This is a genomic window from Modestobacter sp. VKM Ac-2977, assembly GCF_026968045.1.
GTDB lineage: Bacteria > Actinomycetota > Actinomycetes > Mycobacteriales > Geodermatophilaceae > Modestobacter.
Window position 1 is genome coordinate 56,194 of record NZ_JAPVBQ010000004.1, and the last position, 55,846, is coordinate 112,039.

54 protein-coding genes and 3 tRNA genes (1 of these 57 cut by a window edge) are annotated in these 55,846 nt (G+C 74.7%); 17 read left to right on the forward strand and 40 right to left on the reverse strand.

From position 1 onward, the window contains the following. The 6 genes from O2V63_RS16900 to O2V63_RS16925 form a co-directional block, all read right to left on the reverse strand. Positions 1-133, reverse strand: the start of a protein-coding gene (locus O2V63_RS16900; protein ID WP_269168705.1) for an amidohydrolase family protein. Its footprint begins 962 nt before the window's first position; the window shows 133 of its 1,095 coding nt (coding positions 1-133); its start codon is at positions 131-133; its stop codon lies off the left edge, out of view. A gap of 4 nt (positions 134-137) precedes the next feature. Then, positions 138-1,709 carry a signal recognition particle protein gene (gene ffh, locus O2V63_RS16905; protein WP_269168706.1) on the reverse strand — a complete coding sequence of 524 codons (1,572 nt, stop codon included), beginning with the start codon at positions 1,707-1,709 and terminating at the stop codon, positions 138-140. A 184-nt stretch (positions 1,710-1,893) separates the two neighbouring features. Continuing rightward, positions 1,894-2,085, reverse strand: coding sequence for a hypothetical protein (locus tag O2V63_RS16910; protein ID WP_269168707.1), 192 nt, complete (start codon positions 2,083-2,085; stop codon positions 1,894-1,896). Positions 2,086-2,180: 95 nt separating this feature from the next. Beyond that, on the reverse strand, positions 2,181-4,592 hold the full coding sequence (locus O2V63_RS16915; RefSeq protein ID WP_269168708.1) for a [protein-PII] uridylyltransferase: 2,412 nt from the start codon (positions 4,590-4,592) through the stop codon (positions 2,181-2,183). A 94-nt stretch (positions 4,593-4,686) separates the two neighbouring features. Then, the gene (locus tag O2V63_RS16920) at positions 4,687-5,025 is read right to left on the reverse strand and encodes a P-II family nitrogen regulator (RefSeq protein WP_012950005.1); all 339 of its coding nucleotides are present in this window, start codon (positions 5,023-5,025) and stop codon (positions 4,687-4,689) included. Next, positions 5,022-6,371, reverse strand: a complete 1,350-nt coding sequence (locus O2V63_RS16925; RefSeq protein ID WP_269168709.1) for an ammonium transporter — start codon at positions 6,369-6,371, stop codon at positions 5,022-5,024. The genes O2V63_RS16920 and O2V63_RS16925 overlap by 4 nt, the downstream gene beginning before the upstream one ends. Before the next feature lie 378 nt (positions 6,372-6,749). Here O2V63_RS16925 and O2V63_RS16930 point away from each other — a divergent pair, with 378 nt between their 5' ends. Genes O2V63_RS16930 through O2V63_RS16950 form a run of 5 tightly spaced genes read left to right on the forward strand, consistent with a single transcriptional unit; the run spans position 6,750 to position 11,132 of the window. Continuing rightward, a complete protein-coding gene (locus O2V63_RS16930; protein ID WP_269168710.1) occupies positions 6,750-7,460 on the forward strand; it encodes an energy-coupling factor ABC transporter permease in 711 nt (236 codons plus the stop codon). Beyond that, a complete protein-coding gene (locus O2V63_RS16935; RefSeq protein ID WP_269168711.1) occupies positions 7,457-7,792 on the forward strand; it encodes a PDGLE domain-containing protein in 336 nt (111 codons plus the stop codon). Before O2V63_RS16930 ends, O2V63_RS16935 begins: the two co-directional genes overlap by 4 nt. Position 7,793: 1 nt before the next feature. Next, complete coding sequence (gene cbiQ, locus O2V63_RS16940; protein WP_269168712.1) at positions 7,794-8,576, forward strand: cobalt ECF transporter T component CbiQ; 783 nt, start codon at positions 7,794-7,796, stop codon at positions 8,574-8,576. Then, entirely contained in the window at positions 8,573-9,322 is a 750-nt protein-coding gene (locus tag O2V63_RS16945; protein WP_269168713.1) for an energy-coupling factor ABC transporter ATP-binding protein, read from the forward strand. The genes cbiQ and O2V63_RS16945 overlap by 4 nt, the downstream gene beginning before the upstream one ends. A 13-nt stretch (positions 9,323-9,335) precedes the next feature. After that, positions 9,336-11,132 (forward strand): SpoIIE family protein phosphatase, encoded by a 1,797-nt coding sequence (locus O2V63_RS16950; RefSeq protein WP_269168714.1) that lies wholly within the window; start codon positions 9,336-9,338, stop codon positions 11,130-11,132. Positions 11,133-11,165: 33 nt separating this feature from the next. Here O2V63_RS16950 and ftsY read toward each other — a convergent pair whose 3' ends face one another. Beyond that, entirely contained in the window at positions 11,166-12,368 is a 1,203-nt protein-coding gene (ftsY, locus tag O2V63_RS16955) for a signal recognition particle-docking protein FtsY (protein WP_269168715.1), read from the reverse strand. A gap of 39 nt (positions 12,369-12,407) precedes the next feature. Here ftsY and O2V63_RS16960 point away from each other — a divergent pair, with 39 nt between their 5' ends. Together O2V63_RS16960 and O2V63_RS16965 are read left to right on the forward strand one after the other, a co-directional pair. After that, positions 12,408-14,069, forward strand: a complete 1,662-nt coding sequence (locus O2V63_RS16960; RefSeq protein WP_269168716.1) for an alkaline phosphatase D family protein — start codon at positions 12,408-12,410, stop codon at positions 14,067-14,069. Continuing rightward, complete coding sequence (locus O2V63_RS16965) at positions 14,066-14,827, forward strand: endonuclease/exonuclease/phosphatase family protein (protein WP_269168717.1); 762 nt, start codon at positions 14,066-14,068, stop codon at positions 14,825-14,827. Before O2V63_RS16960 ends, O2V63_RS16965 begins: the two co-directional genes overlap by 4 nt. Here the strand turns inward: O2V63_RS16965 and smc are convergent, their stop codons facing one another. The 12 genes from smc to O2V63_RS17025 all read right to left on the reverse strand — a co-directional run bounded on the left by smc (position 14,828) and on the right by O2V63_RS17025 (position 27,440). After that, the gene (gene smc / locus O2V63_RS16970) at positions 14,828-18,394 is read right to left on the reverse strand and encodes a chromosome segregation protein SMC (protein WP_269168718.1); all 3,567 of its coding nucleotides are present in this window, start codon (positions 18,392-18,394) and stop codon (positions 14,828-14,830) included. 123 nt (positions 18,395-18,517) lie between these two features. After that, positions 18,518-18,709, reverse strand: a complete 192-nt coding sequence (locus O2V63_RS16975; protein WP_269168719.1) for a hypothetical protein — start codon at positions 18,707-18,709, stop codon at positions 18,518-18,520. A 149-nt stretch (positions 18,710-18,858) separates the two neighbouring features. Next, the gene (locus O2V63_RS16980; protein ID WP_269168720.1) at positions 18,859-19,134 is read right to left on the reverse strand and encodes an acylphosphatase; all 276 of its coding nucleotides are present in this window, start codon (positions 19,132-19,134) and stop codon (positions 18,859-18,861) included. Then, entirely contained in the window at positions 19,131-20,009 is an 879-nt protein-coding gene (gene mutM, locus O2V63_RS16985; RefSeq protein WP_269168721.1) for a bifunctional DNA-formamidopyrimidine glycosylase/DNA-(apurinic or apyrimidinic site) lyase, read from the reverse strand. Before mutM ends, O2V63_RS16980 begins: the two co-directional genes overlap by 4 nt. Before the next feature lie 3 nt (positions 20,010-20,012). Then, positions 20,013-20,831, reverse strand: a complete 819-nt coding sequence (gene rnc, locus O2V63_RS16990) for a ribonuclease III (protein ID WP_269168722.1) — start codon at positions 20,829-20,831, stop codon at positions 20,013-20,015. Positions 20,832-20,847: 16 nt separating this feature from the next. Continuing rightward, positions 20,848-21,144 (reverse strand): 50S ribosomal protein L32, encoded by a 297-nt coding sequence (gene rpmF, locus O2V63_RS20880; protein ID WP_442929038.1) that lies wholly within the window; start codon positions 21,142-21,144, stop codon positions 20,848-20,850. Beyond that, a complete protein-coding gene (locus O2V63_RS17000) occupies positions 21,030-21,755 on the reverse strand; it encodes a YceD family protein (RefSeq protein ID WP_269168723.1) in 726 nt (241 codons plus the stop codon). Before O2V63_RS17000 ends, rpmF begins: the two co-directional genes overlap by 115 nt. A gap of 143 nt (positions 21,756-21,898) precedes the next feature. Beyond that, entirely contained in the window at positions 21,899-22,588 is a 690-nt protein-coding gene (locus tag O2V63_RS17005; RefSeq protein WP_269165290.1) for a hypothetical protein, read from the reverse strand. Beyond that, positions 22,585-23,070, reverse strand: a complete 486-nt coding sequence (gene coaD, locus O2V63_RS17010) for a pantetheine-phosphate adenylyltransferase (protein WP_269168724.1) — start codon at positions 23,068-23,070, stop codon at positions 22,585-22,587. The genes O2V63_RS17005 and coaD overlap by 4 nt, the downstream gene beginning before the upstream one ends. Further along, positions 23,067-23,621, reverse strand: a complete 555-nt coding sequence (gene rsmD, locus O2V63_RS17015; RefSeq protein WP_269168725.1) for a 16S rRNA (guanine(966)-N(2))-methyltransferase RsmD — start codon at positions 23,619-23,621, stop codon at positions 23,067-23,069. Before rsmD ends, coaD begins: the two co-directional genes overlap by 4 nt. 7 nt (positions 23,622-23,628) lie before the next feature. After that, positions 23,629-25,827 (reverse strand): ATP-dependent DNA helicase RecG, encoded by a 2,199-nt coding sequence (gene recG, locus O2V63_RS17020; protein WP_269168726.1) that lies wholly within the window; start codon positions 25,825-25,827, stop codon positions 23,629-23,631. Positions 25,828-25,838: 11 nt separating this feature from the next. Next, positions 25,839-27,440, reverse strand: a complete 1,602-nt coding sequence (locus O2V63_RS17025) for a DAK2 domain-containing protein (RefSeq protein WP_269168727.1) — start codon at positions 27,438-27,440, stop codon at positions 25,839-25,841. A 231-nt stretch (positions 27,441-27,671) separates the two neighbouring features. Here O2V63_RS17025 and rpmB point away from each other — a divergent pair, with 231 nt between their 5' ends. Next, positions 27,672-27,854, forward strand: coding sequence for a 50S ribosomal protein L28 (gene rpmB, locus O2V63_RS17030; RefSeq protein WP_442928852.1), 183 nt, complete (start codon positions 27,672-27,674; stop codon positions 27,852-27,854). A gap of 78 nt (positions 27,855-27,932) precedes the next feature. Here the strand turns inward: rpmB and O2V63_RS17035 are convergent, their stop codons facing one another. From O2V63_RS17035 to O2V63_RS17045, 3 genes are read right to left on the reverse strand one after another with little or no spacing between them, the layout of a single operon-like run. Then, on the reverse strand, positions 27,933-28,559 hold the full coding sequence (locus O2V63_RS17035) for a cytidylate kinase-like family protein (protein ID WP_269168728.1): 627 nt from the start codon (positions 28,557-28,559) through the stop codon (positions 27,933-27,935). Continuing rightward, the gene (locus O2V63_RS17040) at positions 28,547-29,050 is read right to left on the reverse strand and encodes a GNAT family N-acetyltransferase (RefSeq protein ID WP_269168729.1); all 504 of its coding nucleotides are present in this window, start codon (positions 29,048-29,050) and stop codon (positions 28,547-28,549) included. The genes O2V63_RS17035 and O2V63_RS17040 overlap by 13 nt, the downstream gene beginning before the upstream one ends. Then, the gene (locus tag O2V63_RS17045; RefSeq protein WP_269168730.1) at positions 29,034-30,074 is read right to left on the reverse strand and encodes a thiamine-phosphate kinase; all 1,041 of its coding nucleotides are present in this window, start codon (positions 30,072-30,074) and stop codon (positions 29,034-29,036) included. Before O2V63_RS17045 ends, O2V63_RS17040 begins: the two co-directional genes overlap by 17 nt. Before the next feature lie 122 nt (positions 30,075-30,196). Here O2V63_RS17045 and O2V63_RS17050 point away from each other — a divergent pair, with 122 nt between their 5' ends. Together O2V63_RS17050 and O2V63_RS17055 are read left to right on the forward strand one after the other, a co-directional pair. Beyond that, positions 30,197-30,430 (forward strand): Lrp/AsnC ligand binding domain-containing protein, encoded by a 234-nt coding sequence (locus O2V63_RS17050; protein ID WP_014742398.1) that lies wholly within the window; start codon positions 30,197-30,199, stop codon positions 30,428-30,430. Positions 30,431-30,435: 5 nt separating this feature from the next. Beyond that, positions 30,436-31,050, forward strand: a complete 615-nt coding sequence (locus O2V63_RS17055) for a DUF3515 family protein (RefSeq protein ID WP_269168731.1) — start codon at positions 30,436-30,438, stop codon at positions 31,048-31,050. 70 nt (positions 31,051-31,120) lie between these two features. Here the strand turns inward: O2V63_RS17055 and O2V63_RS17060 are convergent, their stop codons facing one another. From O2V63_RS17060 to O2V63_RS17085, 6 genes are all read right to left on the reverse strand, one after another. Then, the gene (locus O2V63_RS17060) at positions 31,121-31,777 is read right to left on the reverse strand and encodes a hypothetical protein (RefSeq protein WP_269168732.1); all 657 of its coding nucleotides are present in this window, start codon (positions 31,775-31,777) and stop codon (positions 31,121-31,123) included. After that, on the reverse strand, positions 31,774-32,952 hold the full coding sequence (locus O2V63_RS17065; RefSeq protein WP_269168733.1) for a D-alanine--D-alanine ligase family protein: 1,179 nt from the start codon (positions 32,950-32,952) through the stop codon (positions 31,774-31,776). Before O2V63_RS17065 ends, O2V63_RS17060 begins: the two co-directional genes overlap by 4 nt. A gap of 11 nt (positions 32,953-32,963) precedes the next feature. After that, the gene (locus O2V63_RS17070; RefSeq protein ID WP_269168734.1) at positions 32,964-34,124 is read right to left on the reverse strand and encodes a cystathionine gamma-lyase; all 1,161 of its coding nucleotides are present in this window, start codon (positions 34,122-34,124) and stop codon (positions 32,964-32,966) included. Between the two features lie 39 nt (positions 34,125-34,163). Continuing rightward, positions 34,164-35,159 (reverse strand): NAD(P)H-dependent glycerol-3-phosphate dehydrogenase, encoded by a 996-nt coding sequence (locus tag O2V63_RS17075; RefSeq protein WP_269168735.1) that lies wholly within the window; start codon positions 35,157-35,159, stop codon positions 34,164-34,166. A gap of 177 nt (positions 35,160-35,336) precedes the next feature. After that, positions 35,337-36,881: an amidohydrolase gene (locus tag O2V63_RS17080; RefSeq protein ID WP_269168736.1), complete on the reverse strand. Its 1,545-nt coding sequence runs from the start codon at positions 36,879-36,881 to the stop codon at positions 35,337-35,339. Then, a complete protein-coding gene (locus tag O2V63_RS17085) occupies positions 36,878-38,311 on the reverse strand; it encodes a serine hydrolase domain-containing protein (protein WP_269168737.1) in 1,434 nt (477 codons plus the stop codon). The genes O2V63_RS17080 and O2V63_RS17085 overlap by 4 nt, the downstream gene beginning before the upstream one ends. Before the next feature lie 143 nt (positions 38,312-38,454). On the opposite strand from O2V63_RS17085, the gene cofC reads away from it, so the two are divergent. From cofC to O2V63_RS17100, 3 genes are read left to right on the forward strand one after another with little or no spacing between them, the layout of a single operon-like run. Beyond that, on the forward strand, positions 38,455-39,096 hold the full coding sequence (gene cofC, locus O2V63_RS17090; protein ID WP_269168738.1) for a 2-phospho-L-lactate guanylyltransferase: 642 nt from the start codon (positions 38,455-38,457) through the stop codon (positions 39,094-39,096). Between the two features lie 14 nt (positions 39,097-39,110). Next, positions 39,111-41,183 (forward strand): RNA degradosome polyphosphate kinase, encoded by a 2,073-nt coding sequence (locus tag O2V63_RS17095; RefSeq protein ID WP_269168739.1) that lies wholly within the window; start codon positions 39,111-39,113, stop codon positions 41,181-41,183. 10 nt (positions 41,184-41,193) lie between these two features. Beyond that, a complete protein-coding gene (locus O2V63_RS17100; RefSeq protein ID WP_269168740.1) occupies positions 41,194-42,135 on the forward strand; it encodes an NUDIX hydrolase in 942 nt (313 codons plus the stop codon). A gap of 27 nt (positions 42,136-42,162) precedes the next feature. On the opposite strand, the gene leuD is transcribed toward O2V63_RS17100, so the two are convergent. Further along, on the reverse strand, positions 42,163-42,768 hold the full coding sequence (leuD, locus tag O2V63_RS17105; protein ID WP_269168741.1) for a 3-isopropylmalate dehydratase small subunit: 606 nt from the start codon (positions 42,766-42,768) through the stop codon (positions 42,163-42,165). 5 nt (positions 42,769-42,773) lie between these two features. Continuing rightward, a complete protein-coding gene (gene leuC / locus O2V63_RS17110; protein WP_269168742.1) occupies positions 42,774-44,198 on the reverse strand; it encodes a 3-isopropylmalate dehydratase large subunit in 1,425 nt (474 codons plus the stop codon). An 88-nt stretch (positions 44,199-44,286) separates the two neighbouring features. On the opposite strand from leuC, the gene O2V63_RS17115 reads away from it, so the two are divergent. Genes O2V63_RS17115 through O2V63_RS17125 form a run of 3 tightly spaced genes read left to right on the forward strand, consistent with a single transcriptional unit; the run spans position 44,287 to position 46,308 of the window. Continuing rightward, positions 44,287-44,949 (forward strand): IclR family transcriptional regulator, encoded by a 663-nt coding sequence (locus tag O2V63_RS17115; RefSeq protein ID WP_241176056.1) that lies wholly within the window; start codon positions 44,287-44,289, stop codon positions 44,947-44,949. Positions 44,950-44,989: 40 nt separating this feature from the next. After that, complete coding sequence (locus O2V63_RS17120) at positions 44,990-45,499, forward strand: ArsR/SmtB family transcription factor (RefSeq protein ID WP_269168743.1); 510 nt, start codon at positions 44,990-44,992, stop codon at positions 45,497-45,499. Beyond that, entirely contained in the window at positions 45,496-46,308 is an 813-nt protein-coding gene (locus tag O2V63_RS17125; RefSeq protein ID WP_269168744.1) for a M23 family metallopeptidase, read from the forward strand. Before O2V63_RS17120 ends, O2V63_RS17125 begins: the two co-directional genes overlap by 4 nt. Before the next feature lie 58 nt (positions 46,309-46,366). On the opposite strand, the gene O2V63_RS17130 is transcribed toward O2V63_RS17125, so the two are convergent. The 8 genes from O2V63_RS17130 to O2V63_RS17165 form a co-directional block, all read right to left on the reverse strand. Further along, the gene (locus O2V63_RS17130; RefSeq protein ID WP_269168745.1) at positions 46,367-46,690 is read right to left on the reverse strand and encodes a hypothetical protein; all 324 of its coding nucleotides are present in this window, start codon (positions 46,688-46,690) and stop codon (positions 46,367-46,369) included. A 32-nt stretch (positions 46,691-46,722) separates the two neighbouring features. Then, on the reverse strand, positions 46,723-48,441 hold the full coding sequence (locus O2V63_RS17135; RefSeq protein WP_269168746.1) for a sodium:solute symporter family protein: 1,719 nt from the start codon (positions 48,439-48,441) through the stop codon (positions 46,723-46,725). A 202-nt stretch (positions 48,442-48,643) separates the two neighbouring features. Then, positions 48,644-48,716, reverse strand: a tRNA-Glu gene (locus O2V63_RS17140). Positions 48,717-48,877: 161 nt separating this feature from the next. Then, a tRNA-Glu gene (locus O2V63_RS17145) sits at positions 48,878-48,950 on the reverse strand. A gap of 44 nt (positions 48,951-48,994) precedes the next feature. Next, a tRNA-Gln gene (locus O2V63_RS17150) sits at positions 48,995-49,066 on the reverse strand. Between the two features lie 85 nt (positions 49,067-49,151). Further along, entirely contained in the window at positions 49,152-50,207 is a 1,056-nt protein-coding gene (locus O2V63_RS17155) for a CPBP family intramembrane glutamic endopeptidase (protein WP_269168747.1), read from the reverse strand. Between the two features lie 254 nt (positions 50,208-50,461). Further along, the gene (gene gltX / locus O2V63_RS17160) at positions 50,462-51,946 is read right to left on the reverse strand and encodes a glutamate--tRNA ligase (protein ID WP_269168748.1); all 1,485 of its coding nucleotides are present in this window, start codon (positions 51,944-51,946) and stop codon (positions 50,462-50,464) included. Beyond that, positions 51,943-52,752 (reverse strand): fumarylacetoacetate hydrolase family protein, encoded by an 810-nt coding sequence (locus O2V63_RS17165; RefSeq protein ID WP_269168749.1) that lies wholly within the window; start codon positions 52,750-52,752, stop codon positions 51,943-51,945. The genes gltX and O2V63_RS17165 overlap by 4 nt, the downstream gene beginning before the upstream one ends. Positions 52,753-52,819: 67 nt before the next feature. Here O2V63_RS17165 and O2V63_RS17170 point away from each other — a divergent pair, with 67 nt between their 5' ends. Continuing rightward, positions 52,820-53,218 (forward strand): VOC family protein, encoded by a 399-nt coding sequence (locus O2V63_RS17170; protein WP_269168750.1) that lies wholly within the window; start codon positions 52,820-52,822, stop codon positions 53,216-53,218. Positions 53,219-53,222: 4 nt separating this feature from the next. On the opposite strand, the gene mdlC is transcribed toward O2V63_RS17170, so the two are convergent. Together mdlC and O2V63_RS17180 are read right to left on the reverse strand one after the other, a co-directional pair. Beyond that, entirely contained in the window at positions 53,223-54,854 is a 1,632-nt protein-coding gene (gene mdlC / locus O2V63_RS17175) for a benzoylformate decarboxylase (protein WP_269168751.1), read from the reverse strand. A gap of 2 nt (positions 54,855-54,856) precedes the next feature. Continuing rightward, positions 54,857-55,825, reverse strand: coding sequence for an ABC transporter substrate-binding protein (locus tag O2V63_RS17180; RefSeq protein ID WP_269168752.1), 969 nt, complete (start codon positions 55,823-55,825; stop codon positions 54,857-54,859). Positions 55,826-55,846 lie beyond the last annotated feature (21 nt).

Below are 55,846 nucleotides of genomic sequence, written 5' to 3' on the forward strand. Positions count from 1 at the left end.
CGCGGCTGACCGTCTCGGCGCCGGGGACCGGCTGGAAGGTGATCCGCCCGCCGGTGACCCAGAGGTCGCGGTGCTCGCCCTCGGGGAGGACGACGCCGGACAGGTGCAGGGCGGGCGGGGCAGCGGTGGTCACCGGTTCAGCGGCCCTGCTGGTCCTTGAACTGGCTGAAGTCCAGCTTGCTCAGGTCGGGCATCGCCTGACCGGGCGGCAGACCGGGCACCCCGCCCGGCATCCCGCCGGGCAGCTGACCGGGCGCCCCGCCCATCCCACCGGGGGCGCCGATCGGCCGGCGGGCCGGGCCACCCTTCTTGCCGCCCTTGCCCTTCTTGCCCTTGCCGCGTGCCTGCACCTGGTTCTGCCGGCCGCGCTGCTTCTTCGACATCGGGCCCATGCCCGGCAGGCCCATGCTGCCGGCCATCTGGCCCATCATCTTCTGGGCCTGGGCGAAGCGCTCCAGCAGGTGGTTGACGTCGGTGACGCTCATCCCCGAACCGTTCGCGATCCGGACCCGGCGCGAGGCGTTGATGATCTTCGGGGTGGCGCGCTCGGCCGGGGTCATCGACCGGATGATCGCCGCGGTGCGGTCCAGGTCCCGCTCGTCGACCTGCGCGAGCTGCTCCTTCATCTGCCCGGCACCGGGCAGCATGCCGAGCAGGTTCGCGATCGGGCCCATCTTGCGGATGGCCATCATCTGCTCGAGGAAGTCCTCGAGGGTGAAGCCCTCGCGGCTGGCGAGCTTGCCAGCCATCTTCTCGGCCTGGTCGGCGTCGAAGGCCTGCTCGGCCTGCTCGATCAGGGTCAGCACGTCGCCCATGCCGAGGATGCGCGAGGCCATCCGCTCGGGGTGGAAGACGTCGAAGTCGGCCAGCTTCTCGCCGGTGGAGGCGAACATGATCGGCTGGCCGGTCACGTGCCGGACCGACAGCGCGGCACCACCGCGGGCGTCACCGTCGAGCTTGGTGAGGACGACGCCGGAGAAGCCGACGCCCTCCTGGAACGCGGTCGCCGTGGTGACGGCGTCCTGCCCGATCATCGCGTCGACGACGAACAGCGTCTCGTCGGGCTGCACGGCGTCCCGGATGCCGGCGGCCTGGGCCATCAGCTCGGCGTCGATGCCCAGCCGGCCGGCGGTGTCGACGACGACGACGTCGTGCTGGGTGCGGCGGGCGTGGTCGATGGAGCCCCGCGCGACGGCGATCGGGTCGCCCACGCCGTTGCCGGGCTCGGGGGCGTAGACGTCGACGCCGGCCTGCCCGGCCACCACCGACAGCTGCTGCACCGCGTTGGGCCGCTGCAGGTCACACGCGACCAGCAGTGGGGTGTGCCCCTGGGCCTTGAGCCAGCGGCCGAGCTTGCCGGCCAGGGTCGTCTTACCGGCGCCCTGCAGGCCGGCCAGCATGATCACCGTGGGCGACTGCTTGGCGTAGCGGATCCGGCGGGTCTCCCCGCCGAGGATGCCGACCAGCTCCTCGTTGACGATCTTGATGATCTGCTGCGCCGGGTTCAGCGCCGAGGAGACCTCCGAGCCGCGCGCGCGCTCCTTGACCGCAGCGATGAACGACCGGACGACCGGCAGCGCGACGTCGGCCTCGAGCAACGCGATGCGGATCTCCCGCGCGGTCGCGTCGATGTCCTCGTCGGAGAGCCGGCCCTTGCCGCGCAGACCGGTGAAGACCTTGTCCAGGCGGTCGGAGAGGGTCTCGAACACAACACGTCCTCAGGCAGTCTGGCGTGCAGCCACCGGCCGGCCCACCAGGGAGTTCAGCAGGCCGAGCGGCACGGCTCGGGCTCCCGGGGCCACCCCGGGGCCGTCACGCCACCGTTCCCAGCGTAATGGCCCATCGGCGGGTGCCCGCCAGGAACTCGTCGGCGGCGGGCAGTGGGCCCCTGCTTCAGGCGGCGTGCCGCCAGGTCGTGACCACCGGACGGTGCACGTCCCCGCTGACCAGGGCGGTGCCACAGTCGGTGCAGGCCCACTCCGGGCACGCGCCGCCGTCCTCGGTGTGGCCGTCGATGCACTCGGGCTGCTCGAAGTCGGTGTCGTGCTCACAGGTGGGGCAGGGCCACTGCTGCAGGTCGCTCACGAGTGCGTCCCCTCTCGTCTCGGCGCCGGTCGTCGGGAGCTGGCTCCCGTCCGGCACGTCGAACGTCTCACGGGGGTACGACAGAACGGCGGACCTCAGACCGACGGCGTGTCGCGCTTGACGCCGGGGCCGCCGACCGTCGCCGACACGGCAGGGTCCGCCGCCCCGGGTGTCGTGCCGCGTGCCGCGGCCACCAGCGCCTCCTCGACCCGACGGCGCCGGTCGGCGTCCATCGTCGCGCCGGCGGGGTCGCAGACGTAGAAGGAGTCGAGCGCATCGGCCCCGAGGGTCTCGATCCGCGCCGAGGTCACGTCCAGCCCCTGGTCGGCCAGCGCGGAGGTCAGCCGGTAGAGCAGGCCGGCCCGGTCCCCGGCGCGGACCTCGACGATGCTGGAGGCGGCGCCGTCGACCTCGTTGTCGTGCCAGGAGATCCGGGGCGGTGCCGCCCGGTCCCCGTTCTGCCGGTAGTCGATCTCCCGCTGCCGCAGCCGGTCGGCCAGCGGCAGCGTCCCCTCCAGGGCCGCCCGGACGCCGTCGGCCAGGATCTCCGGCACCGGCGCCCGGCCGAACCGGGGCCGCACGGCGAACACCGACGTCGCCTGCCCGCCCTCGACCGAGGTGCTGGCCGCCCGGACGTCGAGCTGGTTCAGCGCCAGCACGCCGGCGCACCGGCTGAACAGGCCGGGCCGGTCCGGCGCCAGGAACGTCACCTGCTGGCCGTCGGCGACGTCCCGGACGCCCACCGAGATGCGCCCGCCCTCCCCCGCGGACCCCGGGCCCGAGGAGCTGACCTGCGGGGTGGTCGGCTCCAGCACCGGCCCGGGCGCCGGAGCGGCCACCAGGTGCGCCCGGACCCGGGCCACCAGCGCCGCGACCAGGTGGGCCTTCCACGGCGACCAGGCGGAGCTGCTGGTCGCCGCGCCGTCGGCCTGGGCCAGCGCGTGCAGCAGCTCCAGCAGGGCGACGTCCCGGCCGATCGTCTCGGCGACCCGGTCGATGGTGGCGTGGTCGTCGATGTCCCGCCGGGTGGCGGTGGCCGGCAGCAGCAGGTGGTGGCGCACCATCGCGGCCAGCGTCGCGACGTCCGGCGGGGAGAAGCCCATCCGGGTCGCCACCTCCGCGGCGATCGGCTCCCCGACGACGCTGTGGTCACCGGGCCAGCCCTTGCCGATGTCGTGCAGCAGGGCGCCGACCAGCAGCAGGTCGGGCCGGTCGACGTCGCGGGTCAGCTCCGACGCCGCCGCGGCCGCCTCCACCAGGTGTCGGTCGACGGTGAACCGGTGCCACGGGTGCCGCTGCGGCAGCGACCGCACCCGGTCCCACTCCGGCAGCATCCGGGCCAGCAGCCCCTCCTGGTCCAGCTGCTCGAGGACCGGGACGGCGCTGCGACCACTGGCCAGCAGCCGCAGGAAGGACCAGCGGACCTCCGCCGGCCAGGGCTCCGGCAGTGCGGGCGCGTGCACGGCGAGCACCTTGAGCGTGTACGGCGACAGCAGCAGGTCCGCGCGGGCGGCGGCGGCGGCACCGCGCAGCACCAGCCCGGGGTCGGCGGCCGGCCGGGCGTCGCGGGCCAGCACCACCTCGTCACCCTGCCGGACCAGCCCCTCGGCCAGCGGCTCGCGCCGCACCCGCCGGTACCGGGCCCGCGGCCGCCGCACGAGCGAGGCATCGACCCGCCGCCAGGTCTCGTCGGCGACGAAGGCGAGCCGGCGCCCGGCCAGGCTCACCCGGCGCAGCAGGACGTCGTCGTCGGCCAGCCCGAGCGCCTGGGCCACCGGAGCCTGCTCCTGGCGGACCAGGGCGTCGCCCGCGCGCCCGGTGCTGCGTCGCAAGGCGTCCCGCACGTCGAGCAGGAAGTCGTAGGCCTCCCCCGCGTCCGCCGGTGGCTCGTCGGCCAGCTGGGCCGCGGCCAGGGCCCGCAGCACCTGGCCCTCACGCAGTCCGCCGTAGGCCTCCTTGAGGTCGGGCTCCAGCAGGAACCCCAGCTCACCGACCAGCCGGGCCCGCTCCCGGCGGAGGTCACGCAGCTGGGGCAGCAGCCGGCCGGCGTGCTGGCGCCAGGATCCCAGCGTCGCCGTCCGCAGGGCTGCGGTGACCTCCGGGTCGCCGGCCACGTGCCGTGCGTCGAGCAGGCCGAGGCCCGCCTTGACGTCGTCGGCGGCCACCGAGACCGCCTCGGGGACGGTCCGCACGGAGTGGTCCAGCCGGACCCCGGCGTCCCAGACCGGGTACCACAGGGCATCGGCGACGGCGGCGATCTCGCCCCGGCCGTCGTGCACCAGCACCAGGTCCAGGTCGCCGTGCGGCGGCAGCTCCCGGCGGCCGAGACTGCCCACGGCCACGAGCGCGACGCCGGTCCCCGCCGGCTCGGCCGGGGGGCCGCCCCGGCGGCGGGAGGCCCGGGGGGTGCCGGCGAGCGCCTCGGCCAGCAGGCCGGCCAGCCAGTCGTCGAACGCCTGCACCCGCTCGGTGCGGGGCAGGGCGGTGAGCGTCGCGAGGTCGAGCACGGGCACCTCTCGGTCGTCCAGCGGGGAAGACGGCGTCGGCCGGGGCAGCGGGTCTCCCCGCCACCCCGGCCGACGTCAGGTCACCGGACCGGCCTCAGAGCGCGTCAGCTCCGCGCTCACCGGTGCGGACCCGGACGATCTCGTCGATCGTGGTCACCCACACCTTGCCGTCACCGATCTGCCCGGTGGACGCCGCCTCGACGATCGCGTCGACCACCCGGGCCGCCTCGATCTCGCCGACGACGACCTCGATCCGCACCTTCGGCACGAAGTCCACCTGGTACTCCGCACCGCGGTAGACCTCGGTGTGGCCGCGCTGACGGCCGAACCCCTGCACCTCGCTGACGGTCAGACCGGCGATGCCGATCAGCTCCAGGGCGTTCTTGACGTCGTCGAGCTTGAACGGCTTGACGATCGCGGTGACGAGCTTCATGCCCGGCTCCCTTCCGTGTTGCGCGCCTCGGCGCGTGCCTGGCCAGCCAGGGGCGCGGTGCTGCCACCGCCGCCCAGGGAGGCGAAGTCGTACCCGGACTCAGCGTGCACGACCGTGTCGATGCCGGTGATCTCGTCCTCCTCGGTGAGCCGGAAGCCGATCGTCTTCTGGATCAGGAAGCCGATGACCAGGGTCAGGACGAACGAGTAGGCGAGCACCGCCAGGGCCCCGACGACCTGGCGCCAGAGCTGGTCGACCCCTCCACCGTAGAAGAGCCCGTCCACGCCGGCCGGAGCAGCTGCCGTGCCGACGAAGCCGACCAGGATCGTGCCGACCAGGCCACCGACGAGGTGGACGCCGACGACGTCGAGCGAGTCGTCGTAGCCGAGCTTGAACTTCAGGCCGACGGCCAGGGCGCAGAGGGCACCGGCGACGGCACCGATGACGATCGCGCCGATCGGGGAGACCGCCGAGCAGGCCGGGGTGATCGCGACGAGGCCGGCCACGACGCCGGAGGCGCCGCCCAGCGAGGTCGAGTGACCGTCACGCATCTTCTCCACCAGCAGCCAGGCCAGCGTCGCCGCACCGGTTGCGACCAGGGTGTTCACCCAGGCGACGGCGGCGGTGTTGTTGGCGGCGAGGGCGGAGCCGGCGTTGAAGCCGAACCAGCCGAACCACAGCAGGCCGGCGCCGATCATCACCAGCGGCAGGTTGTGCGGCCGCATCGCGTCCCGGCCGAAGCCGCGGCGCTTGCCCAGCACCAGGGCGAGCGCCAGGCCGGCCGCACCGGCGTTGATGTGCACCGCGGTGCCGCCGGCGAAGTCGATCGCGGCCAGCTCGTTGGCGATCCAGCCACCGGTGTGGGTGACCACGCCGTCGTCGTCGGTGAGGGTGAAGTCGAAGACCCAGTGCGCGACCGGGAAGTAGACGACCGTCGCCCAGATGCCGGCGAAGACCATCCAGGAGCCGAACTTGGCCCGGTCGGCGATGGCGCCGGAGATCAGCGCGACGGTGATGATGGCGAAGACGGCCTGGAAGCCGACGAACGCCATGGCCGGCAGGCCGCCCTCCTCGGTCGTGACGTCCTCCATCAGACCGGCCAGGCCGAAGAACTCGGTCGGGTCGCCGAGCAGACCGAAGCCGACGTCGTCACCGAAGGCGAAGGAGTAGCCGTAGAGGACCCACAGCACGCTGATCAGGGCCAGTGCGCCGAAGCTCATCATCATCATGTTCAGCACGCTCTTGGCGCGGACCATGCCGCCGTAGAAGAGCGCGAGGCCTGGGGTCATCAGCAGCACGAGGGCGGCGCTGGTGAGGATCCAGGCGGTGTCGCCGGTGTTGACCACGGCAACCTCCTGAGGGTGTCGTCGGCCATCGGCCGCAAGCGGGGGCCCCGAGGGGCCTCGGGCGAGCCACCGCCCCGGGAGGCGGTGCGGAGGAGACGGTGCCGCCATCGTGTTTCCGCCGACGGCGCGGACGTGTTTCGCCACGGTGAACTCCGCAGCGCGTGTCGCCCGGTCGTGTTCCGGACGTGTTGCCGGCGCCCCATCCGCCCCCGCGGTGTGTCGGTCGGCGTGCGCTCGGTCACGTCACCGGCCGTTCACCGGGCCTTCTTGCGAACCCTGTGCAGCTGCCAAGAAGGTGCAATAAGCTCCCCTGACGTACGACCGCGGGCACCCGTCACCGGCCGCGCAGCTCAGCAACCCGAGGTCCCGGAGGTCCGCGTGCACGTCCCCGATGGCTTTCTCGACGCCACGACCAGCACCGGCACCGCCGTGGTCGCCGCCGCCGGCGTCGCCCTGGCCCTGCGCGGCGCGCGCCGCGAACTGGACGAGCGCACCGCCCCGATGGCCGGGCTCACCGCCGCCTTCGTGTTCGCAGTCCAGATGATGAACTTCCCGGTCGCCTTCGGCACCAGCGGTCACCTGATGGGCGGGGCGCTCACCGCGATCCTGGTCGGCCCCTGGACGGCGGTGCTGTGCCTGACCGTCGTCCTGATGGTCCAGGCCCTGGTCTTCGCCGACGGTGGCCTCACCGCCCTGGGCACGAACGTCACCCTGATCGGCCTGGTGGCGATCGCCGTCGGGTACGGGGTCTTCCGTGCGTTGCGCGCCGTGCTGCCGGCCACCCGCACCGGGCTGCTCACCTCGGCCGGGGTCGGCGCCTTCCTCTCGGTGCCCGCAGCAGCCCTGGTCTTCGTCCTGCTGTTCGGCCTCGGCGGCGTCGCCGACGTCGCGCTGGGGTCGGTGGGGATCGCGATGGTCGGCGTGCACCTGCTGATCGGCCTGGGCGAGGCGGTCATCACCGTCGCCGTCCTCGGTGCGGTGCTGACCGTCCGGCCGGACCTGGTCCGCGGCGCCCGGCACCTGCAGCGAGCCAGGACGCTCGCCCCCCGCCCGGACCTGGCCGGCGCGACCGCGGTGGACGCGCGATGACCCGCACCCGCACCTTCGTGCTGATCGGGGTGGTCGTCGCACTGCTCATCGCCGGCGTGGGCAGCTGGTACGCCAGCTCCGCCCCCGATGGGCTGGAAGCGACCGCCGAGGAACAGGGCTTCGGTTCCACCGCCCGGGACAGCGCGGCCGCCGAGTCGCCACTGGCCGACTACGCCGTGGCCGGGATCGGCGACGACCGGCTCTCCGGCGGCCTCGCCGGCGTGGTCGGCGTCCTCCTGGTGCTCGCGCTGGCCGGCGGCCTCACCCTGCTGGTGCGCCGGCGCCCGACCGAGGACGCCACCGCTCCCCCGGCCGACGCCCGCCAGCACTGAGGTGGGCGCAGGACACGGCGGGGGGCTGTCCGCGGCGTACGTGGCCGGCGACAGCCCGGTGCACCGGCTGGAGCCGCACACCAAGCTCGTCGCCGTCCTCGCCTTCGCCCTGGTCGTGGTGGCCACCCCGGTGGGCGCCGGCTGGGCTCCGATGGCCTACGCCGGGTTCCTGGTCCTGCTGCTGACCGTCGCCGCAGTGGCCCGGGTGCGGCCGGGCCGGCTGCTGCGGGGCCTGGTGGTGGAGGTGCCCTTCGTCTTCTTCGCCGTCCTCCTGCCGTTCGTCTCCCGCGGCCCGCGCACCGACGTGCTCGGGCTGTCGCTGTCCGAGAGCGGGCTCGCCGCCGGCGGCAGCATCCTGGCCAAGGCGACCCTGTCGGTGCTGGCCGCGACCCTGCTGGCGGCCACCACCGACGCCCGGGCCCTGCTGCGCGGGCTGGAGCGGCTGCGCCTGCCCACGGTGCTGGTCCAGATCCTCAGCTTCATGATCAGGTACACCGACGTCGTCGGCGGCGAACTGCGCCGGATGCGGGTCGCCCGGGAGTCCCGCGGGTTCCGGGGTCGCCACCTCGGGGCCCTCAAGGTCCTCGGCCCGGCCGCCGGCTCGCTGTTCATCCGCTCCTACGAGCGCGGTGAGCGGGTGCACCTGGCGATGCTGTCCCGGGGCTACACCGGGCGGCTGCCCACCGGGCCGGTCGCGGTCGTCGGCGGGCGCGCCTGGGCGACCGCGCTCAGCCTCCCCCTGGCTGCGGTCGCCGTGCTGGCGGCGGGTTCACTCTTGGGGTGAGCACCCCCGCCCCCTCGTTGCTCGTCGACGACCTGGCGTTCGCCTACCCCGACGGGCACCAGGCGCTCTACGGCGTGGACCTGCGGCTGGAGCCCGGCGAGCGGGTCGCGCTGCTGGGGCCCAACGGGGCGGGCAAGACGACACTGGTGCTGCACCTCAACGGCATCCTGCGCGGTGGCCGCGGCCGGGTGGAGGTCGCCGGGCTGCCGGTCGAGGACCGGAACCTGCAGGAGGTCCGGCGCCGGGTGGGGATCGTCTTCCAGGACCCGGACGACCAGCTGTTCATGCCCACGGTCGGCGAGGACGTCGCCTTCGGCCCCCGCAACCTCGGCCTGCCCGAACCCGAGGTCGCCCGGCGGGTGGCCGACGCCCTGGCCGCGGTCGACATGGCCGACGCCGTCGACCGCGCGCCGCACCACCTGTCCTTCGGCCAGCGTCGGCGGGTCGCCGTCGCGACGGTGCTGTCGATGCAGCCCGAGGTGCTGGTGCTCGACGAGCCCAGCAGCAACCTCGACCCGGCCGGCCGGCGCGAGCTCGCCGAGGTGCTCCAGGCGCTGCCGATCACGCTGTTGATGGTCACCCACGACCTGCCCTACGCCCTCCAGCTCTGCCCCCGGTCGGTCGTGCTGGACGGCGGGGTGGTGGTCGCCGACGGCACGACCCGCGAGCTGCTGGCCGACCCGGGGCTGCTGGCTGCCCACCGGCTGGAGCTGCCCTTCGGCTTCGACCCCCGCGCAGTCGGCTGACGGGCGGTCACCGATGCCCGAGACGTCCCACGATCTGCCGGTACCCGACTTCGCCAAGGTCTTCGACGAGGCCCCGGCGCCGTTCCTGCTGCTCACCCCGGACCTGGTCATCGTGCACGCGAACCGGGCCCGGCTGGAGGCGACCGCGACCACCCTCGAGGACACCGTCGGCCGGCACCTGTTCGACGTGTTCCCGCGCAACCCCGCCGACCCGGCGGCCGACGGCGTGGCGAACCTGGGCGCCTCGCTGGCCGAGGCGCGGGACACCCGCCGGCCGGTCACCATGCGCATCCAGAAGTACGACATCCCGCTGCCCGACGGCAGCTGGACGGAGCGCTTCTGGAGCCCGCGGAACGTGCCGATCCTGGACGACGACGGGGAGGTCGTGCTGCTGCTGCACCGCTCGGACGACGTCACCGACTACATCCGCGACCGGGACGAGGCGCGCCGGGCGGCCGAGCGCGGCCAGGTCCGGGTGGAGCAGGTGGAGAGCGACCTCTTCGCCCGCACCCGGGAACTCGAGCAGTACAACGCCGCGCTCCAGCTCAGCAGCGAGCGGGAGCGGCGCACCGCCCGCTCCCTCGCCGGGCTGGCGACGACCGTGTCCGCCCTGGCCACCGCCGAGACGACGGAGGCGCTGCTGCACCTGTTGTTCGAGCAGGGCCGGTCGGCGCTGGGTGCCAGTGCCGCCTCGGTGGTCCTGCACACACCCGACGGGCAGGGCCTGACCCTCACCGAGGACCGCGGCAGCCGGTTGCTCTCCGCAGACGTCGCGGCGGACTCACCGTTGCCGATGGCCCGCGCCGCGGTGCACGGCGAGCGGGTGCTCATCGAGGACACCGAGGCCGACCGGCCCGGGCACCCCGACGCCGTCCGCCTCCTCCAGGGTCTGGGCACCCGTTCGTGGGCCGCCCTGCCGCTGCGGTCGGGCGGACGACTGCTGGGCTCCTGGACGATCGGCTGGGCCGCCCCCCGGGAGTTCGACGGCGACGACGTCCGGGTGCTGGAGGCCCACGCGGCCCAGTGCGGACAGGCGGTCGAGCGCGTCGCCCGGCTGGAGGCCGAGCGCCGGCGGGCGACGGCGACCCGCAGCCTGGCCGAGGCCCTCCAGCGGTCGCTGCTCACCGCTCCCCCGCAGCCGCCCGGTCTGCGCATCGCGGTGCGCTACCGGCCCGCGGCGCAGGAGGCGCAGGTCGGCGGCGACTGGTACGACGCCTTCCTCACCCCCGGCGGCGCCACCACCCTGGTCGTCGGCGACGTCACCGGCCACGACCGGACCGCGGCGGCCGTGATGGCCCAGTTGCGCAACCTGCTGCGGGGCATCGCCCACTCCCTGGACGCGCCACCGGCCCCGGTGCTGACCGCCCTCGACCGTGCCCAGCAGGGTCTGGGGGTGACCACGCTGGTCACCGCGGTGCTCGCCCGGGTCGAGCCGGGCCCGGGCGACGGGGCGCGCCGGCTCCGCTGGTCCAACGCGGGTCACCCACCGCCGCTGATCGTGCGGGCGGACGGGACGCCGGAGCTGCTGGAACGACCGCACGACCTGCTGCTGGGCGTGGACCCCGACCGGCTCCGCACCGAGCACGTCGTCGAGCTGCACCCCGGCGACACCGTCGTGCTGTACACCGACGGCCTGGTGGAGCACCGCCGGTCGACGCTGGACGACGGCCTGGCCCGCCTGGTCGCCGCCGGGCAGGAACTGGCCGGCCGGCCGGTCGAAGAGCTGTGCGACGCGCTGCTGGCCCGGATGGCCCCGGAGCACGCCGACGACGTCGCGCTGCTCGCCCTGCGCGTCGAACCCGCCGGCTGAGCCCGCTCCTCGGCCGCTGACGCTCCCTCGACGTCAGGCGTTCCCGACGAGTGCCTCGGCGAACGCCTCCGGCTCGAACGGCGCCAGGTCGTCGGGGCCCTCGCCCAGCCCGATCAGCTTCACCGGGATGCCCAGCTCGCGCTGCACGGCCACCACGATGCCGCCCTTGGCGGTGCCGTCGAGCTTGGTGAGGACGACGCCGGTGACCTCCACCGCCTCGGTGAACACCCGGGCCTGCACCACCCCGTTCTGACCCGTGGTGGCGTCCAGCACCAGCAGCACCTCGTCGACCGGCCCGTGCTTCTCCACGACCCGCTTGACCTTGCCGAGCTCGTCCATCAGGCCGGACTTGGTGTGCAGCCGCCCGGCGGTGTCGACCAGGACGGCGTCCACCTCGGCCTCGGTACCGGTGCGGACGGCCTCGAACGCGACCGAGGCCGGGTCACCGCCCTCGCGGCCGCGGACGGTGAGCACCCCGACCCGCTCGCCCCAGGTCTCCAGCTGGTCGGCGGCCGCCGCGCGGAAGGTGTCGGCGGCACCGAGGACCACGCTCTTCCCGTCGCCCACCAGTACCCGGGCGATCTTGCCGACCGTCGTCGTCTTCCCGGCGCCGTTCACCCCGACGACCAGGACGACGGCAGGGCGCCCGTCGTGCCGGGACGTGCGCAGGGTGCGGTCCAGGTCCGGGCCCAGGACGGCGGTGAGCTCCTGCACGACCAGGTCGCGCAGCTGCACGCCCGAGGCGGTGGCGAGCACCAGGCTCTGCGTGCGCAGCCGGTTCACGATCTGGGTGGTGGCAGCGACGCCGACGTCGGCGGCCAGGAGCGTCTCCTCGACCTCCTCCCAGTCGTCCTCGGTGAGCTTCTCCCGGGCCAGCACGGTGAGCAGGCCGCGGCCCAGCGAGGACTGTGAGCGGGCCAGCCGCGAGCGCAGCCGGATCAGCCGGCCGGCCGAGGGGGGCGGGGTCTCGAAGACCAGGCCGGGCTCCGGCTCTGCCGGCGGCAGGTCCACGACGGCGTCCGGCTCGGCCCGCGCGGGAGCAGGTGGTCCGGTGTAGAGGTCGGCCGCGGTGGCCCCCGACGTCGGGTCCGGGGCGTTCGGCGGGCGGGTGAGCGTGGTGCCGAGCGCGTCATCGACGTCCAGCCGGGTGGTGCGCCGGCCACGACCGACGAGCAGACCGACCCCGAGGACCAGGGCGACGACGAGGATCGCTATCGCGATCAGCACGAACTCCATGCCGACAGTCTCCCAGGATCATGCGGCAGGCTGTGCCCCATGCCCGAGACCGTCGACACCCGGCCGCTCCTGCTGCTCGGGCCGCTCCTGCGCCACGTCGACCCGGTGTCGGCCACCATCTGGGTGGAGACGGACCGGCCCTGTGACGTGGTGGTGCTGGGCCAGCGGGCCCGCACGTTCTGCGTCAACGGCCACCACTACGCCCTCGTCGTCGTGGAGGGCCTGGAGCCGGGCAGCACGACCCCCTACGAGGTGCACCTGGACGGCCAGCGGGTCTGGCCGACGTCGCAGTCGAGCGCCCCGCCGAGCCGGATCCGCACGACCGGGCGCCCGGGCCCCTTCCGGCTGGCCTTCGGCTCCTGCCGCTACGCCACGCCCACCTCGGTCGACCTGCGCGACGGCATCCCACCGGACGCGCTGGACAGCTACGCCCGCCGGCTGCTGGAGCTGCCCGAGGACCAGTGGCCCGACGCCCTGGTCCTGCTCGGCGACCAGGTGTACGCCGACGAGGTGACCCCGGCGACGAGGGAGTGGATGGCCTCCCGCCGGGACCTGTCCCAGCCGCCGGGCGCCCAGGCCGCGGACTTCGAGGAGTACAGCCGGCTCTACGCCGAGTCCTGGGGCGACCCGCAGGTCCGCTGGTTGCTGTCGACGATCCCGTCCTCGATGGTCTTCGACGACCACGAGATGATCGACGACTGGAACACCTCGGCCGCCTGGCGCGCCGAGGTCACCCCGAGCGACTGGTGGCACAAGCGGATCTGTGGCGGGCTGGTCAGCTACTGGGTGTACCAGCACCTGGGCAACCTCTCGCCGAACGAGCTGGCCGAGAACGAGACCTGGCAGGCGATCCAGAAGCGCGCCGACGGCTCGGACGACGCCGGCCCGATGCTGGACGAGATGGCCCGGGCCGCCGACACGGAGCCGGAGACGGTGCGCTGGAGCTACGTGCGGCACTGGGGGTCGACCCGGCTGATCATGGTGGACACCCGCGCCGGCCGGGCGCTGGACGAGCACGACCGCAAGATCGTCGACGACTTCGAGTTCGACTGGGTCGACGCGGCGGTGCGCCGGTCTGTGGAGGACGGCGTCGAGCACCTGCTCATCGGCACCTCGCTGCCCTGGCTGCTGCCGCACTCGGTGCACGACATCGAGCGGTGGAACGAGACGTTGTCGGTGCGCCACCACGGCAGGCCGCTGGGCCGGCTGATGGAGAAGCTGCGGCAGGCGGCGGACCTGGAGCACTGGGCGGCTTTCGGGCAGTCCTTCGAGCGGCTGGGGCGGACCCTGGTGGCCGCCGCGCGCGGCGAGCTGGGGCACCCGCCGACCACGGCGCTCGTGCTGTCCGGCGACGTCCACCATGCCTACGCCGCCGAGCTGGTCGCCCCCGGCGACCTGGCCACCCGGGTGCACCAGCTGACCGTGTCGCCGCTGCACAATCAGGCGCCGCACGTCATCGAGGTCGGCTTCAAGGTGGGCTGGAGCCGCTGGGCGCGGGTGGTGACCGGCGGGCTGCGCGCGCTCGCCCGGGTCGAGGGCAGCCCGCTGCAGTGGCGCAAGCAGGCCGGGCCCTTCTTCGGCAACGAGCTGGGTGAGCTGGTGCTGGAGGGCCGGGACGCCCGGTTCCTGCTCTGGGCGACCAGCCGGGACGACGAGGGCACCGAGGCCTTCACCCAGGTGCTGGACACCCGGCTGTCATGAGCGCGATCCGGCTGGTCAGCTTCAACGTCCACCACGGGGTGGGCGGTGACGGCCGGCACGACCTGCCCCGGCTCGCCCATGTCCTGGCGGCCGCGGACGCCGACGTCGTCTGCCTGCAGGAGGTCGATCGGCACTTCGGCGACCGCAGCGAGCACGTCGACCAGGCGCTGCTGCTGTCCCGTGCGCTGGACATGGAGCTGGCCTGGGGGCCCTCGATCGACGAGCCGGGCGGCGGCACCGATCGCCGGCAGTACGGCAACGCGCTGCTGTCGCGGCTGCCGCTGCTGGGCTCCGAACTGCACCGGCTGCCCGGGGAGGGTGAGCCACGCAGTGCGCTGCGCGCGCAGGTCCAGCTGGCCGGCGGGGAGCTGTGGGTGACCACGACGCACCTGTCCAGCCGGTCCGCGGCGGACCGGACCGTGCAGGCCGCCGCCGTCGCCGGGCTGCACACCGACCCGCGGGCGGCGGTGCTGGTCGGCGATCTCAACGCCGACGCCGGCGCCCCGGAGCTGGCGGCGCTGCGCGAGCGCCTCAGCGACGCCTGGGAGCTGGCGGCCGAGCGCAGCGACCAGGCCGGGCGGTTCTCGCTGCACGCGCGCCAGGGGCTGACCCACCCGGCCCGCCGTCCGCGGGTGCGGATCGACCAGGTGTGGGTGTCGGCGGGCGTGACGGTGACCGGCGCCCGGGTGCTGGACGGCGCGGGGGCGTCGGACCACCACCCCCTGCTGGTCGAGCTGGACGTGCCGGTGACCGGCTGATCAGGAGGCCTGCAGCTCGCGCAGCCGCTGGCTGATCACCCCGGTGATGCCGTCGCCGCGCATGCTCACGCCGTAGAGCGCGTCGGCGATCTCCATGGTCCGCTTCTGGTGGGTGATCACGATCAGCTGCGAGGTGTCCCGGAGCTGCTCGATCAGGGTGAGCAGCCGGCCGAGGTTGACGTCGTCCAGCGCCGCCTCGACCTCGTCCAGCACGTAGAACGGCGAGGGCCGGGCGCGGAAGATGGCGACGAGCAGCGCCACGGCGGTCAGCGACCGCTCGCCGCCGGACAGCAGGGACAGCCGTTTCACCTTCTTGCCCGGCGGCCGGGCCTCCACCTCCACGCCGGTGGTCAGCAGGTTCTCCGGGTCGGTGAGGAAGATCCGCCCCTCCCCTCCGGGGAACAGCGTGGCGAAGACCTGCTCGAACTCCCGCTGGGTGTCGGCGAAGGCCTCGGCGAACACCTGGTGGATGCGGGCGTCGACCTCGCGGACCACGGTCAGCAGGTCACGGCGCGTGGCCTTGAGGTCCTCGAGCTGGGTGGCCAGGAAGGTGTGCCGCTCCTCCAGGGCCGCGAACTCCTCCAGCGCCAGCGGGTTCACCTTGCCCAGCGCGGCGAGATCCCGCTCGGCCCGCGCCGCCCGGCGCTCCTGCGCGCTGCGGTCGTAGGGCACCGGCTGGGGCTCGGGCTCCCCCGCCGCGTCGGCTGCGGCCAGCTGCGCCTGGGTCGGGGCCACCGGTGCGGCCGGCCCGTACTCGGCGAGCAGGGTCGGCAGGTCGACGCCGTACTCCTCGGCTGCCCGGGACTCCAGCGCCTCGATCCGCAGCCGCTGCTCGGCGCGGGCCACCTCGTCGCGGTGCACCTCGTCGGTGAGCCGGTCGAGCTCCGCGGTGTGCTCGCGCACCCGGGCCCGGACCACCAGCAGCTCGGCCTCCCGCCCGGTCCGCGCCTCGGCCAGCGCATCCCGCTCGGCGGCCGCCCGGGCGAGTGAGGTCGCCAGGGCGGTGAGCGCCTCCTCGGCGCCGGCCCGCACCTCCGCGGCCACCCGGGCACCGCGCTCGCGGGCGACCCGGGCGGCGGCGGCCCGCTCGCGCGCCGCCCGCTCCTGCCGGGCCTGCCGGCGCAGCGACTCGGCCCGGCCGGCCAGCGACCGGGCCCGCTCCTCGGCCGTGCGCACCGCCAGCCGGGCCTCGGTCTCGGCCTGCCGGGCAGCGGTCGCCTCGGCGCGCAGCCGGTCGCGCTCGTCGGTGGCGGGCTCCTCCTCCATCGGCGCGGCCTCGGCCGCGGCCAGCCGCTCCTCCAGCTCGACCAGCCCGGCCACGGCCTGCTCGCGCGCCTGCTCGGCGCGCACCCGGGCGGCGTCCAGCCGCTCTGCCTCGGCCACGGCCGACCGCGCCGCGGCACCGAGCTCGGCGAGCTCGGCAGCGGCCGCCGAGCGGGCCCGGTCGCCGGCCTGCCGGGCGGCGAGGGCGGCGTCGACGTCGGCCGAGCGGGCGGTGGCGGCCTCCCGGGCCCGGGTCAGCTCGTCGGCCAGCTGGACGGCGTGCGCGGCCGCCCGGTCGAGCTCGGCGGCGGCCTCGTCGACCCGCGCGCGCACCTCCAGCCCCGAGGGGGCGTTGGCCTGGCCCCCCACCGACCAGTCGGCGCCCAGCAGGTCACCGGTGTCGGTGACCGCCCGGACACGGGGGTGGGTGCGCACGAGGGAGACGGCGGCCGGCAGGTCGGGGACGACGGCGACCCGCTCCAGCGCCCGGGCCAGCGCCGGCGCGAGCTCGACGGGCGCCTCGACCAGGTCGAGGGCCCAGCGGGCGCCGGCGGGCAGCTCGGGCCAGCCGTCCCGGGAGACCGCCGGGAGCCCACCGGTGACCAGCAGGCCCGCGCGGCCCCCGTCGTTGCGGGCCAGGTGGGTGAGCACCGCGGCCGCCTGCTCGACCCCGGCGACCACGACCGCGTCGGCCAGCCCGCCGAGGGCGGCGGCCAGCGCGACCTCGGCCCCGGGCTGGACGGTCAGCCGGTCGGGCACCGGGCCCAGCACCCCGGGCAGGGCGGCAGCGAGCACCGCGGCGGCGCCGTCGGCCGGTGCCAGACCGAGGGCGAGGGCGTCGCGGCGCGCCTGCCAGCCGGCCCGGTCGCGCTCGGCGGCGCGCTCGGCCGCGGCGAGCTCGGTGACCGCCCGGGCGGCCTCGGTGTGCGCGGTGACGGCGGCGGCGTGCGCGGCGGCCTGCCCCTCGTCCCCGCCGGCGTCGGCGCTCAGTTCGTCGCGCCGGGCGGTCAGCCGGTCGCTGGCGACCTCGGCCCGGTCGGCGGCCTCGGTCGCGGCAGCGGCCAGCCGCTCGATCTCGGCCTCCCCGGCCGCGGCGCGGGACCGCCCCGCGGCCACCTGCCCGGAGAGGCGGGCCAGCTGCTCCCGCCGGTCGGCCAGTGCCCGGGCGGCGGCGACCAGCGCCCGTTCGGCCTCGGCCAGCGCCGTCTCGACCTCCCCGCGGACGGCCACGGCGGTGTCCAGCCGGGCCCGCTCGGCCTCCAGGGAGGCGGCCAGCTCACGCTCGGTGGCGTCGACCCGGTCCGCCTCGGCGTCCAGCTGGTCGGGGTCCCGGCCCCCGGGAGCGGCGGCCGGGACCGCAGCGAGGTGGCGGTGCCGCTCGGCGGCGAGCTGCGCGACGCTGCGGAACCGCTCGGCGAGCGTGGACAGCCGGAACCAGCTGTCCTGGGCAGCGGCCAGCACCGGGGCGTCGGCGGCGAGCTGCCGTTCCAGCGCCGACTCGTTGCCGGCGGCCTCGCCCAGCGCCGTCTCGACGATGGCCCGCCGGGCGCGGGCCGCGGTCTCGTCGGCGATGTCGGCGTCCAGTGCGTCGCGCAGGTCGACCAGGTCGTCGGCGAGCAGCCGCAACCGGGCGTCGCGCAGGTCGGCCTGGACCCCGGCGGCGCGGCGGGCGACCTCGGCCTGCCGGCCCAGCGGCTTCAGCTGCCGGCGCAGCTCGGCGGTGAGGTCGCCCAGGCGGTCGAGGTTGGCCTGCATCGCGTCGAGCTTGCGGAGCGCCTTCTCCTTGCGCTTGCGGTGCTTCAGGACGCCGGCGGCCTCCTCGACGAAGGCCCGCCGGTCCTCCGGGCGACCGGACAGCACGGCGTCCAGCTGCCCCTGGCCGACGATGACGTGCATCTCCCGGCCGATGCCGGAGTCGCTGAGCAGCTCCTGGACGTCGAGCAACCGCACCTTGTCGCCGTTGATCTCGTACTCGCTCTCCCCGGAGCGGTACATGCGGCGGGTGATCGAGACCTCGGTGTAGTCGATCGGCAGGGCGCCGTCGGCGTTGTCGATCGTGAGCGTCACCTCGGCGCGGCCGAGCGCCGGCCGGCCGGCGGTGCCGGCGAAGATGACGTCCTCCATCTTGCCGCCGCGCAAGCTCTTGGCGCCCTGCTCACCGAGCACCCAGGCGATGGCGTCGACGACGTTGGACTTCCCCGAGCCGTTGGGCCCGACGACGGCGGTGATGCCCCGCTCCAGGCGCAGCGTCGTCGGTGACGCGAAGGACTTGAAGCCCTTGAGCGTCAGGCTGGACAGGTGCACGGTGGAGAGACTCCCGGGGAGGTACGACGGTCCTGCTCAGCGCAGGGCAGCCCCATCCTCACCCACGACGCGCCGATCACCCCTCCCGCTGTGCACGGGAGGGGTGGGTGGGACGGAGGTGGTCTACGCGAGGACGGGGTCGGCCGACTCGTGGGCCATGCTGAGCAGCTCGCGGGCGATCGCCGCGTCGCGCTCCTCGCGGAGGGCGGCGAGCTGCGCCTCGAGCCGGCGCACCTTCGCCCGGAGGGCGGCGTTCTCCTCGGCTGCTCGAAGCTCGTGCGGAGCGACGACGGAACCGAACAGGGCCTTGGCCATGGCTCAGCGGCCTTTCACTGCAAGAGGGATGTCCCGTCGCACCGCCGGAGGGCGGTCTGCGCGGGCTGGCGTCCTCAGGGTGACACCAGCCACGACCTGGGTCAACGGCAGTGCGGGGGCGTCACCGTGTCAGGGGGATGTCGCCTTCGTCACCCCACGGTGAAGTCCGGCACCCCTTCGGCATCCTCGTCCCGGTGTTCCACCGCGGTCACCGAACCCGGGGCGCGCGGCCCGGAGAGCTCGGCGAGCACGGCCCGCACGTCGTCGTCCGGCCCCTCGAGGACCACCTCCACCCGGCCGTCGGGCAGGTTCGTCGCGGACCCGGTCAGCCCGCGCGCGCTCGCCGCCTCGCGCACGAACCAGCGGTAGCCGACGCCCTGCACCTGCCCGTCGACCAACGCGACCACCCGCCGAGGCGTGCTCATCGGGCCGAGCGGGCGCGCGGCCGGGGCTGGCACTGCGGGCAGCTGTAGCTGGACCGGTTCATGAAGGACTCCCGGCGGATCGGGGTGCCACACCGTGGACACGGTCGGTCCACCTGGCCGTACACGGCCAGGTGCCGGGAGAAGTACCCGCTCTGCCCGTTGACGTCGACGTAGAGCGAGTCGAAGGAGGTGCCGCCCTGCGCCAGGCTCTCGCCGAGCACGTCGCGCACCCCCTCCAGCAGGTCGCTCACCTGGGCGCGGGTGAGCTTGTCGGTCGGCCGGGCGCCGTGCAGCCGGGCCCGCCACAGCGACTCGTCGGCGTAGATGTTGCCGATCCCGCCGATCAGCGTCTGGTCCAGCAGCGCCCGCTTGACCTCGGTGTGCCGGCGGCGGAGGGCGGCGCTGAAGGCGTCGACGTCGAACCCGGGGTCCAGGGGGTCGGTGGCGATGTGCGCCAGCCGCGCCGGGAGGCCATCGCCCGGGGCATCCTCCACCGCCAGCCCACCGAAGGTCCGCTGGTCGACGAAGCGCAGCTCCCGGCCGCCGTCGGTGAACCGGAACCTGGCCCGCAGGTGCACCTCGTCGGGCTCGGCGGGCTTCTCCACCAGCAGCTGGCCGCTCATGCCCAGGTGGGCGACGAGTGCCCGCCCGGACGGCGCGCCGTCCGGCTCGGCCAGGGGCAGCCAGAGGTACTTGCCGCGACGGTGTGCGGCGGTGAGCGTCCGGCCGGTGAGCGCGGCGACGAAGTGCTCGGCCCCCTCCAGGTGCCGGCGCACCGCGCGGGGGTGGTGCACCTCGACCTGACGGACCGTCCGGCCGGCGACCCAGCGTTCCAGGCCCCGGCGGACGACCTCGACCTCAGGCAGCTCCGGCACGGCTCAGTCCCGCGTCGGTCCGCCGTCGGCCGACAGGGCGCGCCAGGCCGTCTCGGCGGCCTCCTGCTCGGCGGCCTTCTTCGTCTTGCCGGCCCCCGATCCGCGCACCTCACCGGCCAGCAGCACGGCAGCGGTGAAGGTCTTGGCGTGGTCGGGCCCCTCGTCCTCCACCTCGTAGACCGGTGCGCCCAGCCCCCGGGACGCGCCGAGCTCCTGGAGGCTGGTCTTCCAGTCCAGGCCCGCGCCACGGGTGGCCGACTCGGCCAGCAACGGGTCGAACAGCCGGTGCACGACCGTCGCCGCGGTGTCCAGCCCCTGACCGAGGTGGACCGCACCGATCAGCGCCTCGAGCGCGTCGGCCAGGATCGAGTCCTTCTCCCGGCCGCCGGTGGCCTGTTCACCCCGGCCCAGCAGCAGGTGCGGCCCGATGCCCCCTTCGCCGAGGGACCGGGAGACCCGGGCCAGCGAGGTCATGTTGACCACCGAGGCACGCAGCTTCGCCAGCTGGCCCTCGGGCAGATCGGGGTGGCTGCGGTACAGCTCGTCGGTGACCACCAGGCCGAGCACCGAGTCGCCGAGGAACTCCAGGCGTTCGTTGGTCGGCAGCCCACCGTTCTCGTAGGCGTAGGACCGGTGGGTCAGGGCCAGCGCGAGCAGGTCACCGGAGAGCTCCAGGCCCAGCGCGTCGAGCAGCCAGCGGGCCGCCCGTTCGGCGTGGGCGGCACCGCCCGCGGGCACACGGACACCGGCGTCCTGGGCCCCGGACTCCCCGGGGAGGGAGTCCGGCACCGAGGACGCCGGTGCGCTGGTCGTCTGCGCCACGCCGGAGCTGCGCAGGTCAGACCGAGAGGACCTGGCGACCGTCGTGCTGGCCGCAGGTGGGGCACGCCTGGTGCGGCGGCTTGAGCTCACGGCAGGCCGCGTTGGGGCAGGGTGCCAGCGTGGGGGCCGTGGCCTTCCACTGCGACCGGCGAGCACGGGTGTTGCTCCGGGACATCTTCCTCTTCGGAACGGCCACGGTCAGTTCTCCTCTGGGTCGGTGCGGTGGGTGGACCCCGGCTGGGGTCCGGCCGCGCTGTCGGTCGGTTCGGCACTGTCGGCCGTCCCGGTGAACCGGGCTGCGAGCCCTGCCCACCGGGGGTCGAGCACCTCGTGGGAGTGGTCGGCAGGGAGGTCGTCGAGCCGCTCGCCGCAGTCGACGCACAGGCCGGCGCAGTCGGGCCGGCAGGTGGGCGACAACGGCAGGGTGAGGACGACGGTGTCACGGACCAGCGGAGCGAGGTCGAGCCGGTCGCCGTCGATGCGGCGCACCTCGTCCTCGCCGCTGGTGGCCTCGGTGGTGCTGCCCGCGTAGGCGTACAGCTCCTGGACGTCGAGCGTCAGGGTGTCCTCGACCGGCTCGAGGCAGCGGGCGCACTGGCCGGTGACCGGCAGCTCGACCTGGCCGCTGACCAGGACGCCCTCCATCACCGACTCCAGGCGCAGGCGGAGCTCGACCGGAGCGCCCTGGGGGACCCCGATCATCTCCACTCCCCAGCCGCTCAGGGCCGGGAGGGTCTTCTCCCACTCGCGCATCGAGCCGGCGCGGCGACCGAGCTCCCGGAGGTCGACCTTCCAGGCCTTCTCGGCGGCCTTCTCGGCCGGCGTGGGGAGCGGCTTGTCGACGGGGTCGCCGACCGGACGCCGGACGTCGGTGGACGCAGCGTCGGAGGACGGCCCCGTGGAGCGCGCAGAGGAAGCAGGCATGTCGGTACTCGTCGTCGTCGATGGTGGGGGCGCCGGCGCGGGGCCCGCGCCGGACGGGCACGCGGGACGGCAGCAGCCGGACAGACGTCCAGCCTACCCGATCCCCCGGTCCGCCCTTCCCGGTCAGGGGGTGGGCGGAGCGGTCACGGGCTGCGGAGGTTGTCCCGGGCCTTGTCCACCGAACGCGCCATGTGCGCCAGGGTGTTCCCGAAGTCGGCCAGCCGGCTGTCGACGTAGTCGTCGACCTCGGCCCGCATCCGGGCCACCTCGGCCACGGTCTGGGCACCGAGCTCGTCGGCCCGGTCGACCGCGGTGCGGTACACCTCGGTCTCGGTGAGCAGCCGCTCGTGCTCGGCCTGGCCGGCGGCGATCAGCTCGGCACGCTGCTCCTGGCCGTCCTGCACCAGCTGGTCGCGCAGCCGGCGGGCCTCGGCGAGCAGCTCCTCGGCCTCCTCCTCGGCCTGGGCCAGCAGCTCGTCGGCCTGGGCCTGCGCCTCGGTGAGGATCTCGTCCCGCTGGCGGCGGGCGGTGCCGACCAGCTCCTCCCGCTGCCGGCGGGCGGCCACGACGACCTGCTCGCTCTCGCTGCGGGTGCGGCCGGTGAGCCGCTCGGCCTCGGCCTGCGCCTGCTGCAGGATCTCGGCGCGTTGCTCGACGATCGCCCCGGCCTGCTGGACCTCCTCGGGGAGGTTCTCCCGGAGGTCGTCGAGCAGGTCGAGCAGGTGGTCGCGCGGCACCATGCAGGAGCTGGACATCGGCACGCTGCGGGCGTTCTCGATGACCGTCGTCAGCTCGTCGACGGTCTCGTAGAGCCGGTACACGACCTCGGTCACGACTGCCTCCCCCTCGACTGGGCCACCAGCCGGTCGTTGACCGCCTTGGGGACCAGGGACGACACGTCGCCGCCGAAGCGGGCGATCTGCTTGACCAGGCTGGAGGACAGGTGCCCGACCTGGGGTGCGGTGGGCACGAACAGCGTCTCGACCGCGGCGAGCTCACGGTTCATCTGGGCCATCTGCAGCTCGTACTCGAAGTCACCGACGGCCCGCAGACCCTTGACGATGACCGGGATCTGGTTGGCCAGGCAGTAGTCGACGAGCAGTCCCTCGAAGCTGTCGACCGTGACGTTGGGCAGGTCGACGACCGCCTCACGCAGCAGCGACATCCGCTCGTCGACGTCGAACAGGCCCGCCTTGCCCGGGTTGACCAGCACGGCCACGACCAGCTCGTCGTACAGGCCGGCGGCGCGCGCGATCACGTCGACATGGCCGTTGGTGACCGGGTCGAACGAACCGGGACAGACCGCTCGCCTCACGACAAGCGACCGTACCGGAGCACCGCCTCTCCGTACCGACGATCACGCAGTCCGTCGAAGGGTGTCGGCCACGCGAAGGGGTGGTCACGGCTGGACCGCTCCACCACGACGACCGCATCCGGGGCCAGCCACCCCCGTTCGACCAGCGAACCGAGCACGCCCAGCACCTCCTCGTCGGGGGTGGAGTAGGGCGGGTCGGCGAACACCAGGTCGAAGGCGGCCGGGGGCTGACCCCCGACGACCGTCGGCACGCTGCCGGGCAGCACCACGGCACCGGGCAGCCCCACGACGGCGATGTTGGCGCGCAGCACCGGCAGCACCCCGCCCCCGGACTCGACGAAGAACGCCTCCGCCGCCCCGCGGGACAGGGCTTCCAGCCCGAGGGCACCCGAGCCCGCGTAGAGGTCGAGCACCCGGGCGCCCTCGACGTCCAGCAGCGACCCGAGGGAGTTGAACAGGCCCTCCCGGGCGCGGTCGCCGGTGGGCCTGACCCCGGTGCGGGGGACCTTGAGCCGGCGGCCACCCGCGACCCCGGAGATCAGCCTGGTCATGCGCTCTTCATGCCTTCTCCAGGTAGGTGGCGCGCTCGTCCAGGGCGAGGGCGGCGACGGCGGCGGCCAGCTCGGGGTGGTCGGCGAGGCCACGGCCCTGCTCGACCAGCGCCGTGGCCTCGACCCGGGCCTCGGCGATGAGCGCCTCGTCGTGCAGCAGGGACAGCAGCTTCACGTTCGAGCGGCGGCCGGACTGGGCCGCGCCGAGCACGTCGCCCTCCCGGCGGGTCTCCAGGTCGAGCCGGGCCAGGGCGAAGCCGTCGGTGGTCGAGGCGACCGCGGCCAGTCGCTGCCCGGTCGGTGAGGTGCTGGGGGCCTCGGTGACCAGCAGGCACAGCCCGGCGTGCTTCCCGCGGGCCACCCGGCCGCGCAGCTGGTGCAGCTGGCTGACGCCGAACCGGTCGGCGTCCATCACCACCATCACCGTGGCGTTGGGCACGTCGACGCCGACCTCGACCACGGTGGTGGCGACCAGGACGTCGATCTCCGCGGCGGCGAAGGCGCGCATCCGGGCCTCCTTCTCCTCCGGCGGAATCCGACCGTGCAGCACCTCGACCCGCAGCGCCGACAGCGGGCCGGCGCGCAGCCCCTCGGCGACGTCGAGCACCGCCAGCGGCGGGCGCTTGTCGCTCGCGCCGGCCTTCTCCTCCTCCGGCGGCGGGGCGCCGTCCGCGCCGTCCGGGCCGTCGTCGTCCTTGCCGCTGCCGCCGTCGTCGAGGTCGCCGATCCGGGGGCAGACGACGTAGGCCTGCCGGCCGGCGGCGACCTCCTCGCGGACCCGCGCCCAGGCACGGTCCAGCCAGGCCGGCTTCTCCCCCACCGGCACGACCGAGCTGGAGACCCCACCGCGGCCGGCCGGCAGCTGCCGGAGCGTGGAGGTCTCCAGGTCGCCGTAGACGGTCATCGCCACGGTGCGCGGGATGGGGGTGGCGGTCATCACCAGCACGTGCGGCGGCTTCGTGCCCTTGGCGCGCAGCGCGTCCCGCTGTTCCACCCCGAACCGGTGCTGCTCGTCGACGACGACCAGCCCCAGGTCGGCGAACTCCACGCCCTCCTGCAGCAGCGCGTGGGTGCCCACGACGATGCCGGCGCTGCCGTCGGCGACCGCGGCCCGCGCCTCCCGGCGGACGGCGGCCTTCTGCGAGCCGGTGAGCAGCACCACCCGGGTGCCGGTCGGGTCCCCGTCGAGCTCGCCGGCCCGCCCCAGCGGGCCCAGGATCGCGGCCAGGCTGCGGGCGTGCTGGGCGGCGAGCACCTCGGTGGGGGCGAGCAGCGCAGCCTGCCCACCGGCGTCGACCACCTGGGCCATCGCCCGCAGCGCGACCACCGTCTTGCCCGACCCGACCTCGCCCTGCAGCAGCCGGTTCATCGGCTGCTCACGGGCCAGCTCGGCGGCCAGCTCCTCCCCGACCTCGCGCTGGCCGTCGGTCAGCGAGAACGGCAGGGCGGCGTCGACCGCGTCCAGCAGCCCACCGCTGCGCGGCGGCCGGGCGATCCCCGGCTCCAGTGCAGCGGCCCGGCGGCGGGCGGCCAGCGTCGCCTGCAGGACGAGCGCCTCGTCCCACTTCAGCCGCTCGTCGGCCTCGTCGACCTGCTCCTGGGTCTCCGGCCGGTGCTTCTGCCGCAGCGCCGTGGCCAGGTCGACCAGGCCGTGCCGCTCGCGGACGGGTGCCGGGATCGGGTCGTCGAGCAGCTGCTCCAGCGAGTGGGCGTCGTCCATCAGCAGCTTGACCGACTTCTGGACCACCCAGCTCGAGACGTCCTTGCTCGCCGGGTAGAGGGGCACCATCGCCCGCGCCCAGTCGTCGTCGTCCCCGGTGATGATGTGGCAGTCGGGGTGGGTGAACTGCTTGTCGCCCCGCCACAGCCCCACGGTGCCGGCGAACAGCCCCCACTCGCCGACGTCGAGGTGCGCGTGCCGGTTGTTGAAGAAGACCAGCCGCATGCTGCCCGCGCCGTCGCCGACGGTCACCTCGGTGAGGGTCCCGCGGCGCTGCTGCATCCGCCGGGTGCTCACGCTCTTCACCTGGGCCAGCACGGTCACCCGGTCGCCGACCTCCAGGCCGTCGAGCCGGGTCATCTCCCCGCGCCGGGCGTAGCGGCGGGGGTAGTGCCGCAGCAGGTCGCGCACCGTGTGCAGCGCCAGCTGCTCGGCCATGACCTTCGCCGTCTTCGGGCCGAGCACCCGGGTCAGCGGCGTGTCCATGGAGATCGCCACTACTCGACGCCGATCAGCAGGGGCACCGCCCCGGGCCCGCCGGGGTACCGGACCACCTCGACCGTCGGGTGCACCGCCGAGAGGTGGGCGCACACCGCGTCGCCGAGCGCGAGGTCCTCCCCCACGACGACGGTGGCCATCTCCCCGCCCGCCGACAGCAGCCGGTCCAGCAGGTCCCGGGCGACGGTCACCGGGTCGGCACCGATCACGACGACGTCACCCTCCGCGCTGCCCAGCACGTCCCCGGGCGCGCAGCGGCCGGCCGAGGTGAGCGCCTCCTGCTCGGCGACGGTCACCTCCGCCCACCGGGTCGCGGCCGCGGCCTCGGCCATGGCGATGACGTCGTCACCGAACCGACGGGCCGGGTCGGCGACGGCGAGCGCCGCGAGGCCCTGCACGGCCGACCGGGTGGGGACGACCACGACGTCCCGGCCCTGCTCGCGGGCCCGGTCGGCGGCGCGGGCGGTGACCGCGGTGACCTCCCAGTGGTTGGGCAGCACGACGACCTGCTCCGCCCCGGTGTCCAGCACCGCCTGCAGGACGGCGTCCTCGTCGACAGCGTCGACCGGCGCGGTCAGCACGGTGACCCCCTCGGTGCCGAAGAGCTCGGCGAGCCCACCGGAACAGGCCAGCGCGAGGACGGCGCGCGTCCCTGCGGCAGCGGCCGGCGCTCGCACCGGCGCCAGCGGGGTCACCGAGATCCGGTGCGGCCGACCGGCCTCGATCCCCGCCTCCACCGCCGCGCCGACGTCGCTCACGTGGACGTGCACGTTCCACTCCCGGCCGTCCGGGGTGTCGACCCCGACGACGACCAGGCAGTCGCCCAGCTCGGCCAGCCGGGCCTGCAGCCGGGCGACGGCGGCGTCGTCGGAGTCGGCGAGGAGGAACTGCACCTCACTGCCCGGCCCTGGCGCGGGGGCGGCCGGCACCGACCACGGTGACCGGCGGGGACGGGCGGGCCGCCCGTCCAGCGGCGCGCGGACCGGCGTCGTACCGGTGACCGTGCCGACCAGCGCGTCGAGCACCAGACACCAGCCGGCACCCCCGGCGTCGACCACCCCGGCGTCGCGCAGCGCGGCCAGCTGGCCGGTGGTCGCCCGCAGCGCGGTGAGCGCGCCCTCGGCTGCTGCCCGGACGACGTCGGCCAGCCCGGCCTGCCCGTCGGCGACGGCGGCCGTCGCTGCGTCGGCGCCGGCCCGGGCCACGGTGAGGAAGGTGCCCTCCTCCGGATCGGCGACCGCGGCGTAGGCGGCGCCGGCGGCCGCGGCCAGCGCATCGGCGAACACCGGCCCGTCGACGCGTGGGGCGCCGGCCAGCCCGTCGGCGAGGCCGCGCAGCAGCTGCGCCAGGATCGCCCCGGAGTTGCCCCGGGCGCCCAGCACCGCGCCGCGCGCCAGCACGCTCCACGCGGACTCGGTGCCGTCGGCGCTGGTCAGCGCCGCGTCCCCGGCCTGGGCGGTCATCAGCAGGTTGGTGCCGGTGTCCCCGTCGGGGACGGGGAAGACGTTCAGTTCGTCGAGCCGACCACGCGCCTGCGTCAGCGTGTCGACGACGGCGGAGCTCCACCGGCCGACCGCGGCCTCGTCCAGCGCCTCCAGCACGTGCCGGAGGGTACCGGGGCCCACCGACACGACCCGGCGCCCAGGACCTCCCGCTGCCGCCCCGGCCCCCGGGGACGGGGCGGTCCGACACGGCAGGGGAGCACCGGCTACAGTGGTCTCCAGTTGTGCGTGGCTGGACCATGCCCTGGGCTCTCGCCTCGGGTCTCCGCCGAGCACCGCGACCTGACTTCAGCTGGACCAATTCTCTGGGAGTGATCGACCGTGGCTGCCGTGTGCGATGTGTGTGGCAAGGGCCCCGGTTTCGGCATGTCGGTGTCGCACTCGCACCGCCGCACGCCGCGCCGTTGGAACCCGAACATCCAGTCCGTCCGTGCCGCGCTGACCGGCGGTGGCCGCCAGCGCATGAACGTCTGCACCTCGTGCATCCGCGCGGGCAAGGTCGCTCGGGCCTGAGAGAGGCCTGGCAAGACTGAGCTGACAAGACCCCGGAGGTCCTCGGACCTCCGGGGTCTTCTCGTGTTCCCGGGCGGCTCAGCGGCCGATCCCGCGAGCCTGGGCCGCGGTCACCACCAGGTCGACCACGGTGGCGTGCGGCAGCGCCGTGCTGTCCACCACCAGGTGGTAGTGCCGGGCCTCCGCCGGATCGCAGCGGTAGAAGTGCCGCACGTAGGCCGTCCGGGCGGCGTCGGCGGCCTCCTGCTCCCGGCGCACCTCCTCGACGGGCAGGTCCAGGTGCTCGACCGCGGCGGCCAGCCTGCGCTCCGGCGGGCCGTCCAACCGCACGTGCAGGACGTCGGGCCGGTCGTGCAGCACCATCGCCCCTGCCCGGCCCAGGACGACGCCCCCCGGACCGGCGGCGATCTCGGTCAGCACCCACTCGGTCTGCTGCCGGTAGGCCCGCTCGTCGGGCAGCGCCCCGGTGGGCAGCACCCCGCCCACCGGGTCGGGCATCGTGCCCAGCGAGCTGACCAGCCGCCACAGCCCGCGGGTGATGGTCTCGTCGTTGGCCTCGGCCTCGGCCACCGGCACCCCGAGCCGACCCGCCACCTGAGCCGGGATGACCCGGTCGTGGAAGGGCAGGCCGAGCCGCTCGGCGACGGCCGGGGCGATCTCCGCGCCGCCGGCGCCGAAGGACGCCGAGAAGGTCACGACGCCCATGCGTCCTCCTCCGGTGCGGGCCGGTCGGCACCCAGCTCCTTGCCGAGGAAGACCGCCTCGGGCGAGTCCGCGTAGATGCCGTAGCCGGCCACCGCCGTGTACCCCGCCCGGTCGTAGAGCGCCAGGGCCTCCGGCTGCCGGTCACCGGAGTTCAGCAGCAGCCGCTCGTGCCCTGCTGCGGCCGCGGTGCGCTCCAACTCGGCCAGCAACAGCGCCGCCACCCCCCGGCGCCGGAAGCCGGGCTCCACGTACATCCGCTTGAGTTCGGCCACCCCGTGACCGTGCGCCCGCCAGCCACCGCAGCCGGCCGGCACCCCGCCGACCTCGGCGACCAGGAACAGCCCCAGCGGCGGGGAGAACTCCGCCGGGTCCACCACGGCGGCGTCCCGGCCGCCGTACCGGACGACGTACTCCTGCTGCACCCGCTCGATCAGGTGCTGGGCCACCGGGTCCGCGTACCCGACGGCGCGCAGCTCAGCCGAAGTGGACATGCCCCGCCCCCTCCCCCAGTTCCTCGGCAACCCGGCTCGCGGGCACCCCGTCCACCTGCACCCCCGGCCCGTCGTCGGCCGGCTCGTGCACCGCGCCGACGACCGTCCAGCCGTCCGGCAGGTCCACCCCGGCCGGGAAGGTGGCCACCAGCGCGTGGTCCTCACCGCCGGTCAGCACCCATGCCATCGGGTCACCGCCCAGCGCTGCCGCGACCTGCGGGAGCGGTCCGGCCGGGTCGACGAACGCCTGCTGCAGCGCGGCCCGGTCCAGCTCGATCACCACCCCACTGTCGGCGGCCAGGTGACCGGCGTCGGCGAACAGCCCGTCACTGGTGTCGCACATCGCGGTCGCCCCGGCGTCCGCGGCGGCCGGGCCGGCGGCGTAGGGCGGGGTCGGCCGGCGGTGCGCGCGCACGGCGGCGATCGGCGAGGAGAAGCCCCGGCGCAGCACGGCCAGCCCGCAGGCCGACCAGCCCAGCCGCCCGGCGACGGCGACGACGTCCCCCGGACGGGCGCCGCTGCGCAGCACCGGTGCGCGACCACCCAGGTCGCCCAGCGCCGTCACCGACAGCACGACGGCCTGGGAGTCCGGCGCACTGGCCGAGGTGTCCCCGCCGACCACGGCCGCACCGAAGGGGGCGCACTCGGCGGCCATCCCGACGGCGACGTCCTCCAGCCAGGCGGTCGGGGTGCCCGCCGGGCAGGCGAGCCCGACCAGCAGAGCGGTCGGCACGGCGCCCATGGCGGCGATGTCGGCCAGGTTCGCGGCGGCCGCCTTGTGCCCCACGTCCTCGGCGGAGGACCAGTCGCGGCGGAAGTGCCGCCCCTCCACCAGGACGTCGGTGCAGGCGACCACCCGGCCGTCGGGGGTGCGCAGCACCGCGGCGTCGTCGCCTGGGCCCACGTCGGCCACCGCGGCGGCACCGGAGCGGGCCACGACCCGGTCGATGACGGCGAACTCCCCGACCGCGCCGACGCTGTCGTCCGGGTCGGGCCGGAGGCCCAGGGGGCGGGGCCGAGTCATCGGTCACTCCCCCCGACTGGGGTACGTTGCCGATCGGCCCGCTGCTCGGCAGGCCGGTCGCACCCCCAGCCGTTGCCGACGTGCCAGCCGGCGTCGAAGCACTGCCCGAGGAAGGTCAACCCGTGGTCCACGCCTACATCCTGATCCAGACCGAAGTCGGCAAGGCAGCCGCGGTCGCCGCGAGCATCAGCGAGATCGCCGGCGTGACCAAGGCAGAGGACGTCACCGGCCCCTACGACGTCATCGTGCGGGCCGAGGCGAACACCGTCGACGAGCTCGGCCGGCTCGTGGTGGCCCGGGTGCAGTCGGTCGACGGGATCACCCGCACGCTGACCTGCCCCGTCGTCAACCTCTGAGCCGCTTGAGCACCCCCGCCCCCGACCAGCCCGCCGCGCCGCCTCCCGACCCGTTGCGGCGGGCGGCGCTGATCGCCACCGCCGTCCTGGTGCCGCTGGTGGTCGCCCTGCTGGTCCTGGTGAACGTGGTCGGCCGCGACGCCGAGGACGAGCCGGGCGCGGTCGCGGAGATCTCCGGCACGACCTCGGCGCCGCGTGCCGACCTGCCCCCGCTGCCCGTCGAGACCCCGCCGATCACCCCCGAGGCCGACCTGGCCTGCCCGGCGCTGATGGGCCAGCTGCCGCTGGAGCTGGCCGAGGAGACGTCGCGCCCGGTCGACTCCGACAGCCCGTTCGCCTACGCCTGGGGCGACCCCGCGACCGTGCTGGTCTGCGGCGCCGAACCACCGGCCGGCTACGTGGTGGGCGGACCGCAGACGCTGGTGGTCTCCGGGGTGGAGTGGTTCGTCGACACCACCGACCCCGACGTCTACGTGTGGACGACGGTCGACCGCAACGTCCCGGTCCAGGTGCGCGTGCCGGTCAGCTCCGACAGCGCCGCCCCCACCGCGCTCAGCCCGCTCATCGCCGGCTCGATCCCCTACACCGAACCGACGCCGGCGCCGCTGCCCGCCGACTGAGGAAGGAGCTCCGTGCCCCCCGCCACTCGCGCGCTCGCGGCGGGACCCTGCACGGGGGCCACCGCTCCGTTCAGCCGGCCGGGAGCCGGGCGAGCTGCGCGGTGGTGACCGCTGCCAGCTCGCGTCGGGCGTCCTCCGGGGTGTCCCCGACGGCCGCGACCGCGACGGTGAACACCCCGGCCGAGCACCAGGCGAAGGCGGCCGGGCCGGCCATCCGGTGCTCCGGCGCCGGGTCGTCCTGGGCCAGCAGCACGCAGTCGTCCGGCAGCCCGCTCGGGGAGCGGTCCAGCACACCGCCGTAGTGCTCGGCGTCGTTGCGGGCCAGGTCGTCGGCGTAGGTGACCGCGCCGGACGGGTCGGCGAACTGGTCGAGGAAGACGCTGGTCAGCTCCTCCTCCGACCGCCAGAAGCGCTCCCAGCCACGGGTGTACCCGTAGTCGGCGAGCACCTCCTGCTCGCGCTCCGCGTCCTGCCCGTAGCGGGCGACGTCGTCGATCGTCTTCTCCCCCGCCGGCGGGTCCAGCTCGTCGTCGGGCACCCGCGGCAGCCCGGACGGGACGTCGTCGACCAGCAGCGCCTCCAGCTCGGCCGGGCTGGCCGGGATCGCCGCCGTCGTCGCGGCCTCCGGTGCCGGTACGGCCTCCGAGGACGAGCAGCCGGCGCACACCGGGGCGACCAACAGCAGCACTGCCGCCGTGGCGCCCGGCAGCAGCCGCCGGGAGGTCATCCGGCGCCCAACACGGCGCCGTCCGGCGAGGCGGTCGCGGCCGGGGCGGTGACCGGTTCCCGGCCGGCCAGGGCGCTGGCCACCAGCCGGTCGACCAGCTCCGGGTAGCTCACCCCGGAGGCGGCCCACATCCGCGGGAACATCGAGATCGGGGTGAAGCCGGGCATCGTGTTGACCTCGTTGACGACCCACCGGTCGGCACCGGTCGCCGGGTCGGTGGTCAGGAAGAAGTCGACCCGGGCCAGCCCGGCGCAGTCCAGCGCCAGGTACGCCCGGCGGGACATCTCCTGCACCGCCCGGACCTGCTCGGTGGTGAGGTCGGCGGGCACGTCGAACTCGACGGCGTCCTCGAGGTACTTGGCGTCGAAGTCGTACCAGTCGGTGCCCGGCCGCAGCCGGATCTCCGCCGGCAGGCTGGCGTCGGGCAACCCGGCACCGGGCGCGGCGAGCACCCCGCACTCGATCTCCCGGCCGGGCACCGCGGCCTCGACCACGACCTTCGGGTCGACCGCGGCCGCCGTCGCGACGGCGGCCGGGAACTGCGCCCAGTCGGTGACCTTGGTGATGCCGATGCTGGAGCCGGCGCGGGAGGGCTTGACGAAGACCGGCAGCCCGAGCCGCGCCCGCGCCGCCTCGTCGAGCACCGCCGGGTCAGCGCACAGGGCGCCCGCGGCGTCGCGCAGCACCACGTGGTCACCCTGCGGGATGCCCGCCGCGGTGAGCAGCTTCTTGGTGAACTCCTTGTCCATCGAGGCGGCGCTGGCGAAGACCCCGGAGCCGACGTAGGGCAGCCCGGACATCTCCAGCAGGCCCTGGATGGTGCCGTCCTCGCCGTAGGCGCCGTGCAGCACCGGGAAGACGACGTCGACCTCGGTGAGCCGGCCGATCGCCTGCCCGGCGTCCAGCACCGCCAGCCCGCGGCCGGCCGGGTCGCCCACGAGGGACACCGCGGTGCCGTCGGCGACCTCGGGGAGCTGCCCGCCGTCGATGGCCAGGGCCTTGCCGTCGTGCAGCAGCCAGCGGCCGTCCCGGGTGATGCCGACGGGCACCACCTCGTACCGCTCCGGGTCCAGCGCGGCGAGCACGCTCCCGGCCGACACGCAGGAGATCGCGTGCTCCGCGCTCCGCCCGCCGAAGACGACAGCGACCCTGGTCTTGCGCGCCTTCCCGGTCATCGCCGCCGACCCTAGCCGAGGGTCCCGAGCGCGGATGTCAGGTCGGCCACCAGGTCGGTGGTGTCCTCGATGCCGCAGGAGAACCGCACGAACCCGGCCGGGACGGCGTCCCCGCCCCACTGGGCCCGCCGGTCGACCGTGGTGTGGATGCCACCGAAGCTGGTCGCCGCCGCGACCAGCCGGCTGCTGCGCACCAGCTGCGCCACGGCGTCCTCGTCGGCGAGCTCGGCGGAGACCACGCCGTTGGGGCGCAGCATCTGCCGGGTCGCCAGCGCGTACGACGGGTCCTGCGGCCGCCAGGGCCACCGGACGCCACTGACCGCCGGGTGCGCGGCCAGCAGCTCCGCCAGCGCGGCGGCGTTGGCGGCCTGCCGGGCCAGCCGCAGGTCCAGGGTGCCCATCGACCGGTGGGCCAGCCAGGCCTCGAACGCGCCGGGGGTGTTGCCGGTGGTCTTGCGCCAGGCGGCGATCCGGGTGTGCAGCTCCCGGCCGCGCTCGGTGCGGGCCGTGCTGACGTGCCCGAGCAGCACGTCGCTGTGCCCGGTCAGGGCCTTGGTGTCCGAGCCCACGGTGACGTCGGCACCCAGGGCCAGCGGGCGCTGCCCGATCGGTGAGGCCGTGGTGTTGTCCACCACCAGGAGCGCACCCGAGGCCTGGGTGGCCCGGGCGACGGCGGCGATGTCGCAGACGTCCAGCTGCGGGTTGCTGGGGGTCTCCAGCAGCACCAGCCGGACGCCGTCGAGGTCCCCGCGGGCGGCGACGTCCTCGATCTCCAGGGTGGGCACCAGCTGCACCTGGACGCCGAACCGGGCCAGCTCGTCGCGGGCGAGCACCCGGGTGGCGTAGTAGCCGTCCGACGGCAGCACGACGCGGTCGCCAGGACCGACCAGCGCCAGCACCGCGGAGCTGATCGCCGCCATGCCGGTGGCGAAGGACAGGCAGTCGCCGCCGTCCAGCTCGCCGACCGCACGTTCGAACACCCGCAGCGTCGGGTTGTCCGGGCGGGCGTAGCCGTCGGCGCCCTGCCAGCCGGGGGCCTCGTCCCCGAGGTGGTACGGCGCGGCGAAGACCGGCGACGGACGCAGCGGGGTGCCCGGCACGGCCGGGTCGTCGCCGGCGTGGACCAGCCGGGTGCCGTCGCCGAGGTCGGCGGGCAGGTCAGGAGTGGTCACGGACGGTCCTCCACGGGTGTGCGACGGCGCCCCGGGGAGCTACTCCGGCTTGGCCTCTCGGGACATCATCTCCCGCACCATCTGCGCGGCGGACTCCCCCTCGTGGCAGACCCGGACGACCGCCTCGGTGATCGGCACGTCGACCCCGTGCGCGCGGGCCAGGTCCAGCACCGAGCGGCAGCTCTTCACGCCCTCGGCGGTCTGCCGGGTGATCTGCTCCACCTCGGCGACCGACATGCCCTGGCCGAGGTGCTCACCGAAGGTGCGGTTGCGCGACAGCGGTGAGGAGCAGGTGGCGACCAGGTCGCCCAGCCCGGCCAGCCCGGCGAAGGTGGTCACGTCGGCGCCGAGGGCGATGCCCAGCCGGGCGGTCTCGGCGAGACCGCGGGTGATCAGCGAGGCGCGCGTGTTGTCCCCGAAGCCGAGACCGGCGGCGACCCCGCAGGCCAGCGCGATGACGTTCTTGACCGCGCCGCCCAGCTCGCAGCCGACCAGGTCCGGGTTGGTGTACGGCCGGAAGTAGCGGGTGTGGCAGGCCGCTTGCAGCGCCGCGGCCCGGTCGTCGTCGGAGCAGGCGATCACCGTGGCCGAGGGCTGCTCCTCGGCGATCTCCCGGGCGAGGTTGGGGCCGGACAGCGCCGCCACCCGGTCGGCACCGGCGCCGGTGACCTCGCGGATCACCTCGCTCATCCGCTTGGTCGTGCCGAGCTCGACGCCCTTCATCAGCGACAGCAGCGAGGAGTCGGCGGGCAGCAGCGGCGCCCAGCCGGTGAGGTTGGCCCGCAGCGTCTGGCTGGGCACGGCCAGCACGACGACCTCGGCACCGTCGAGCGCCTCGGCCGCGTCCCCGGTGGCGCGCACCGCGTCGGGCAGCCGCACCCCGGGCAGGTAGTCGGCGTTCTCCCGGCTCGCGGTGATCGACGCGACCAGCTCGGGACGGCGGGCGTGCAGCGTCACCGAGCACCCGGCGTCGGCGAGCACCTTGGCGAAGGTGGTGCCCCAGGAGCCGGCGCCCAGCACCGCGGCGCGGGTCATGCGGCCGCCCCGGCTCGCGGGGTGGGCACGGTGGCCGTGTGCGGCGACGACTGCTCGGACACCGGACCCCTTCCGTCTCGTGGCCCGCCGGCGATGCACCGACGACCCGGCCCATGATCGTGCCCTCCGGCCCGGATCGGCCGGCACGCGGCCCCGGGGTGTCGGGCGGCGTCCTCCTCAGCCGAGGCCGGGTGCCCGGTGGGTGAACCGCCCGCCGACCAGGGTGGCCAGCACCTCCGTTGCCCGCAGGCCGTCGGCGCCGTCGCGGGCGAGGACCGTCGCGGGCGGCTCGGCCACCACCACCAGGTCCGCCACGTCCCCGACCCGGACCCCGCGCCGTCCCCCGCTGGCTGCGGCCAGCGCGGTGTCCAGGTCCAGGTGCTGCTCGGGGTGCCAGGCCGGGCGGTCGTCCAGCGACCGGTGGACGGCGCTGGCGATGCCGTCCCAGGGGTCCAGCGGTGCGACCGGCGCGTCGGAGCCCAGCACGATCTCCGCGCCGGCGTCGACCAGCGCCCGGTAGGGGAACGCCCGCGCCGTCGCGGCGGCCCAGTGCTGGTCGGCGGCGTCCCGGTCGTCCAGGGCGTGCCGGGGCTGCACGCTGGCGACCACCCCCAGCTCGGCGAACCGCGGCAGGTCGGCGTCGTGCACCTGCTGGGCGTGCTCGATCCGCCCGGTGCAGCCGGCGGCGGCGAAGCCGTCCAGCGCGACCGCGGTGGCCCGGTCGCCGATGGCGTGCACGGCGAGGTCCAGCCCGGCCGCGCTCCCCCGGCGGAGCAGCCGCTCCAGCTCCTCCGGCGGGGTGCGCAGCACCCCGTGGGCGTCCGCTCCCGCGGCCCCCGGGTACGGGTCGTGGCAGAAGGCGGTGCGGGTGCCGAGGGAGCCGTCGACGAAGACCTTCAGCGGGCCCATCCGCACCCGGTCGGCGGCGACCGGGTCGACCACCCCGGGCAGCGGGTCGCCGCTGCGCAGCCCGGCGGCGATCGCCTCCTCCAGCCGGTCGATCCAGACCCCGGCCCGCACGCGCAGTGCGGGACCGCCCTCCCGCAGCCCGGCCCGCCGGGCCCAGGAGCCGATCAGGTCGCCGTACTCGAGGTCGACGACGGAGGTGAGGCCGCGCGCCGCCGCCGCGGCCATGGCGTCCAGCACCCAGCCGTCCAGGACTGCCGGGTCGACGCGGGCGGCCCGGGCCACGACGTCCATCGCCTCCTGCTCCAGCACGACCCCGGTCGGGGTGCTCAGGCCGAAGCGCCGGGTGGCGGCGGTGTTCGCCCAGGTGGTGTGCAGGTCGCCGCTGACCAGGACGACGCTGGTGTCCGGCGGCGCCACCCCGGCGAGGGCGTCGTCCAGGACGGCGGCGGTGGCCGGCTCGGTCCAGAGCGCGTCCCGGAAGCCGTGGCCGAGCACCACCGCTGCCGGCGCGGGCGGCGCGGCCTGCAGCGCCGCGGCCATCAGGGCCGCGGCCTCCTGCGCCGACTGCGCCGCGGAGACGTCGACCCGCCGCTGGGTCGCGGCCCACTGCTCCAGGTGGGTGTGCGCGTCCTGCAGACCGGGCAGCAGCACGGCGCCGGCCAGGTCCACGACCTCCAGCGGGACGGGGAGCCGGTCGAGGCCCGGGCCCCCGGAGGACAGGTCGTCGGCGATCGCCACCACCCGCCCGTCGGCGACCAGGACGTCGCGGGTCCGGGCGCCCAGCCGGGCCGAACGCAGCAGCACCGCGGTCATCGGCCGGTCCCGCCGGCGTGCCCGGCGCGCACCTGGGCGGCCCGCTGTGCGCGGAAGACCTCGGCCGGCCAGGCCGAGATGCCACCGAACCGCACCGCGGCGGCGGTGCCGTCGTCGGCCCAGGTGTACTCGACCGTCTCACCGGCCGCCCCGAACCCGGCGACCGCCTCCTGGCGCAGGGTGTCCGGGCCCTCCACCGTGAGCTCGAGGTGGTCCTCGGCCGGCTCGGGGGCGCTGGGGTGCAGCAGCACCAGCCGGCCGCCCAGCAGCGCGACGTCCGTGGCGCCCCAGAGGTTGACGAAGCGGCCGGCGTAGCGCGCCAGCTCGGCCGCCGGCGGCTGCGGCACGTCGGCGGGTGCAGCCAGGGCGAGGTCGAGCAGCGCGAACAGCCCCCGGGCCAGCACGTCGGCCGGCCCGTCCACGGCGTTGGTCAGCACGGTGACGACGACCTGGGCCTCCGGGTCGATCCAGGTGCGCGTGATGTGCCCCGGGAAGCCGCCGCTGTGCCCGACCAGCCGGCGCTCGCCGACGGTCCGCAGGTCCAGGCCCAGCCCGTAGTGCCGCGGCGGGGCGCCGTGCGCGCGGATCTCGGACTCGGGCCGGCGCATCAGCCGCTTGGTGTCCTCGCGCAGCAGCCGGGTGTCGCCGGTGGTCAGGGCCGCGCCGAAGGCGGTGAGGTCGCGGGCGGTCGACCAGAACCCGGTCGCCGCGGCCATCGCCCGGGTGTCCACCGCCGGGATGGTCAGCCGGGTGTCCTCGCCGTCCAGCAGGCCGGTGTGCCCGGTGGCGTGCTCGCCGGCCCGGGCCGGGTCCCACTCCGGTCCGGTGTCGACCAGGCCCAGGGGGTCGATCACCGTGCGTTGCACGTGCTCGGCGTAGGAGGTGCCGGTGACCGCCTCGATCGCCGAACCGAGCAGCGAGTAGCCGATGTTGGAGTACTTGAAGTGCTCGTTGCGCTGGAGGACCGCTCCCTCCTCGACCGCGATGCGCAGCAGCAGCTCCGCGTCCGGGAAGGGCCGGCCCAGCTGCCAGTGGTCGTTGTCCCGGCCGTCCCGGATGACACCGCCCTGGTGCCCGAGCAGCTCGCGGACGGTGACCTCGGCCACCGCCGACCCCTCGAGCGCCGGCACCCACTGACCGATCGGGTCGTCCAGCCGCAGCCGCCCGGCCTCGACCAGCTGCAGCACCGCGGTGGCGGTGAAGGTCTTGGAGTGCGAGGCGATCCGGAACAGGTGGCCGGCGGTCAGCGGTGCCCCGCTGTCCAGGTCGGCCACGCCCAGCGCGGTGTCCAGCACCAGCTCGCCACCGACCCGGACGGCGGCCTGCACGCCCGGCACCCGCAGCCGGCGGCGCTGGTGGTCCAGCCACGACTCCAGGTGGCCCGCCGCTGCGGTGGCGACCTCGGCGGTGCGCTCAGGGGTGGTGCTCATCGCGGCGAGCTCCTCGGGGCCGGCGGACTGTGGTGGAGGGAGCACATCACCTCACGCCGCGACGGCGGCAGCGGGCCCCCGGCGCGGGCCTGCCGTACCCGGCCGCGCAGCTCACCCCGGCCCCGGTGTGTTGAGCTTGCCCGGTGCAGCGGTGGTCGGTCGTCGTCCCGGCGAAGCGGCTCGACGCGGCCAAGACGCGGCTGGCACCGCTGACCGCGACGCTGTCCGGTGGCAGCCCGGCCGCACACCGGGAACTGGTGCTGGCCCTGCTGGGCGACACCGTCGCCGCCGCGATGGCCAGCCCCGCCGTCGGCCTGGTGCTGGTGGTCACCGACGACCCGCGGGCCGCCGCCGTCGTCACCGGACTGGGCGCCCGGACCGTCGAGGACCGGCCCGGCCGGGGACTCAACGCCGCCCTGGAGCACGGCGCCCGGGTCGCCCGGACCGGCGGCGCCGGCCCGCTGGCCGCGCTGAACTCCGACCTGCCGGCCCTGCGGGCCACCGAGCTGTCCGATGCGCTGGCCGAGGCGGCGGGCCGGCCCCGCAGCTTCGTCGCCGACACCGCCGGCACCGGGACGACGCTGCTGGCCGTCCCCGCCGGAGGGCTCGACCCGCGCTTCGGCCCCGGTTCCGCCGCCGCCCACACCGCGACCGGGGCGATCTCCCTGACCGGCGACTGGCCCGGGCTCCGCCAGGACGTCGACACCCCCGCCGACCTGGCGGCCGCCCGGCACCTCGGGGTCGGGCCCCGGACGACGGGGTTCCTCTCCTCCACCGCCTGGTGAGGCAGGATCGACCCGTGCCCGCTGCCTCTCCACCGCTGCCCGCCGACCGCTTCCTCAACCGCGAGCTCTCGTGGCTGGACTTCAACTCCCGGGTGCTCGAGCTGGCCGAGGACGACGCGCTGCCGCTGCTGGAGCGGGTGAAGTTCCTGTCGATCTTCGCCAGCAACCTCGACGAGTTCTTCATGGTCCGCATCGCCGGGATGAAGCGGCGGCAGAGCACCGGGCTGACCGTGCGCTCCCCCGACGGCCTGACCGTCCGGGAGCAGCTGGCCCGGGTCACCGAGCGCACCCAGGCCCTGGTCCACCGGCACGCCAGCGTCTTCGACAAGGACGTGGCGCCGCGGCTGGCCGAGCAGGGCATCCGGATCATCCACTGGTCGGACCTGGCCGAGGCCGACGCGATGCGGCTGCGGGAGTACTTCCGGGACCAGGTCTTCCCCGTGCTCACGCCGCTGGCGGTCGACCCCGCGCACCCCTTCCCCTACATCAGCGGGCTCTCGCTGAACCTCGCCGTCTCGGTGCGCGACCCGGACACCGGCGCCCCCCGCTTCGCCCGGATCAAGGTGCCCAACAACGTGCCGCGGTTCATCCCGATCGGGACGAACACCCGCAGCACGGACGCCGAGGCGGTGTTCCTCCCGCTGGAGGACCTGATCGCGGCGCACCTCACCGCGCTGTTCCCCGGCCTGGACGTGATCGACCACCACCTGTTCCGGGTCACCCGCAACGCCGACCTGGAGGTCGAGGAGGACCGCGACGAGGACCTGTTGCAGGCGCTGGAGCGGGAGCTGGCCCGGCGCCGGTTCGGCCCGGCCGTGCGCCTGGAGGTCACCGAGACGATGGACCCGCAGATCCTCGACGTCCTGGTGCACGAGCTGGAGATCAGCCCGGCCGACGTCGTCTCGGTGCCCGGGCTGCTCGACCTCGGCTCGTTGATGGCGCTCTACGACCTGGACCGCCCGGAGCTCAAGGACGAGCCGTTCGTGCCGGCCACGCACCCCCGGCTCAGCGAGGGCGAGACCCCCAAGAGCGTGTTCGCCACGCTGCGCGAGGGCGACGTGCTGGTGCACCACCCCTACGACTCCTTCGCCACCAGCGTGCAGCGGTTCATCGAGCAGGCCGCGGCCGACCCGGACGTGCTGGCGATCAAGCAGACGCTGTACCGCACGTCCGGTGACTCCCCGATCGTCTCGGCGCTGATCGAGGCGGCCCAGGCGGGCAAGCAGGTGGTCGTCCTGGTCGAGATCAAGGCCCGGTTCGACGAGGAGGCCAACATCAGCTGGGCCCGCTCGCTGGAGCGCGCCGGCTGCCACGTCGTCTACGGGCTGGTCGGCCTGAAGACCCACTGCAAGACCGCGCTGGTCGTCCGGATGGAGCACGGGGTGATCCGCCGGTACTGCCACATCGGCACCGGCAACTACAACCCGAAGACCGCGCGGATCTACGAGGACCTCGGCATCCTCACCGCCGACCCCCGGGTGGGCGCGGACCTCACCGACCTGTTCAACACCCTCACCGGCTACTCCCGGCAGACCACCTACCGCTCGCTGATGGTCGCCCCGCACGGGATCCGCACCGGCCTGGTCGAGAAGATCCGCCGCGAGGCCCGGCACGCCGCGGAGGGCAAGCCCGCAGGCATCCGGATCAAGGTGAACTCGCTGGTCGACGAGCAGATCATCGACGCGCTGTACGAGGCGTCACTGGCCGGCGTGCCGGTCGAGCTGGTCATCCGGGGCATCTGCGCCCTGCGACCGGGCGTGCCGGGGCTGAGCGAGAACATCCGGGTCCGCTCCATCGTCGGCCGGTTCCTGGAGCACTCCCGGGTCGTCAACTTCGCCAACGACGGTTCCCCGGAGTGGTGGCTGGGCAGCTCCGACCTGATGCACCGCAACCTGGACCGGCGGGTCGAGGTGCTGCTGCGGGTCAACGACCCGGTGGCCGCCCGCCAGCTGAAGCGCATGTTCGACGAGGCGATGGCCCCGGACGTGCGCAGCTGGCAGCTGGCCGGCGACTCGACCTGGACCCGCACCGGTGAGCGCGACAACCAGAAGGAGCTGCTGGCGCTGCGGGGTGAGAACGCTGGCTGAGGACGACCGGTTGATCCCCGCCGCCGGCGGCGTGGTCTGGCGCACCGCGGACGACGGCACGGTCGAGACCGCGGTGGTGCACCGGCCCAAGTACGACGACTGGTCGCTGCCCAAGGGCAAGCTGGACGCCGGAGAGCACCCGCTGGTCGCCGCGGTCCGGGAGGTCGGCGAGGAGACCGGCCTGCAGGTCGCGGTCGGCCGGCGCAGCGTGCAGACCCGGTACGCCCACCGCCAGGGCCCCAAGCGGGTCGACTACTGGGTGATGCAGGCCACCGGCGGCGCCTTCGCGCCCAACGACGAGGTCGACGAGCTGCGCTGGCTGCCGGTGCCCGAGGCCGTCGACCTGGTCAGCCACAGCCACGACCGGGCCGTGCTCGAGGACCTCGCCCGCACCGACGCGCCCCGGGCACCCCGGGTGCTGCTGGTGCGGCACGCCTCGGCCGGCGACCGGTCGGACTGGGACGGCCCGGACGACACCCGCCCGCTGGACCGCCGGGGCCGCGCGCAGGCCGCGACGCTGGCCGCCGTCCTGCCGGTCTTCGCGCCGTCCCGGCTGCTGGCTGCCCCGCCGGTGCGCTGCGGACAGACCCTCGACCCGCTGGCCCGCGAGCTGGGGCTCCCCGTGGGGCCGGTGCCCGAGCTGGGCGAGGAGGGGTTCGACGCCGACCCGCAGGCCGGCGTCGAGCTGGTGACCCGGCTGCTGGCGGACACCGCCGCCGCCGGCCCGGTGGTCATCTGCAGCCAGGGCGGCGCCATCCCCGCGGCGCTGCTCGCGCTGGGGGTGCGGTGGCACGACACCGCCGGGGCGCTGTGGCCGCCGTCGGCGAAGGGCAGCGTGTGGGCGCTCGGCGGCCGGCCCGGCGCCCTGGTCGCCGACTACTACCGCGACTTCACCGCCGACCCCGCGGCCCCGGCCGGCACGCTGACGCCCAGCAGCGCCGGCCGGGGCTGACGCCGGCCCCCTCTCGGGGGCCGACCCTCAGGCGGGGAGCGCCGGCAGGGAGCGGGGCAGCCAGGCCGGGCGCGCGGCCTCGAACGCGGTGATGTCGTCGAGGTGCCGCTCGGTGAGGCCGACGTCGTCCAGCCCCTCGAGCAGCCGCCAGCGGGTGTAGGGGTCGACCTCGAACGGCACGGTGACCGAGCCGTAGGTGACCTGCTCGGCCCGCAGGTCCACGGTGACCGGGGTGGCCGGGTCGGCCTCGATCGTGGCCCACAGCGCCTCGACGTCCGGCTCGGACATCAGCACGGTGAGCAGCCCGGACTTGGTCGAGTTGTTCTTGAAGATGTCGGCGAACCGGGAGCTGATGACCACCCGGAAGCCGCCGTCCAGCAGCGCCCAGACCGCGTGCTCCCGGGAGGAGCCGGTGCCGAAGTCGGGCCCGGCGACCAGGATCGAGGCGTCGGCGTACTGCGGCTGGTTGAGCACGAAGTCGGGCTCGTTGGTGCGCCAGGCGACGAACAGCCCGTCCTCGAACCCGGTGCGGGTGATCCGCTTGAGGTACTCGGCCGGGATGATCTGGTCGGTGTCGACGTTGCTCCGCCGCAGCGGGGCGGCGGTGCCGGTGTGCGTGGTGAAGGCGTCCATGTCGGTCAGACTCCAGCGGGGATCGGGGCGTCGGGCAGGTCGGCGGGGGCGGTGAGCCGGCCGGTGAGCGCGGTCGCCGCGGCGACGGCCGGGGAGACCAGGTGGGTGCGCCCGCCCTTGCCCTGCCGGCCCTGGAAGTTGCGGTTGCTGGTGGAGGCCGCACGCTCGCCCGGCTTCAGCTGGTCGGGGTTCATGCCCAGGCACATCGAGCAGCCCGCGCCCCGCCACTCGGCGCCGGCGTCGAGGAAGACCTGGTCCAGGCCCTCGGCCTCGGCCTGCAGCTTCACCTGCACCGAGCCGGGGACGACGAGCATCCGGGTGCTGGCGTCGACGTGCTTGCCCTTCAGCAGGGCGGCGGCGACCCGGAGGTCCTCGATCCGGCCGTTGGTGCACGACCCCAGGAAGACGGTGTCGACGTCGATCTCGCGCAGCGGGGTGCCGGCGGTCAGGCCCATGTAGGCCAGCGCGGACTCGGCGGCCCGGCGCTCGTTCTCGTCGGCGATCGTGGCCGGGTCGGGCACCGCGGCGTCGATCGGCAGCCCCTGGCCGGGGTTGGTGCCCCAGGTGACGTAGGGGGTCAGCGAGGCCGCGTCGATGTGCACCTCGTGGTCGAAGACGGCGTCGTCGTCGGTGGTGAGGGTCGACCAGTGCGCGACGGCGGCGTCCCAGTCGGCGCCCTGCGGGGCGTGCGGGCGGCCCTGCAGGAAGTCGAACGTCGTCTGGTCGGGGGCGATGAGCCCGGCGCGGGCGCCGGCCTCGATCGACATGTTGCAGATCGTCATCCGGGCCTCCATGGACAGCGCCTGGATCGCGCTGCCCCGGTACTCGATGACGTGGCCCTGGCCGCCGCCGGTGCCGATCTGGGCGATGACGGCGAGGATGACGTCCTTGGCCGAGACGCCCGGGGGCAGCTCGCCGTCGACGGTGACCGCCATCTGCTTGGCCGGCAGCTGCGGCAGCGTCTGGGTGGCGAGCACGTGCTCGACCTCGCTGGTGCCGATGCCGAAGGCCAGCGCGCCGAAGGCGCCGTGGGTGGAGGTGTGACTGTCGCCGCAGACGATGGTCATGCCCGGCTGGGTGAGCCCCAGCTGCGGGCCGATCACGTGCACGATCCCCTGGTCCCGGTCGCCCATCGGGGCCAGCCGGATGCCGAACTCGGCGGCGTTGCGCCGGAGCGCGTCCACCTGGGCCCGGCTGATCGGGTCGGCGATCGGGGACAGGATGTCCAGGGTCGGGACGTTGTGGTCCTCGGTGGCCATGGTGAGGTCCGGACGACGCACGGTGCGGCCGGCGGCCCGGAGCCCGTCGAAGGCCTGCGGGCTGGTCACCTCGTGCACGAGGTGCAGGTCGATGTAGAGGAGGTCGGGCTCTCCCGTCGTCCGCCGGACGACGTGCTGCTCGTACACCTTCTGCGCCAGGGTCCTGCCCACGGGGTCCTCCTCGTTGCCATCTCACATGTTGGGATGCGAGTATTGCTACGTGGGACAGCCTAACCCCGTCGCGGTCCTGGACAAAGCCGTGGCCATCCTCCGCGCCGTGTCGGCCGAGCCGGCCAGCCTCGCTGAGCTGGTGGCGCGTACCGAGCTGCCGCGGGCGACCGCACACCGGCTCGCCACGGCCCTGGAGGCGCACCGCCTGCTGCGGCGCACCGACACCGGTGCCTGGGCCCCCGGCCCGGCGCTGGCCGAGCTCGGGCGGGGTGGCGTCGACCTCGGCGACCTGGCCGGCCGGCACCTGGCCGTGCTGCGCGACAGCACCGGTGAGAGCGCCCAGTTCTACGTGCGGGACGGCAGCAGCCGGGTGTGCATCGCCGTCGCCGAACGCGCCAGCGGACTGCGCGACACCGTGCCCCTGGGTGCCCGCCTCCCCCTGACCGCCGGGTCGGCGGCGCACGTGCTCCTGGCCTTCTCCCCCGCCGAGGAGGTCACCGCCCTGCTGCCGGCGGCGAGCTTCACCGCCCGCACCCTGCTCGACGTCCGCCGCCGCGGCTGGGCGCACAGCGTCGCCGAGCGCGAGGCCGGGGTCGCCTCGCTGTCCGCCCCGGTGCGCGACGGTGCCGGTGGCGTGCTGGGTGCCGTCTCGATCTCCGGCCCGGTCGAGCGACTGGGCCGCCGCCCCAGTCCCGAGGTGGTCTCCGCCGTCCTGGACGCCGCCGTCGCCGTCTCGCGGGCAGCCCGCTGACACGCTTGTTCGTTCCTACGTACTTTCGTACTATTGGCGCATGGACGACGCCCGCCTGACCCGGATCGAGGAGCGGCTCGCCGCGCTGGAACAGCAGCGGTCACAGCCACCCGGCCCCGTGCCACCGGACCGCGAACGGTTCTGGCTGCTGCACGGGCTGGCCGCCGAGGCGGCCGAGCTGCCAGGTGGTGCGGTCGCCTACGGCGGGCAGGTGCGCCTGCCCGGCGGCGAGGAGTACGCCTGGCAGCGCACCCACGACGCCGAGGGGCTGCGCGCGGCCGGGCCGGACGACGACGAGACCCTCACCACCGCGCTGTCGGCCCTCGCCCACCCGGTCCGGCTGCGGCTGCTCCGGGAGGTGCTGGGCGGGCACACCACGACCGCAGCGCTGGCCGCGCTGCCGGGCCTGGGCACCACCGGACAGCTGCACCACCACCTGCGCCAGCTCACCGCCGCCGGCTGGCTGCGCACGGCCGGCCGGGGCACGTACGCGGTACCGGCCGAGCGGGTCGTGCCGCTGTACGTCGTGCTCGCGGCGGTGGCCCCGTGACCGGCGCGACGCTCCAGCGACTGGTGGCCCGTGCCCGTCCGCCGCTGCCCGCGCTCGGCGTGCTGCTGATCCTGGCGGACACCGTGGGCCTGCTGGCCTGGGGTGCGCTGGCCGGCATCGTCGTCCTGGTCGGGTTCGGCCTGCTCGACCGGGTGCGCCCCCCCGCCGCCCCGGTGCGCGTGGTCGACCCCCCGGTGCGCGGCCCCTGGCGGGCCCTGAACTCCCCGGCCACGAAGGTCCCCTCGCACGGGACCAACAGCCTGGGGCAGACCTACGCGATCGACCTGGTGCTGGACCCGCCCGACGGCAGCCGCCCGGAGTTCGGCTCCGGCGGGCACTGGCGCCGGCCCGAGGAGTACCCGGCGTTCGGGCAGCCGGTGCTCAGCCCGGTGGACGGCGTGGTGGTGCGCGTGCACCAGCGGCGGCGCGACCACCGGGCCCGCAGTGGCTGGCTCTCGATCCTCCACCTGCTGGTGGTCGAGAGCTTCGTCCGGCAGGTGGGCGGCGCGCGCTGGCTCGCCGGCAACCACGTCGTCGTCCGGGCCGACGACGGGGCGTTCGCCGCCCTCGTCCACCTGCGCCGCGGCTCGGTCCTGGTGGAGCGGGGTCAGCGAGTCGTCGCCGGGCAGCAGCTGGCCGAGTGCGGCAACTCGGGGAACAGCAGTGAACCGCACCTGCACGTCCAGCTGTGCGACTCCCCGGGGCTGGGTGGTGCCACCGGCGTCCCGATGGCCTTCCGCGCCGGTGCCGCCGACGGCGCCGACGGGCTACCGGCCGACGGCGAGCTGCTCGGCGTGGCCGTCCGGTGACGCACGACGGCCCGCGGTGGGGTCCCCACCGCGGGCCGTCGTCGGGTGTCCTGCCGGGCTACCGGCCGGCGGTGTCCGCTCCGCCGGTCGGGTCCTCGACCGCCTCGCCGCCCTCGACGACCACCGGCCGCAGCCGGGTCCAGGCGACGAAGACCAGGGCGAAGACCAGCATGCCGATGCCGGCCCACAGGTTGGCGTTCACGCCACCGGTCTTGGCGGCCTCGGCCGCGCCGTAGTCGACGATGCCCAGGACGACCAGGACGACGCCGTAGAGCCCGATCAGGGCCGCGATGACGACCCGGACGTCGTAGGCGCCCGCCGTGTGCCGACCACCGGTCGCCGGCGCCTCACCCGGGTCCTGCCCGTTGCTCGGAGTGCTCATGGGGGTGCTCCTCTCGGGAACGCTGGCCACGGTCAGCGGAAGATCAGGTTCAGCGCGATGACGAGCACCAGCGAGATGCCGGCGAGCTTCGTCGGCGACTGGTACCAGGGCAGCTCGTGCGCATCGGGGTCGGTGCGCACCTCCTTCGGCGTCTCGGAGTAGACCAGCCCGGCCAGCTCGGAGACCGGCTTCGGCGCGGTCACCATGCTCACCGCGACGCTCACCGCGATGTCCACGACGAAGGCCGCACCGGCGGCCACGAAGCTGGCGCCCTGCCCTTCCAGCCCGATCACGCCGACCTCGCTCAGCGACCACACGAGCACCGCGGCGAGCGTGCCGGAGACCAGTCCGGCCCAGCCGGCGGTCGGGGTCATCCGCTTCCAGAACATGCCCAGGATGAACGTGGCGAACAGCGGGGCGTTGAAGAAGCCGAAGAGCGTCTGCAGGTAGTCCATCAGGTTGTCGAAGCCCGCGGCGATGAGCGCGGTGAAGATGGCCGTCACCGTGGCCCCGACGGTCGCCAGCCGGCCGACCTTGAGGTAGTACTCGTCGGGGCGGTCCTTCTTCACGTACTGCTGCCACAGGTCGTAGCTGAAGACGGTGTTGAAGGCAGAGATGTTGGCCGCCATGCCCGCCATGAACGACGCCAGCAGGCCGGCGATCGCCACGCCCAGCAGGCCGTTGGGGAGCACGTCGCGGATCAGCAGCAGGATCGAGTCGTTGTAGGTGACCCCGGGGTCACCGCCGGCCTTCAGCTCCTGCACCTCGTTGACCAGGACCGCGGCGATCATGCCGGGGACGATCACGATGAACGGGATGAACATCTTCGGGAACGAGCCGATGATCGGGGTGCTCCGTGCGGCCGACATCGACTTGGTGGCCATCGCCCGCTGGACCTCGACGAAGTTCGTCGTCCAGTAGCCGAAGGAGAGCACGAAGCCCAGGCCGAAGACGATCCCGATGACCGACAGCACCGGGTTGTCGATGCTGGTCAGGTCGCTGGCCGGCCAGGAGCTGAGGTCGTTCTCGTTGCCGCCGTCGCGGATCGAGTCGATCAGCCCGCCGACGCCGCCCACCCGGTTCAGACCGATCAGCGTCAGCGGCAGCAGCGCGGCCACGATGACGAAGAACTGCAGCACCTCGTTGTAGATGGCCGCCGACAGGCCGCCGAGGGTGATGTAGCTCAGCACGACCGCCGCGGCGACGATCAGCGAGATCCACTGCGGCCAGCCCAGCAGGGCGTTCACGACGGTCGCCAGCAGGTAGAGGTTGATGCCGGCGATGAGCACCTGGGCGAGCGCGAAGCTCAGCGCGTTGACCAGGTGGGCGCCGGTGCCGAAGCGGCGGCGCATGAACTCCGGGACGCTGCGCACCTTCGACCCGTAGTAGAAGGGCATCATCACCACGCCCAGGAAGAGCATGGCCGGCACGGCGCCGATCCAGAAGTAGTGGAACGTGGCCATGCCGAACTGGGCGCCGTTGGCCGACATGCCGATGATCTCGACGGCGCCGAGGTTGGCCGAGATGAACGCCAGACCGGTCACCCAGGCCGGGAGAGACCGGCCGGACAGGAAGAAGTCGAGGCTGTCGGACACCCGGCTGCGGGCGGCGAAGCCGATGAGCAGGACGACAGCGAAGTAGGCGGCGACGAGCGCGTAGTCGACGAGGTTCGCGTCGAGTCGCAGGCTCTCCTCCGCGGCGAGGACCACCGGGGTTCCCTCCAGGTTCGGTGAGATCGGGTCTCCGGCCACGGACGGCCGGGACCCCTGCCTGCCTCACAGGGCGGGCACGGTGGTGCGGCGCGATGATCAGCTTTGCGAAGCTAACAAAGTAGTGCGATCCCGGCACTTCGTTGGTCACCGCAACCGGGGGTTCTGTGACCAGACCCACGGCGGCGCGCCCCGAGGACGAGCAGAGCCCCCGACCCGTGGGGGTCGGGGGCTCTGTCAGGTGTAGCCCCGAAGGGATTCGAACCCTCGCTACCGCCGTGAGAGGGCGGCGTCCTGGGCCGCTAGACGACGGGGCCAGGTGGTGCGGCGCTGATTCTGCCAGACGGCCGGGGCCGGCTCGCGAGACCCCTCTCCCGTGGCGCCGTCTCCGTGGTGCCCGGCGGAACGAGGCTGCCCGGAGAGCGCACAGAGACGACGAGAGCCCCCGACCCGTGGGGGTCGGGGGCTCTGCCAGGTGTAGCCCCGAAGGGATTCGAACCCTCGCTACCGCCGTGAGAGGGCGGCGTCCTGGGCCGCTAGACGACGGGGCCAGGTGGTGCAGTGGTGCGGTCGTGCTGAGGAGCCGTGCTCCTCGCTGGGGTACCAGGACTCGAACCTAGACTAACGGAACCAGAAACCGTCGGGCTGCCAATTACCCCATACCCCATTGGCCGTGCAGCACCTTGCGGCGCCGGGAAAGAACACTACCCGATCCCCCGGGAGCCAGCACGGGCACCCCCCTCGTGGGCGCGTCAGCCCCCCGGTGGCCGGCCCCAGCCGCCGGAGGACGGCGGCGCGGTCCAGGCACCCGGCGCCGCCGGGGGGCCCCACGGCAGCTGGGCAGGTGGCATGCCCCACGCCGGACGACCGGGGGCCGCCGTGAGGGCAGGCGCCGGCAGTTGCAGCGCGGGGCTGAGCAGCTCCGGCCGCAGCCGCCGGCTGGCGACGGCCACCCAGGCGAGGAAGGCGACCATCCCGGACATCCCGAGCAGGGTGGTCACCCAGCTCAGGGCGCCGCCGGGGTCGGCGGTGGCCAGCTCCTCGCCCAGGGCGCCGGCCAGCACGAAGATCACCACGTTGTTGACCGCGTGCAGCGCGATGGCGGCCTCGAGCCCCCCGGTCAGCCAGACGACCCCCGACAGCACCAGGCCGATGACGAACCGGTAGAGGAACGACTCGGCGTCCGGCGGCAGGTGGGCGGCAGAGAACAGGGCGGCCGTCAGCACCGCCGCGACCACCGCGCCGGCCTGTGGTCGGCCCACCCAGCCAGCGATCGCCTGGCTCAGGTAGCCGCGGAAGACGTACTCCTCGGCCGCGCACTGCAACGGCGTCGTCAGCAGCACGACCAGCAGGAGCCAGCCGAAGGAGGAGGTCGGCCCGGTGATCGACAGGTCGGTGGCCGCGACGGTCAGCAGCAGGCCGGCGGCGACCGCCAGCCCGAGGGTCGCCAGTGCCCGCCAGGTCCAGGGCAGCAGCATCCGCCAGCGCAGTCGGCCCAGCACCGAGGACGACCAGCCGATCCGCAGCCCGTGCGGTACCAGCCAGCACACCCACACGATCGGGATCGCCACGATCAGCGAGGCGTTGGTGAACAGCAGGACCCAGACGTCGGTGAGGTCCGTCATGGCGAGGTCGGGCACCACGCCGGTCAGGTAGACGACCAGCACCAGCACCACCGCCGCCACCCCGTAGAGGACGGTGAACAGCAGCAGGCCCAGCAGCGGCCGCCACCAGGCCCAGTCCCGCGTCCGCATCAGCAGCTCGTACCGCTGCGGGGTGTCGTGCGGCGGCGCCCCGGGCGGGGTCACCGGCCGGGCCGGTCGCGGAGGGCGCTGCGCCGGAGGTGGGTAGGTGCCCAGTGCCGGAGGTGGGTAGGTGCCCAGTGCCGGAGGTGGGTACGGCGGGAGCCCGGCTGCCGGGTACGGCCCACCGGGAGGCGCCCACCCGGGACCGCCCGGCGGCGGGCCGAGCGGGACCCGGGGCGGGGCGCCGTACCGGCCGGTCGGCGGCGGGCCCGCGTACGGCGGCTCACCCTGCCCCCAGGCGGTCCAGCCCCCGCCGGTCATCCGGTCGCGATCCCCCGGGCAGCGGCGAGCCGGCCCAGGGTGCGCTCGCGGCCCAGCAGCTCCATCGACTCGTACAGCGGTGGGGAGACCGTCCGGCCGCTGACCGCCACCCGGACCGGGCCGAAGGCCTGCCGTGGCTTGCGGCCCAGCCCCTCGACCAGGGCCTCCTTGAGCGCCGTCTCGATCGCCGGGGTCGTCCACTCCGGCAGCGCCTCCAGCGCCGCCGATGCGGCGTCCAGCACCTCACCGGCACCGGCGCCCAGCTGCTTGTCCGCGGCCGCCGGGTCGATCTCGACGTCCTCGGCGAACAGGAAGCCGAGCAGCCCGACCGCGTCGGACAGCACGATCATCCGCTCCTGGGCCAACGGTGCGATCGCCTCGAGCGTGGCGGCCTGCTCGGCGGTGGGCGGGTCGGCGACCAGCCCGGCGCCGGCCAGGTATGGGGCGACCCGGGAGATGAACTCGTCCACCGGCAGCGCCCGCAGGTGCGTGGCGTTGATCGCCTCGGCCTTCTTCAGGTCGAAGCGGGCCGCGTTGGCGTTGACGCTGTCGACGTCGAAGGCGGCAGCCATCTCCTCGGGCGAGAAGACGTCCCGGTCCTCGGCGATCGACCAACCCAGCAGCGCGAGGTAGTTGACCAGGCCCTCGGGCAGGAAGCCGCGATCGCGGTAGACGTCGAAGTTCGACTGCGGGTCCCGCTTGGACAGCTTCTTGTTGCCCTCGCCCATCACCAGGGGCAGGTGCCCGAAGCGGGGCGTGCCGGCCGCGACCCCGATGTCGGTCAGCGCGGCGTACAGGGCGAGCTGGCGCGGGGTGGAGGACAGCAGGTCCTCCCCGCGCAGCACGTCGGTGATGCCCATCAACGCGTCGTCGACCGGGTTCACCAGCGTGTACAGCGGGGTGCCGTTGCCCCGGACGAGCACGAAGTCGGGAACCGCACCGGCGGCGAACCGGACCTCGCCGCGCACGTGGTCGTGCCAGGTCAGGTCGGCGTCGGGCATCCGCAGCCGGACGACGGCCTCCCGGCCCTCCGCGAGGAAGGCGGCCCGCTGCGCATCCGTCGTCGTCCGGTCGGCGTTGTCGTACCCGAGCTTGGGGTCCTGGCCGGCCGCGGCCCGCCGGGCGTTGACCTCCTCCGGCGTGGAGAACGACTCGTAGGCGTGCCCGGACTCCAGCAGCCGGGCGACGACGTCGCGGTACACCTCGCTGCGCTCGGACTGCCGGTAGGGGCCGTGCGGACCGCCGATCTCGGGGCCCTCGTCCCAGTTCAGCCCGAGCCAGCGCAGGCAGTCCAGCAGGTGGCGCTCGGACTCCAGGGTGTTGCGAGCGGGGTCGGTGTCCTCGATCCGGACGACGAACGCGCCCCCCGTGTGCCGGGCGTAGGCCCAGTTGTAGAGCGCCGCCCGCATGACGCCGACGTGCACGGTGCCGGTCGGGGACGGGCAGAACCGGGTGCGCACCGGGCCGGTCGGGGCGGTCATCGGACGCCTGACGTGGAGGTCGGGTCAGCGCCGGCGACGGTGCTGGTCAGCGTGCCCAGGCCCTCGATCGTGCACTCGACCCGCTGCCCCGGGGCGATCGGGCCGACGCCGGCCGGGGTGCCGGTCAGCACCACGTCACCGGGCAGCAGGGTCATCACCTGGGAGATGTGGGAGATCAGGGTCGGCACGCCGAACAGCAGCTGGCTGGTCCGGCCGGACTGGCGCAGCTCGCCGTCCACGCTGCAGGTGATCTCCAGGTCCGCCGGGTCCTTGCCGAGGCCGGCCAGGTCGGTCTCGATCCACGGGCCCAGCGGGCAGAAGGAGTCGAAGCCCTTGGCCCTGGTCCACTGCCCGTCGTTGCGCTGCATGTCCCGCTCGGTCACGTCGTTGCCGATCGTGTAGCCGAAGACGCTGGACAGCGCCTGCTCCGGGCTCACCTGACGGGCACCGCGCGCCCCGATGACGACGGCGAGCTCGACCTCGTGGTGCACGTTCGTGCTGCCGGCCGGGACGCGGATCGCGTCGCCCGGGCCGATCACCGTGGTGGAGGGCTTGAGGAAGACCAGCGGCTCCTTGGGAGCGTCCCCGGTCGCCATCTCCTGCACGTGGTCGGCGTAGTTCTTGCCGATGCCGACCACCTTGCTCGGGAGGATCGGTGAGAGCAGCCGGACGTCGGCCGCGGCGTACCGCTGACCGCTGAAGGAGATCTGACCGAACGGGTGGCCTTCGATCTGGGCGACCTGGCCGTCCCCGTCGAGGACCCCGAAGGACATGCCGGCTGGGTGGGCGAAGCGGACGATGCGCACGTCCTCAGGCTAGTCGGGGCTCTCGATCCGGCTACCGTGCGGCATCCCCCGGTCGCTACCGTGCGTCATGGCCGCCCGGATCACCGCCGTCACCGTCGACAGTCGCGACCCCGTCGCCCTCGCCGCCTGGTGGGCGGGTGTGCTGGGCTACGAGGTCCTCGACCGGGCGGACGACGGGTACACCGAGATCGGCCCGCCGGGCGCACCCGAGAAGGGGCCGGTGCCGACGCGGGCCTTCGTGCCCGTCGCCGACCGCACCCCCGGCAAGGTGCGGCTGCACCTGGACCTCAACGCCACCGACCGGTCGCAGGCCGAGGAGCTGGACCGGCTGCTCGCCCTCGGCGCCACCCCGGTGGACGTGGGCCAGGGCCCGCTCACCGAGGAGATGACCTGGCACGTGCTGGCCGACCCGGAGGGCAACGAGTTCTGCCTGCTGGCCAGCACGGTGGCGCCGATCAGGGGTTGACCGCTCAGGGGTTGAAGTCGGCCTCCGGCGCCACCTCGACGTCCAGCAGCAGCGGGGCATCGAGGTCCCGGAGTCGGGGCAGCACGTCGTCCAGCACCTCCAGCAGCTCCTCGTGGGTGCTGATCCGCCGGGCCGGGCAGCCCAGCGCTGTGGCCAGGCTGGAGAGCCGGACCTCCGGGAAGCTCGGCCACGGCGCCTTGCCCGCCCCCTGCCGCTCGACCAGCTTGTCCATGATCGCGTAGCCGCCGTTGGCGAAGACGACGAACAGGACGCCGACGCCGTAGCGGGCCGCCGTCCACAGCGACTGGACGGCGTACATCGACGAGCCGTCGCCGAGCACCGCCACCACCGGCCGGTCCGGGCGGGCCATCCGGACGCCGATGGCGGCCGGCATCCCGAAGCCGAGGCCGCCCATGGCCACGCCCAGGTACCCCAGTGGCTGCCGCGAGGGGACCATCTCCTCCAGCACCTGGCGGGTGGACGGCGACTCCTCCACCACCACCGTGTCCGGGTCCAGGCGCCGGGCGAGCTGGGCGTAGACGTGCGGCGCCCGCAGCGGCTCCCCCGGTGCCGGCGGCGGCACGGTGACCGGCTCCCGCGGTGGACCGGCGGGCAGGCCTCGGTCGGTCACCCGCTCGGCGAGTGCGGTGCAGAAGACGCCCGGGTCGGTGAGCACGGCCAGGTCGGCGGGGCTCCGGTGCACCTCGGCCGGGTCCTGGCTGACCTGCACGATCCGGGCGCCGGGGTCGACGAAGGGCCCGGGCTGGTAGGGGTACTGCCGGAAGGCCGGGCCGCCCACCACCAGCACGAGGTCGTGGCCGGCCAGCACCCCGCGCAGCCGCTCCCGCCCGGCGGGCAGGAGCCCCTGGTACTGCGGGTGGTCCTGGGGGAAGCCGGCCCGGGCGCCGAAGGCCTCCTGCCGCACGGGCGCGGCCAGCCGTTCGGCCAGCTGCACCAGTGCGGCCCGGGTGACGGCGGTGTCCGCGCCGGCGCCGACCACCAGCACCGGCGACGTCGCGCCGTCGAGCAGTTCGGCGACCTCGGCGACCGTCGCCTCGTCGACCCCGACCGGCCGTCGCACCACGGTCGCAGCGGCCAGCGGTCCGGCGTCGGACATCGGCTGCGCCCAGTCGTCCATCGGGACGACCACGATCGCCGGGCCGCGTCCGGTGACCGCCTCGTGGTGGGCCCGGGCGATCGACCCCGGGACGTCCTGGGCCCGGACGGGCTGGTCGACCCAGACCGGGTAGTCGCCGGCCAGGCCGGCGAGCCGGCCGGCCAGGAAGGGCTCCAGGGCGAGGTGCCGCCGGTCCTGCTGGCCGACCACGACCACCAGCGGCGCGCGGTTCACCCGGGCGGTGGCCAGCGCGCCGACTGCGTTGCCCAGGCCCGCGGTGGTGTGCAGGTTGACCAGGGCGGGCCGGTCGTGGGCGATGGCCCAGCCGGTGGCGATGCCCACCACCGACCCCTCGTGCAGCGCCAGCACGAACTCGATGTCGTCAGGGAGCCCGGCGAGGAAGGGCACCTCGGTCGAGCCCGGGTTGGCGAACATCGTGGTCAGGCCCAGCCGGCGCAGCACGTCGAACGTGACGTCCCGGACCGTCGGCGTCACCGGAGGGGTGGTGGGGTCGGGCACGGTCAGTCGGTCGCGAGCAGCGCGTCGACGTCGGCGGTCTCCTCGGTGATCCCGTACTCCGCCATCAGCTCGGCGACCGTCTCCATCGACTCCACGTTGATCTCCTCGGGGAAGGCCGGGAGGGCGATCTGCTCGGCGGTCTCCGGTGTGATGCTGGTGTAGGTGGTGATGATCCGGCGCAGCTCGTCCGGGTTGTCCTGGGCGTACTGCAGCGACTCGGCCATGGCGGCCTGGAAGTCGTCGACCAGCTCGGGGTTCTCGGCGAGCATCTGCTCGGTGGTGAAGTAGGTCGCCACGGTGAGGTCCTCCACCGGCTCGGCGAAGTTGCGCACCACGGCGCGGGCGCCCTGGCCGGTGGCGACGGTGACGAACGGCTCGACCACCCAGGCGGCGTCCACGTTGCCGTTGGCCACCGCGGCCGGCATGTCGGGGAAGGCCAGCTCGACGAAGTCGATGGTCGAGGAGTCACCGCCGGCGTCCTCGACCGCCTTGCGGATCGTGACCTCGCCGATGTTCTTGAGGTTGTTCACCGCCACGGTCTTGCCGGCCAGGTCGGCCGCGGTCTGCACCGGGCTGTCCGCGGGCACCACGACGGCGGAGAAGTCGGTCTCGGGGTCACCGGTGGAGGCGGTCCCGTTGGAGACGACCTGCAGCGGCAGGCCCTGCGTCTGGGCCAGCAGCAGGGAGGTCACGTTGCCGAAGGCGAAGTCGAAGTCCCCGGCGACCACACCCGGCACGGCGGCGGCGCCGCCGGACCCGGGCACCAGTTCCAGCTCGATGCCGCGCTCCTCGAAGAAGCCCTGCTCCTGACCGAGGTAGATGGGGGCGACGTCGATGATCGGGATGATCCCGACGGAGACCTGGGCCAGACCGCCCTCGGTCTCGGTGGCCGGCTCGTCGGACGAGCCGCCGCAGGCGGCGGCGGTGGTGAGCAGCGTGAGAGCGGTGATCGGGGCGAGCAGGCGACGCATGGTGGCTCCTTTGCCGGACGT

Excerpts from the sequence above, each read along its gene's own strand:
- O2V63_RS16920 (WP_012950005.1), bottom strand. The coding sequence starts at position 5,025 with ATGAAGCTCGTCACCGCGATCGTCAAGCCGTTCAAGCTCGACGACGTC.
- O2V63_RS16935 (WP_269168711.1), top strand. The coding sequence starts at position 7,457 with ATGACCCGCACCCGCACCTTCGTGCTGATCGGGGTGGTCGTCGCACTG.
- O2V63_RS16950 (WP_269168714.1), top strand. The coding sequence starts at position 9,336 with ATGCCCGAGACGTCCCACGATCTGCCGGTACCCGACTTCGCCAAGGTC.
- ftsY (WP_269168715.1), bottom strand. The coding sequence starts at position 12,368 with ATGGAGTTCGTGCTGATCGCGATAGCGATCCTCGTCGTCGCCCTGGTC.
- O2V63_RS16960 (WP_269168716.1), top strand. The coding sequence starts at position 12,408 with ATGCCCGAGACCGTCGACACCCGGCCGCTCCTGCTGCTCGGGCCGCTC.
- O2V63_RS16965 (WP_269168717.1), top strand. The coding sequence starts at position 14,066 with ATGAGCGCGATCCGGCTGGTCAGCTTCAACGTCCACCACGGGGTGGGC.
- O2V63_RS16975 (WP_269168719.1), bottom strand. The coding sequence starts at position 18,709 with ATGGCCAAGGCCCTGTTCGGTTCCGTCGTCGCTCCGCACGAGCTTCGA.
- O2V63_RS16980 (WP_269168720.1), bottom strand. The coding sequence starts at position 19,134 with ATGAGCACGCCTCGGCGGGTGGTCGCGTTGGTCGACGGGCAGGTGCAG.
- O2V63_RS17000 (WP_269168723.1), bottom strand. The coding sequence starts at position 21,755 with ATGCCTGCTTCCTCTGCGCGCTCCACGGGGCCGTCCTCCGACGCTGCG.
- rsmD (WP_269168725.1), bottom strand. The coding sequence starts at position 23,621 with ATGACCAGGCTGATCTCCGGGGTCGCGGGTGGCCGCCGGCTCAAGGTC.
- recG (WP_269168726.1), bottom strand. The coding sequence starts at position 25,827 with ATGGACACGCCGCTGACCCGGGTGCTCGGCCCGAAGACGGCGAAGGTC.
- O2V63_RS17035 (WP_269168728.1), bottom strand. The coding sequence starts at position 28,559 with ATGGGCGTCGTGACCTTCTCGGCGTCCTTCGGCGCCGGCGGCGCGGAG.
- O2V63_RS17040 (WP_269168729.1), bottom strand. The coding sequence starts at position 29,050 with ATGTCCACTTCGGCTGAGCTGCGCGCCGTCGGGTACGCGGACCCGGTG.
- O2V63_RS17045 (WP_269168730.1), bottom strand. The coding sequence starts at position 30,074 with ATGACTCGGCCCCGCCCCCTGGGCCTCCGGCCCGACCCGGACGACAGC.
- O2V63_RS17060 (WP_269168732.1), bottom strand. The coding sequence starts at position 31,777 with ATGACCTCCCGGCGGCTGCTGCCGGGCGCCACGGCGGCAGTGCTGCTG.
- O2V63_RS17065 (WP_269168733.1), bottom strand. The coding sequence starts at position 32,952 with ATGACCGGGAAGGCGCGCAAGACCAGGGTCGCTGTCGTCTTCGGCGGG.
- O2V63_RS17075 (WP_269168735.1), bottom strand. The coding sequence starts at position 35,159 with ATGACCCGCGCCGCGGTGCTGGGCGCCGGCTCCTGGGGCACCACCTTC.
- O2V63_RS17080 (WP_269168736.1), bottom strand. The coding sequence starts at position 36,881 with ATGACCGCGGTGCTGCTGCGTTCGGCCCGGCTGGGCGCCCGGACCCGC.
- O2V63_RS17085 (WP_269168737.1), bottom strand. The coding sequence starts at position 38,311 with ATGAGCACCACCCCTGAGCGCACCGCCGAGGTCGCCACCGCAGCGGCG.
- leuD (WP_269168741.1), bottom strand. The coding sequence starts at position 42,768 with ATGGACGCCTTCACCACGCACACCGGCACCGCCGCCCCGCTGCGGCGG.
- O2V63_RS17120 (WP_269168743.1), top strand. The coding sequence starts at position 44,990 with ATGGACGACGCCCGCCTGACCCGGATCGAGGAGCGGCTCGCCGCGCTG.
- O2V63_RS17130 (WP_269168745.1), bottom strand. The coding sequence starts at position 46,690 with ATGAGCACTCCGAGCAACGGGCAGGACCCGGGTGAGGCGCCGGCGACC.
- gltX (WP_269168748.1), bottom strand. The coding sequence starts at position 51,946 with ATGACCGCCCCGACCGGCCCGGTGCGCACCCGGTTCTGCCCGTCCCCG.
- O2V63_RS17170 (WP_269168750.1), top strand. The coding sequence starts at position 52,820 with ATGGCCGCCCGGATCACCGCCGTCACCGTCGACAGTCGCGACCCCGTC.
- O2V63_RS17180 (WP_269168752.1), bottom strand. The coding sequence starts at position 55,825 with ATGCGTCGCCTGCTCGCCCCGATCACCGCTCTCACGCTGCTCACCACC.